This is a genomic window from Pseudomonas sp. R1-43-08 (genome assembly GCF_003852255.1).
GTDB lineage: Bacteria > Pseudomonadota > Gammaproteobacteria > Pseudomonadales > Pseudomonadaceae > Aquipseudomonas.
Genome location: NZ_CP027734.1, coordinates 3,662,639 through 3,720,309, shown reverse-complemented (window position 1 = coordinate 3,720,309; position 57,671 = coordinate 3,662,639). Strand labels below are relative to the sequence as shown.

Genomic DNA, 57,671 nt, shown 5'->3' with positions numbered 1-57,671 from the left:
CGAGCAACCGTTGCGCCACTGGTTGATGGACAACGGCTACCGAATCCTGCACGAGGAGCTGCTGCAGGAGAACCGCTTCTACTACGAAATCATCATCGCCGAACGTAGCGGGCCGGTGAGCTACACCGATGAGCAGCTGTACTTCGGACCGCTGCACCTGCAGGCGCGCACCCCGATGTTCGTGGCGAAATGGCAACGCCTGCTGCGCGAGAAGCACAAGACGCTTGGCGGTTTCGAGAAGGCCAGGCAGTCGGTGCCGCAAGCAAAACGGCAAGAAATTGCCCAGCACATCCAATGGATTACCCATGTGCTGGGCTGAACGCCGCCGCGTACAGCGTAGCTCCCCCGAAACTTTTGTCCCCGGCGGTTACAGAGCGTGCCCGCCAATGAGTGCTTTTGCCCCATTTTCGCGCACCGCCGGCCCTTTTCGCGGTGCCATCACGCCTATCGCCAAGGTTTCAACCTGCGGCCCATATCTTGCTAATCAATGACATGGCATTTTGCCGTTAGTTATTTCACACGCTGTGAAGCTTGAGTTTGTTCAGGGGAGTTGCAGGGCATGCAAAGACTTTTATCACCGGGTATCCGCCTGCTTGGGCGGTTCGGTTTCGCGCGCAAGTTCCAGGTGCTGTTCTTCCTGTTCATGCTGCCGCTGGCCGGGAGCCTGTGGATGATCGGCCAGGATTACCGCGACAAACTCGCGGTGATCTCCAGCGAACAGTCCGGTGTGCGCCAACTGTTGGCGCTGGACTCGCTCGATGTGCAACTGACCGCCCAACGCAACCTGGCCGCCCGCTGGAAAGCCCTGGATATTCTGCATACGCCAACCCCTGCCGCCCAGGCCGCAATGGACAAGGTGGACGCTGGCAGCCCAGTGATCCAGCAAGGCCTGCAAACCCTGGGCGACGCGCTCAGAACCCATAACGCCAGCGCCGATACCCTGGCGCGCTTCGACACCTTGCAGGTAGCGGTCAAGGGCATGGACACCCAGGCCCTGCGCACCGTCGGCTGGTGGCCGGATGGCTATGACCGCTTCACCGCCGCCCTGACCGCTATGCAATCGCTGCGCGAACAGATCACCCTGGACGCCGGCCTGATCCTCGATCCATGGCTGGAAACCTACCTGTTGATGCAGATTTCCAGCCAGCACACCCCGGACCTGATCGAGCGTATCGGGCGCACGGCCAGCGTCGGCCAATCCTCGATCGCCTCGGGCCAGTTCACCCTGCAAAGCCGTTTGCAGATGCGCGACCTGCGCGGCCGCATCGGAGATGCGCGCGACCAGTTGGTCAAGGCAGCCGGCGCGCTCAAAGCCAGGCAATACCCAGGCCTCGAGCCCTGGACGGTGCAGTACGAAACCAGCCTGAAACGCCTGGACAGCGAGCTGAAGACCCTGGACGAGGGCGTCTTCGGCGGCACCATCAAGCTCGACACCGCCGCGTTCGACCAAAGCGTCGACGCCATGCTTGCGGCCTTGGGCGCGTTGCGCAGCCAGTCGCTGCATTCGCTCGACGCACGCTTGAGTTACTACCGTGAGCGCTCGCTGCAGCACTTCATCCCCGTGGCGGCGACGTTCAGCCTGCTGGCGCTGGCGGCGTTGTACCTGTTCGTCTGCCTGCAAGCGTCGATCCGCCGCAGCGCCAGCGGCATCACGACGCTGGCCGAGTCCTTGCGTGACGGCAACCTGCGTGTCGAAGTGGCGGTGGAGGGGCGCGACGAACTGGCCGCCATCAGCACGGCGCTCAACGTCGCCGTGGTGCAACTGCGCGCCAGCCTGCTCGGCGTCAATCATGAAACCCAGCAGCTGGGCGCCACCGTGCTCACCCTCAACGCGCAATCGGGCAGCACCCTCACCGAAGTCGAAGACCAGCAACACCAGATCAGCCAGATTGCCGCAGCCGCCACCCAGTTGGCCGCCACCTCCCTGGGGGTCGCCAAAAGTTGCGAGCAGGCTGCCGACAGCGCCCAGCAGACCCGGCGCATCGCCGAGGACAGCAGCCGCGACAGCCAGCGCACCACGGCCAGCATCCAGCAACTCAATCAGCGCCTGACCGACACCGCCAACGCGCTGGAACAAGTCAGCCAGCAGGGCCAGCAGATTCAATCGGTGGTCGACACCATTCGCGGGATCGCCGAGCAGACCAACCTGCTGGCTCTCAATGCCGCCATCGAAGCTGCCCGCGCCGGCGAGCAAGGTCGCGGATTCGCCGTGGTCGCCGATGAGGTGCGCAGCCTGTCGCAACGCACCCAGGCGTCCACCGCGCAGATCGCCAGCACCGTGGACAGCTTGCGCGCCACGGTCAGCCAGGCCGTCAGCCTGATGGGCGCCGCCTGCAACCAGGCGCTCAGTGACGCCGAATCCGTCACCGGCCTGGGCACGCGCCTCGGCGAAATCGCCGGTGCCGTACAGAACGTCACCGACACCCTGGCGCAAATCGCCGCCGCCGTGGAAGAACAGGCCACGACGGCCGACGAGGTGAGCGGCAATATCCAGCAGGTGGACCAGGCGGCCGGGCGCTTGCTCGACGGCGCACGGGCAGTCAATCAGGCCGCCGACAGCCTGAGCAAGGGCAGCCGGGCGTTGAGTGCTAACACGGCGCGGTTTCGATTGGACTGAGCGCCCATTCAGGGCACTCTGCCGCCGTCGTGTAGTCTTCTCCTTAACCCTAACGGAGCTGCCCCCCTATGATTACCGTTCACCACCTCAACAATTCGCGCTCCCAGCGCATCCTCTGGTTGCTCGAAGAGCTGGGCCTGCCCTACGAGATCAAGCGCTACCAGCGCGACCCGAAAACCAACCTCGCGCCTCCCGAGCTCAAGGCCATTCACCCGCTGGGCAAATCGCCGGTGATCGAGGACGGTTCCCGTGTACTGATTGAATCGGCCGCCATCATCGACTACCTGATCCGCCGCCACGGCAACGGTCAATTTCAACCCGATCCGGCCAGCGCCAGCTACGACCAATACGTGCAGTGGCTGCATTTCGCCGAGGGCTCGGCCATGCTGCCGTTGATGCTCAACCTCTACGTCGGGCGCCTGGGTGAAGCCGGCGCACCGCTGCATCCGCGCATTGAATCAGAGCTGGCCAACTACCTCGGCTACCTGAATGACGTGCTCGGGCAAACCCCGTATCTGGTGGGTGACGAGCTGACCGGTGCGGACATCCAGATGAGCTTTATCGGCGAGATTGCCAAGGCGCAGGGCAAGCTGCAGGCGTACCCGAATCTGGCGGCATGGGTAGACAAGCTCCAGCAACGACCGGCTTATCGCAAGGCAGTGGAGCAGGGCGGCGAGTATGCGTTCGCCAAATAGAGGCGCATGAAGGACCGCTGAACCTTTGCGCCAGGCAGCGCTCACTTAACCAGTGGCGCTGTCTTCTGGTCGAAAGGAATCTGCATGCATCCCATCTCGTCAACCCTCCCCGTAGAACGCGAACTCAGCCTGCGGGCAGTCATCACCGGGGTCCTGCTCGGCATCCTGCTGACCCCGTCCAATGTGTACGCGGGCCTCAAAATCGGCTGGTCGTTCAACATGTCGATCATCGCGTTGCTGATTGGCTATGCGGTCTGGCAAGGCCTGGCCAAGCGCTCTGCTGCGGCGGTGCCGTGGACGCTGCACGAAAGCAACATCAACCAGACCGTCGCCTCGGCCGCCGCGTCGATCATTTCCGGCGGGCTGGTCGCGCCCATCCCGGCTTACACCTTGCTCACGGGCAACCAGCTGGAGGCAATCCCGATGATCGCCTGGGTGTTTTCGGTGAGCTTCCTGGGGATCTGGATCGCGTGGTACCTGCGGCCCTCATTGCTCAATGACAAGGCGCTGAAGTTTCCCGAAGGCATGGCCACCCTGGAGACCTTGCTGCACATCTACAACCACGGGCGCGAAGCCGCGACACGCTTGAAAGTGCTGCTCAGCGCCGCCATTTTGTCGGGGCTGGTCAAGTGGGTGGATACCTTCCTGTGGGCGCTGCCGCGCTGGTCGCCGACCGCACAGCTTGAGCGACTGACGTTTAGCGCAGACCCTTCGCTGCTGTTACTGGGGTTCGGCGGCATCATCGGCATTCGCGTCGGCCTGACCTTGCTGCTCGGCGCCGTGCTGGCCTGGGGCGGGCTGGGGCCATGGCTGTTGGCGCAAGGACTGGTGAACATTGCGGCGGGTAGCAGCGGCCCACAATTTGCCGCGCTGGTGGAATGGCTGCTGTGGCCAGGGGTGAGCCTGATGGTGTGTTCCACCCTGGCGTCATTGGCGATTCGGTTGTGGGCGCTGCACCGCTCCACCCGGGCGGGCGGCGGCACCCCGTGGACGCTGCCCAAGCCGGGCCCTGCCGCAGGCTTCATCCTGGCGATCGGCTTGGTGGTGAGCCTGCAGGCGCTGTTGTTCGGTATCAACCTGTGGATGGCGCTGTTGACCATTCCCCTGGCAATCTGCCTGGCTGCCGTGGCGGCGCGGGTGGTGGGGGCCACTGGTATACCGCCGATTGGCGCAATCGGGCAGCTGTCCCAACTGAGCTTCGGCATCGCCGCGCCGGGGCAGGTGCCGATCAACCTGATGAGCGCCAACACGGCCGGCGGTTCTGCCGGGCAATGCACGGACTTGATGAACGACTTCAAGGTGGGCAAGGCGATTGGCGCCACGCCACACAAGCAGGTTATCGCGCAAATCCTGGGGATTATTGTCGGCAGCATCGTCGGCGTATTCGCCTACCTGGCATTGATCCCCGACCCCCAGAGCATGCTGCTCACCGAGCAATGGCCGGCCCCGGCCGTGGCCACCTGGAAAGCCGTGGCGCAAACCCTGACCCACGGGCTGGATTCACTGTCGCCGAGCATTCGCTGGGCGATTGCCATCGCGGCCTTGATCGGTGCAGTGCTGGGTGTGCTCGACAGCATGTTGCCTGTCGATCGTGCCCGCTATCTGCCCAGCGCGGCGGCATTGGGACTGGCGTTTGTATTGCCGGCCTCCGTGTCGCTGATGATGGCGTTGGGGGCGGTGGTGACCTGGGTGATCAGCTGCCGTTGGCCAAGCCTTACCGAGCGTTTTGCGATTACCGCAGCGGCCGGGCTTATCGCCGGCGAGAGCATCACCGGCGTGGGGGCTTCCTTGTGGCAGATGATGATGCAGGCGGGTTAACGCACGAACGGTGCGTGAGTTGCCAGGTGGAACTGTTCGTGGAAGTTCGCCACTCATAGTCCGCCCCTCTTACATGCATTGAAAGGGGGCATCTGGATAATTCAGGAAGGTCGGTTATAACCGCTTGAGGCACAGTGGCTGACGCTTGAGGGCATAGGCTGTGAATTCTGATATATCGAAAATACTACGCGAGACGTTATTGGATTTTGGCGTGCCCCAAGAACAAATAGGGCACTTTGATCGTCACTCGTCGATCGTACTTAACTTTAAAACTATCAGCCCGATCATGCTGACTGCTGTTCATCACAGGGTGTGGATGTGGAGTGAGTTAACTACCTTGAACGGCGCCACGCTGAATACTCATGCAGAAAAACTGCTGCTTGCCCTGCAATACCCATTGCCATCGGTAGTCACGGGCCAGGCCGTGTTGGGTAAAGGTCTACGTGGTTACGAAGTCAAGGCTTTGCTGGATGATACGTGTAGTGGTTCAGCCACACATCTGCAGGGGGCGTTGGATGGGTTTTTCAGGCTGATGATATCGCTGCACGGCATTTTCAAGTAAGCATCGTCCGACGTTAGTTATCTTATCCAATGGGAGTGAACACTGTGCCGATTAACAATACTACCGTTTTAAGAGCGTCGGCCGAGCTAGCGTCTGACCCTGACAGCAACTTGAAGAATGTCGAGTTCGTGAAGAACTTCGATTACCTGAAAAACAAGCCAATTGAACTGCAGTCGAACGCAGTGCCCACAGTCACACTCAACGCTGAGGGGCAGGCGCGCCCGGTCAGTTTTCTCTACGGCGACGCGCAGCCCGCGCAAATCAGAAATGGCGCCATTTATAACGCCGTTATCACCAGTGATATCGTTGAAAAATACTCTCAGGACCGTATCTTGCCGGGCAAGGCGTTAATCAAGGATGGTGCGCTGAGCCTGGGGTTGAACAGGTTCAGGATGGCGGGGCCGACTGAAACCCAAACTCAGAAAATTCTCACTCGACTGCGCAGTATCCACGATCCTGATCAGCGTAAAGCAGAGCTGGTCAAGCTGGTCGTCAACGGCTCAGCGCAAGTTGCTGACGGTGCGATGAAGCTGAAAATGGTCAACGACCCGGTACGGCGTGCATTCGAAAGCTACTATGCCAAACATGCGTTGCAGGATTACTTCCGCTCGCCGGACATTTATAAAACCTTCTGCGCTATCTCAAACAACCAAGTGAATTACATCAAGGACAACTATGTCAGCGCACCGTTGTTCGAGAAATATGAGGCCGCTTGGAAAAATCAAAGTTTCGACACCCGCATCGTCGGTTTGGATCAGCTTCAGGGTTTCTACACGCGTGCCGAGAAAACCTTGGAAACCTTGAGTATTTCACCCGAGGCCAGAGCGGCCTTGTTTGATATCTACAAACACCGATATTTGAGCTACGCGCTGAAAAATGAACCGGATGCCGAGGCAAAACTCCCGGCAGGTCATTGGGACGGTGTGTTTGATCCCATCAGGGCACCGGGCAAAGGCCGTATAGAACTCAATGCCCGAGAAGGCAACCTGTTCAGGCAGGCAGACAGTTACAACGTCGGTATTTTGCGAAACATCGACGCGGCGCCCAGGGATTTGCGCCTGAACGAACCTTTTAATATTACGTATGAAAATGACTACAAGAACCAGTTGTTAGCCAGCGCCAGCACCCGTTGCCCCGACAGGCTTGAGATGCAGGATCCTGAACATCCTGATGCGTCCCAACCCGGTTCTTATATGAAGACCCTTTTTGAAAAAGGCACAGGGACTTACGTCAACGGGCCGTCGGGTTCAATCGTGATTGAACAGGGGGCGGTACGTGCTTGCAAAGCGGTGCATGCCGATACACACCCTGACGACCTTGAAACCTATTTGGCCATCCAGGCCTTGCTGTTCATTTACGTGGATGGCGGGCACTCGATGGATGAAATTTCATACGCGCTGACGCATCCGAAGGTCCAGAATAAATTGCTTGAGGATTTTTCGGGTAGACCCGGGTTCGAGCATATTGGCGATAAGCTTTTCATGAATTATCACGCCCTGGAAAATGCCGCGAAAGACGCCGCTGCCTTTAATGATGTGCTTAAGGCCAAGGACGCCGCTCACCTGCAAATCACCCATGGCGACCCGGCACGACAGGCTTCCCGGGCGACCACCAAAGAGTTGGCCTTCGCACAGACCGTCGCGGCGAGAAACGTGCTTTACAAGCCCAGTGACATTTTGACCGGAGAGCTTGCGGCGGCAGCCAAGGTGTTGCATCGCGTGGTCTCGAACCTGAGCGCAGAACATCAGAAAATGATGGGTGCTCATTTGTTGGGGGAAGGACGGCTGCTGGCTGGAAAAACGACGGATGACTTGCTTGCAGCATTGGCGCGAGCCGCAGGCGCGCAGGCGGCAACGGGCAGCGTGGCTGCGAGCGCCACCGATAGAGCGGTGGTTATCGCACTGATGGGCGATATCGGCGGGTTTTACACCACGCCCGGCAATGCAGACGAGGGGCTGATGACAGCCCTCAACCATCTGCTCAAAGCCCAGGGGCTGGAGGTGCCGAATACTGTCGCCATCCAGCGCATGCGTGAGCAAGGCGGCTCTGCGGTTGTCGGCCCGGATAAACGCGCTGAACGAAAGGTCCGTTCGTTCAATTCGCCGGCCGACATGCCTTTTCGAGCAGGCGTACATAACAGCGGGCTGGACGCGGATAAGGCACTCAATGTCCCCGCATCTGAACGTATTCCTGACAATCGCTGGGCGGTTTTTGACATTGGGACGGCCCGTGTCAAAGAAACGACCGAGCCGCTTGTCGGGCATATGTCAGCGTCGCCGTCCGAGATTTTACAGGCTTGGGACATGCTGCGCGGCGTAAGCGCACACGATCAATACGTGGGTGCGCTGCCCGATGGTCCGCGCGCTCAGGACGGTGGCACCATCATGCCTATGTCGGTCTTGGCGCCGGCCGAGCAGGACCAGCGCTATGCGCGTGCGGCAGGGGCGGGTGCATTTTTGGTCGGCTTGGGTTATCACAGCGCGGTCGAAGTGCTGGAAGGAACATTGGTTTATACCGGGCAAAGCATCAGAGCCGAAGGCACACTGGATCCTTCCCAGCGTGATTCCGCTGATGTTTTCGGGCATGGGGCGGCAACTGACCTCATGAGCGAGCTATTCAAGTCCGGTACAGCAGCGTGATGGGCTGTCGGGCAATCATGCGTCCCCATTGATTGCCCGGTGCGCATGCTGTGCCCTCAAACGTTGCAGTCGATTGGCCGATGTCGAGATCAGACACGATGATGCCGCGCTCAGGCTACTTTGGCTTTGTCCTGCGCACTTAAGGTGAGGGGTATTGGTCGCCCGAGAACCACAAAAACAATGAATAGTCTCAACTCCAACGATTCCAACGCTCAGCTGGCGCAGGGTTTCAAGCCGCGCCACGTCACCATGTTGTCCATCGCAGGCATCATCGGCGCGGGGTTGTTTGTCGGTTCCGGGCATGCCATCGCGGCGGCGGGGCCGGCGGTGTTGCTGGCTTATCTGTGCTCCGGCCTGCTGGTGGTGCTGGTGATGCGCATGCTCGGGGAGATGGCGGTGGCGCGCCCCGACACCGGCTCGTTTTCCACCTATGCCGACCAGGCCATTGGCCGTTGGGCAGGCTTCACCATCGGCTGGTTGTATTGGTGGTTCTGGGTGTTGGTGATTCCGATCGAGGCGCTGGCTGCCGGGCATGTGCTCAATCAGTGGTTTCCTCAGGTCGATGCATGGTTGTTTGCGTTGTTGTCGATCATTTTGCTGGTGATCACCAACCTGTTCAGCGTTGCCAAATATGGCGAGTTCGAGTTCTGGTTCGCGATGGCCAAGGTCATCGCCATCGTCGGTTTCATCGGCCTGGGGTTCAGCGTGCTGATGGGCTGGATTCCGGATCGTGAAGCCAGCGGCTTGAGCCGCTTGATGCAAGAGCACGGCGGCTTTGCACCCAATGGCCTGTCGGCCGTGGTGGGGGCGTTCATCACCATCATGTTCAGCTTCATCGGTACCGAGGCGGTAACCATCGCCGCTGCCGAATCGAGCAACCCGGCGCAAAACATCGCCAAGGCGACACGCTCGGTGATCTGGCGCATCGGCGTGTTTTACCTGTTGTCGATCTCGATCGTTATTTCCGTGGTGCCCTGGAACGATCCCCTGCTGGCATCCGTGGGCTCTTACCAGCGCGCGCTGGAACTGATGAACATCCCCAACGCCAAGTTCATGGTCGACCTGGTGGTATTGATCGCCGTGGCCAGTTGCATGAACTCCTCGATCTACATCTCCTCGCGCATGCTGTTCTCCCTGGGTAAACGCGGCGATGCGCCACGCGCCCTTAAACGCACTTCAGCGGCGGGCGTGCCCAGGGCGGCGGTGATTGCCAGCACCATCCTGGGTGCGGGAGTGACGCTGCTGAGTTACTTCATGCCCGCTGGCCTGTTCCAGTTTCTGCTGGCCAGTTCCGGTGCCATTGCGTTGCTGGTGTATCTGGTCATCGCCATCTCGCAACTGCGCATGCGTCGGCTGCTGCTCAAGCAGAACGTCGAGCTGACCTTTCGCATGTGGCTGTTTCCCTGGCTGACTTATCTGGTCATCGTGTTCATCTGCGCGGCGCTGGCCGTGATGATGGTGACGCCGGAACACCGCACCGAAGTGTCCTCGACGATTGGCCTGGCCCTGGTGATCTCCTTTATCGGCCTGGTCACTTCGCGTCAGCAGGGACAGGCGGTCAAACCGGTGGCGCTGGAGCACTCCTGATCATCTGTATGCAGTAGGCGGGACGCGGAGCGTCCCAGGAGGCATTCCCACGCAGAGCGTGGGAACGATCAGGTGCGGTTCAGCGCACCCGCGTCCGGCTTTGCACCGCCAGGTCCAGCGCCTTCTGCATATCCAACCGAGCCGAGCGCCCGACGTCCTTGTCGTTGAGCTGGTAGTTGCGCTCCGACGGAAGGATCGGCGCGGTGAGGTCCTGGGCGTCGCTGCGCTCAAAGTCGTGGTTCTCGCCGATCGCCATGGCGCTGCGGCGCAACAGCATGCGCAGCTGTTCGGGTTGCAGCTGCGGGTTGATCGACAGCATCGCCGCCAGCAAGCCCGCGACCATCGGCGTGGCGTAGGAGGTGCCGCAATGCACGGCGCCTTCCTGGCCGGCGTCGGGCGTGGACGCGTGGGCGCAGGCGGCAGCAGTGATGTCGACGCGCATGTCCACGTTCGAGGAGCTGCGTGTAAGGGCATAGGCTGGGTCATCGACGGCAACGCCGCCACGCACGTTACGCTGGTGTCCGCCCACCACCAGCAACTGCTCGGTGATGAAGGAGGAGGGCAGGCGGTACTCGTCGCTGCCAGAGAATGCCGAACCGTTACCGGCGGAGTTCACCACGATCACATCGGGGTGTTCCTTGCGCAGCCACATGAAGAACTCTTCGAGCAATTCCTCGTAGCCACTCATGGCAATTCCCGAGCGCACCAGCGAGTCGACGTCATTGCCATTGACGTCCTTGGTTCCGACGCGATGAATGCCCCAGCTCCAGTTGAGCACGCGCACCCCGTCCTCCACGAGGTTGACCGAGGCGGCGATATTGGCCGTGATGCCGGCATCGGAGTTGCGCTCGACAATCACGTCAAAGCCACCGCTGGCCTTGTCCAGCCCACGCAGAAAGCCGGTGTTGCCGCCGTTGTCCCAGCCTGCCGCGAGGATGCCGGCGACGGTGGTGCCATGGCCGCTCGCCGCACCCGTATCGCGGGCGTAGACGCAGGTGCGCCCGGGGGCGCAGGCGCCGAGGTAGTCGGCGAAATCTGCGGTGTCGAAATCCACGCCGCGCTCGATCAGGCCGATGCGCACCGGTTGCGGCGTGATAGGTGTGTGTTGGCCCGGGATGCGCCGCTGATAATAGGCCACCGCATCGAGAAAGCGGTTGGCGGCCCATTCATCGGAGTCGGGCGATGGCTTCTTCGGTTTTTCGTGGCGCGTGGCGGCGTGCTCGGTTTCTTCGGCGGCGGATTCTTCGATCACCACCGCATCCACGCTGGTCTCGCTACCCAGGCGTAGCACCAAGGCGTCGCGCTGCAGCAGGTCGGTGGCCGGCAGGCGCAGTTGGAACAGGTTCAGCGGCGCGATGCTGCCGACCACGCTCGCGCCGTATTTGCGCGCGAGGCGCTCGGCTTCCTGGCGGCCATCGTGGTCTTCCTCGATCAGCACGCTGACCAGGTCGACATAGGTGGTCAGGCCGTCCATGTTCTTCGCCACTTCGCTGGGCCCGGCGGCGACCACATGGCTATTGCGCAGGGTCAGCCAGGCCGCGTTACTGGCGCGCGGGCCGTCTTCGAGCCACAGCGGGCCGCTCTGGTAGTGCGTGCTGTCCAGGCGCAGGCGCAACTGGTCGCCGTCGCGCTGGAGCGTCTGCGCCGGCAGCGCCTTGCCCGCCAGTTTCACCTGCGGCGTTGCTTCACCCAGCCCGCGCGCACTCAGGCACCAATCCTGCTCCCGGCTTTGCAGCAGGTCGCCGCAGCGTTTCAGGTTTTCCAGTCGCAGCGGCTCCTGGGCCATGGCCGCCGTGCTGGCGACCAGGGTGAGCAGCATCGCGAGGGCAGCGTTATTCAGGGGCATCAGTGGGTTCCTTGCCGGGGCCTGATACTGCGACTCCACCCACCCGCCGTTCGTTCAGCGCGACCACGTTGAACTCCCTTGCCACAGCCTCACTCCTAACTGGACGAGGCAGTGCACATGGACGGATGTGACAATGACCCAGCCACACTCAAACACCCCTGGCACGCTGTTCGAGACCGACCTGCCCGCGCGCCTGGACCGCTTGCCCTGGGGCCGCTTCCACACCTTGCTGGTGTTCGCCCTCGGGATCACCTGGTTGCTCGACGGCCTGGAAGTGACCTTGGCCGGCTCGGTGTCCGGCGCGCTGAAAAGCAGCACCGGCCTGAACTTCAGCAACGTCGACATTGGCCTTGCCGGTGGCGTCTACATCGCTGGCGCCGTGCTGGGTGCGCTGCTGTTCGGCTGGCTAACCGACCGTCTGGGGCGACGCAAACTGTTCTTCATCACCCTGTGGCTCTACGTGGGCGCCACCGCAGCCACAGCGTTCTCCTTCAACCTGGAAACCTTCCTGCTGTTCCGCTTCCTGACCGGCATGGGCATCGGCGGCGAATACACCGCGATCAACTCGACCATCCAGGAATTCACCCCGGCGCGCTATCGCGGCTGGGTCGACCTGACCATCAACGGCACCTTCTGGCTGGGCGCAGCCCTGGGGGCCGGTGGCGCCATCGTGTTGCTCGACCCGCAGGTCGTGGGTGGCGACCTCGGCTGGCGCCTGTGCTTCGGCATCGGTGCCGCGCTGGGCCTGATCATCCTGGTGATGCGCCTGTGGCTGCCGGAAAGCCCGCGCTGGTTGTTGATCCATGGCCAACACGACGAAGCGCGGCGCATCGTCGAAGGCATCGAAGCGCGCCTGCGCGAACAAGGCCACGCACTGGCCCCAGTGACCGCCCCACCGTTGCGGCTGCACGCGCGCGACCACACACCGCTGGCGGAGATTTTCCACACTCTGTTCGTCAGCTTTCGCCGTCGCGCCCTGGTCGGCATGACACTGCTCACCGCCCAGGCCTTCTTCTACAACGCGATCTTCTTCACCTACGCGCTGGTGCTCACCGACTTCTACGACGTGCCCGCCGAGCGCGTCGGCTGGTACGTCTTGCCGCTCGCCCTCGGCAACTTCTGCGGGCCGCTGCTGCTGGGGCGGTTGTTTGACGTGGTCGGCCGGCGCGTGATGATCAGCTTCACCTACGCCACCTCCGGCGTGTTGCTGGCGCTCAGTGGCTATGCGTTCCAGCAAGGCTGGTTCGACGTGACCCAGCAAGCCGTGGCCTGGATGGTGATCTTCTTCTTCGCCTCGGCAGCGGCGAGTTCGGCGTACCTGACCGTGGCCGAAACCTTTCCGCTGGAAATACGCGCGCTGGCGATTGCGGTGTTCTATGCGTTCGGCACCGGGCTGGGCGGGATCATCGGGCCGACCTTGTTTGGGCAGTTGATACAGACGCAACAGCGCGGGAGTTTGTTTGTGGGGTATTTGATCGGGGCGGCGTTGATGTGTGCGGCTGCCCTGGTGCAGGCAATTTGGGGTGTGGCGGCCGAGCGCAAGGCGTTGGAGCAGGTGGCGCGACCATTGTCGCAGGCGGCTGATTGAGGGCAGGCAGGTGGGCGCGCCCAGGCCGTTGGTGCTCAAAGTTCAACGACGGTTGTTTACGTTCCGAGCGGGTCTAAAGATCGAGCCGTTCACGTCGATAACCTCCATGAACCCGCCAATCATGGACCGATTGAAATGACACTCTCCGTCAGCGCTGCCCCTATAGCCCCTGCCAATATCCGACTTGCGCCTTCCGAGCAGAAACTGACGCCCCAGGCACTGCCGGAGGCGGCCAAGCAACCTTTGGCAGATGCCGGGCCGGCTGCGGTCTATCATCCCAGCGAAGCCGCCCAAACCGCGAGCGAGCCACTGCAGGTGACCGACGTGTGGGTCGGGCGCTCCGAATCACCAGAGTTTCCTCGCTTCGTCGACCGCTTCCATAGTGCCCAGGCGGTGCTCAAAGGCGCCTTTACCGCGTTCGCATCCACCCTAAAGAGCACCGCGCCCGACCTGGCCAGAACCGATTATGGTTTTACCGTCGAAGCCGATGGCCGCCTGAAAGTCATCGACAAGGCCGGCCAGCTGAGCGACGCGAATATCAAGCGGCTCACCGAACTGCTCAATGGCTCCGCTGATTTGAAAACGGCCGCAGTGATCTTCCGCAACGCCGCCATCGACATGACAGACGCCGGCTCGCCCTGGTCCGGCAGCGGCATGGGCTACTACAGCCTGACCAACGAAAATTTCGCCAAGACCATTGATCTGGCGCCGTTGTTCAGAACCTATGACCCCTCGGATGTGAAGGGTGGCAGGGAACGGTTTTTTATCATTCAACTGACCTACAAAGGTGAGCGGGCCACGGCGGAGACGGAACGGGCGATGTATGCGCGGCGCGCGGCGCAGGCGTAGTAACGGCGCAATGGGTTGTGTGAGGCTGAGCGAGAGGGGCAGGTATTTAGCCACTTTCGGCGCAAAGTAGCCCCTTTCCTTGCCAGCTGGTCTACCATGCCCATCCCGGCAGTGATCTATGCGCTACCGTTCATTTTTTAAAGGTACCGCCATGTCCATCGACCAAATCTCCCTGCCCAAAGGCGTCGGCCCCGTTGCTGCCAAGCTCCTCGACGCCATCACCGGCGCTGCCACCCACGAAGAACTCAACCGCGCCGGCGGAAAAGCCGAGGGTTTTGTGTTGGGCCTGGAATCCAGCAAGGCTATCAAGAGCCAAATCGCCGAGTCGTTGTATGTGGCTTACGATGATGCGGCGAGCAATCGGGCCAGTGAGTTGAAGGGCTGAGGGTCAGTCGGTCCTGATGAACCCGGCCCGATTGGACCCATGCTCATGCCCGCCTCCCAAACCCGCCCCTCACCCGCGCCATTCCTCAAACCAGGCGAGACCGTGGTGCTCTTCGACGGCGTGTGCAAACTGTGCAATGGCTGGGCTCGGTTCCTGATTCGCCATGATCGTCAACGGCGCGTGCGATTGGCGGCTGTACAGTCGCCAGAGGGCCAGGCGCTGCTCGCCTGGGCGGGGCTGCCGTTGGATCAGTTCGATACCATGGCGGTAATTCGTGACCGGCATTACTGGGTGCGCTCAGATGCGGTTTTCGAAATCATTGCCCAACTGCCTGCCGGCTGGCGCCCACTGGGGCTGCTGCGTGGCATCCCACGCCCAATTCGGGATTGGGTTTACGATCGCATTGCTTTAAACCGCTATCGACTCTTCGGAAAATATGACACCTGCCTGTTGCCCGACCCCGATCATGAACAACGTTTTTTGAAGGAGGGCGCCTGCTAAACCTACGATTTTGGTTGCCGCCGCAGGTTCTGCGGCGGACTTTTCAAGCTGAACCCAAGGTGCGTTAGTTAACGACTTCGCAGGGTCTGGTTGACGAAATGTAAGCCGCGCAGGTTTGAGGCACGCGGGCGCGCAATGCCTGTCTCGCATTATTCTTGGCGGCTGTGCAGGCAGCATGATCGGTGCCAGGCGCGGTTCCCGTCGCGCTGGCCCCTCGGTTTGCAGGTGGGCATGGCATTGGAGCATTCGCTGCAACTGTTGCGGTGCCGATACTCTGACCGCGCGCCGCCGCTTCAGCTTTTGGTGTGTCGGCTGCGTAAGTACTGGTGGAGATTATTCCGGCCAACACCAATGCAGTTGCCATGATATTGAGTGACTTCAACATGTTCGATCCCTCGATTAGTTAAGCGATATGTACTGTTTACTGTCCCTATGAGCTGCTGTTTTGCCTGATAGAGACTAGATCGCATAAAGCCACTCTGTGATATTTATTATTGGTTCATCTTTCGCTTTCCCACCGGAGCCCGCAATGCCCTCCACCAAACGCGACAGCGCAGGTATCGAACGTCGTCTGGTTGCCGCCCTGACCGAAGCCTGTGAAACCGCCAAGGCTGAAATCTCTGGCTTTGAATGGCTGACCCACGAAGTGAACTACGCCGCTTTCCCCCAAAGCCTGCGAGTGATCTGGGTTTTTGATACCCGATCAAACAAGGAGCAAGCCCTGGCCAAGGGAGAAGACCAGCGAATGCGTGAACTGACAGGCACCGCGCTGAGCGATGCCGGTGTGGATCTGCCGTTACTGCACCGCTGCGTAGGATTCGATTCCGAGGAGGAATGCCATCTTCAACACGGCGGGAATTGGCGTCTGCGCCTGGCCAAGCGGCATGGGGTAACGTGGACAAGGTATCGAGAGTCCGAGGCTCATGTGATGTGCTGAGGCCCCTCATGTAGTCGAATTTTTTTCAGCGTTGCGGAGCGACTATTGATGAGTGTCCACTTCCTCAGCCGGATAGAACTCGCCATTCTTCCCCATCTCTTCCAGCCGTTGGCGCGCAATTGACTCAACGCTGGCGACTTCACCTTGATCGTCAGCGTTGACCAACTGCAAGCACAGGCGCCGGACATTCTGATCGTGAGTGCCTTCGCTGAGCATTTCATGAGTGAAGACTTGCTCACCCCGCCATAGACATAGCGGCGTATGAGCCCCGCCGAGCCATATCTCGTTGATCGATCGAAGGTCAGTGGTAGCCAGTTGATCCAGGGTGATTGTCTTGTCCATTGCGCTGTACCTTAACGATGGGGAGAGACGGGTAGACTTATCGGCACCGTGGGTCGTTCCCAGTTTCGGGAGTGCAACTGCCTCAGTGGTGGTGAGCCATGCGCCGGAGCAAGGGTGGGGCGATCAGCAGTTGCGGCATAGTTCGTGGGGGTGTGCGGACTATGGAGTGACTGACAGCTAACGGCCAAAAGCAGACGTTGGTGAGCGACCGTGTCCAGATAGATGCGCCTTTCGCAAAAGGCCGCTAAATCGACCAGAAGCGGTCGTTCAATCTCGAGTTGCTCGCGCTCGACACGGATTTTCGTAGTGGACGATTAAAAATCTAAACTCATTTTTCCTCACACCACTTATGTTCTTTCAACCGGAACACTGCTGCTAAGCTTATTCACAATTGCTGGGCCAAGAAACAGCAATCCGTCCTGAGTCAATTTTCAATCGGCAGGGTGGGTCAGTTTTCAATCAGCGCCAACAGTCCAGAGCATCAGAATCGCAAGATGACCTGGTCAATTGCCACCCAGTCAAGCCGCTATAAAAAGCACGCAAAAAATAGTCTGATCGGGCGCATGCTACGCAAGATCGAATACGCGAAAGCGCAGGTGCGGGCGAAGGTTGAGCATCCGTTTCGCGTGATCAAGCGCCAAGTAACTGCCGTCCCTGCCGCAACCAAAGGAAAGAACCGTGGAATAAGGAAAAGAAAGGTCTGGTTTTCGCCGATTTATGATTTTTTGGGCCTCAAGTAGTGATGGCATCAAAAATCGGTGGGTACTTCAGACCGTCCTTAGGCGTTTGCAGCGAAATCAAATTAACGGAGCGCAAGTGTCCGATTTGATAGCGGCCAGTCCAGAGACTAAAGGTTTATTTTTTTAGACGGTTTAATTAGCGTTGTCGATTTTATCCATCAATAACAGGTGTCTATCTTTTAATATGTTTTTCCATGTCATTCCCAGCGCGGAGCATAGAATAACTACGCTCAATATGGAATAAATCCAACGAACAGACATTATATCTCCCAGGTAACCCACCCCGGCGTAAGCAATCAGGCTCACATAAGAGATGAACATCGAAATGGCTGCTTTGACTTTTCCAAACTGCGAGGGCTCTACGCCTGTAGCAATAAGGGTGTCTGAATTGACCCGAATCATGACGACAAATGCGCCTAACAGGAAATAAGCAGCCGCCGCTTGATGGACACTGTTTGCCGTCAAGAAAATAAACAGCAAAAAGGAAATCGCACCTAGGCCGACCACGCCAAACCACTCAGCGTGTATTTTTTTCACAATATAGGTCAGTGAAAAACCGCCACAGATGGCACCCACTCCCCACACGGCATCAATTAACCCAAACCCTTGGGCGCCCGCTGAAAGCTCTCTATCAACGAAAATCGGCAGAAGTGTATTGCACACAGAAAGCGTTACATAAATAAACATCTGCTGGACCGCCAGCCCAATAACAAAGCGTGTGCCAATCGCATAGCGAATCGCGTCATAAAACTCTCTCATGGCGCCGGGCGTGACTAACCTTTCGACTGCATGTTTGATCGCGGGCGTGTGTTTTATCCATAAGGTAAGGACACCAGAGATGGAAAAGGAAATGACGTTAATGACTACCACATATTGCGTGCCGAAAAGCGCAACTAAAAAGCCGCCAATACTTGCGCCAATGAGCAAACCGATTTGCATGCTCATACTGCTCGAAACATTGGCCTCAAGCAGGCGCTCCTTCGGGACAATATCGCGTATCAACGCCCCCACGGCCGGTTGGAAGAAGTGCTCACACAGCGCGATCAGAAAGGTCGCCAGGTAAATTGCCGTGAGCCCCAATACCCCGTAGTACATCGAAACCGCAACGAACAGCAAAATCAGCGCGCGCGCTAAATCGGCCACTATGCAAATGGATCGAACGTTCCACCGGTCAACCAGCACCCCAATCCACGGTGAAAACAACAAACCCGGCAATGAAGAAACGATCAACACCCAACCAACTGCCATTGCGGAGCCAGAGGTTGTGTAGATGTACCAAGAAATGGCAACGAAATACATGCCGCTACCAATGGCGGTTAATATCGACGCGGCTATGTATTTCCTGAATTCGCGGCCGGCAATGAGCGAGAGCAAGCTAAGCATCAAGGCGCTCCACTTCAACCGTGACCTTGGCTAAGGCTCGCATCACATTTTCAATGGCCTGCGGTCCACTGTCCCCGTTCGCAAGAATGTAGCCAGCCCTTTCATCTGAGTTCTGAGGGCGTTTGCAGATGTCCCCCGCCTTAACCGTGATATCGCACCTGACGACGCCAGGCGATTGGTGAGCGGTATCCAGCCCTGAAATGCTCGCCACCCGGCCAGTCGGCAACGACAGATACCGAATAGCGGCCCCGTTGGTTTTAGTCGTTTGAATGTCTGGGAATACCCCAGACAAGCCTTGAAGCGTAGCGGTAAACATGTCGACGCCACACGCTAACTCGGTCATTTCAAAAATGCGGTCGCCGCCCGTGCGTGTATGAGACTCGACGATGACGGGCCCCGTTTCCGAAAAGATGATTTCCGTATGAGAGGGACCATACAGGTGACCAATGGAGGTCAGGAAAGAGGTGGTCAGGCGTTTGATGGCATCAATTTCTTCAGGGGCAAGTGCCGAGGGCATACTATGCCCGGTCTCTACAAAACCAGGATAGCCGGTTGTGATTTTGTCGGTGACGCCTAGTATCGTGTGCTGACCGTCCCAGGAAATGGCCTCGACGCTGACTTCTGGCCCTTCGATAAACTTTTCGGCGATGATCCCGATGTCAGGAAAGTCATATTTAATTAAATCGGTGGTCAAAAAATCCTGTTTGATCGCGTTATAGGCTGGCACGACTTCATCTTCTGAAAACAGTTTGTGCACTTGTAGACTCCCCGCACCGTTCACCGGCTTGATGATGATGGGCCATCCGCACTGCTGTGCAAAAGCGATCACCTCTTCAGGGCTGTTAACGGTTGCGAATGGAATCGATGGTATGCCGTTTGCCTTCATGTGCGCGCGCATATGCCCTTTGTCGCGCGTTAATAAAACCGGGCCAATAGGGTTTCCCAAAATGCCCAGCCGTTCCTGAATCAGCGCTGCGTTCAAGAGGCCAAACTCTTGAAAGGAAACGACCGCGTGATAGGGTTTCCGCCGGTGCAGCGTCTCAACCAGGTCGACGACTACTTTTTCGCCCATGGGAGAGGAAATAATTTGATCCGCGATAAGAAAGTCTTCGAATGTAATATCTTCTTTTTGCTGTACGACGGTCAGATGGAAGCCACACGCCTTGGCCTTTACATAAATCTCTGTCCAGCCACCGATCATAATTAAGCGACGCATCACAGGTCTCTCCTGGAAAATACATATAAATAGTTAAAGCGCGTGTGAATGTTAAAGCCCACGCTTCGCGCGTTAGCTCAGCACACAACGTTGGTTGTTTGAACGCTCGTCCAGATCGGCTTTGAACAGGTGAATGAAAGCATCAAAACTATTCAGGTCCGCTGTAAGTAGATGGGCTTGAGGGATATCTGCTGGCAGGCAACGGGGCGCTTTGGTGAATGCCACTTTGTCAGCATTCACGGGCGGTAATATTTGGTGTATCAGCGTCGCTTCGCTTTGACCCGCGTGCGTTAGCATCGACAAAAATTCTGTATAGGAGGCGCAGGCTATATCACGACCCGTTCTCTGCGCGGTATAGCGCACAATGTCGTCAAATTCGACATAGTTTTGGCCAACAACATCAATCAGGGGGGCTCCGCTCTGGAACCGTTCCTGGCTACCCACAAACGTGCACAACCACTCGGCCAACGCATCCGCTGATAATAGGCCAAGGCTGCCGCAGCCCGCAGGCGCCACGCCCATCTGAACGCACTGCTTAAGCAATAAATGAAAAAGAGACTGGCCATTTGAGTAGCCGGTACTCATTGACGGCAGCACATCATCGACACGATAAATCCTGGCATGCAGCCCTTGCTGCTGTGCGGCAACGACGAGGTTGTCTGCCAGGTATTTGGTATACCCGTACCCGGTAACACCCAATGCTGCTGCCTCGATGGCCGAGACAATGCCTTCCGGATCTCGGCCAGACACGGCTGGCAGCTTGGCTGCCAACGATGAAATGTGGTGCAACCTCTTTGCCTTACCTTCATTACAGAATCGGATGAGTTCCTGGGTTCCACCCACATTCGCTGAGAACAATTGAGAGGCATGGAACAGGAAATTGACCGCCGCGCCACAATGAATCACCTCATCAATAGAAGCACATTGATGTTGCCATTCATCTGGATCCAAGCCCCAACATGGCAAGGCCAAATCACCTAGCACGACAGTAATACGTTGGCGTTGTAATACGCTTGCAGGGAACGCGTTCAGGAACACTTCCTCCAAGCGGCATAGAGCGCTTTCTCTGTTGCTGCCACGTAGCAGGACGGTCACGTGCAGGTGGGTGGTGGCTAATAAGTGCGCAAGAATATGAATTCCTACAAAACCACTCGAGCCGGTCAATAAGAGCGTCGAGCTCATTGTCGCTGTCGGCTGGTGATTATTGAATGCGACCCTCGCCAAGCTGTAGCTTGGCATGGCTTCGACCGTTTGCTCACAGCCGCTCATAAAGTCGGCCAGTTGCGACGGCGTTGCGAACTGATAAATGGCGGTCATCGGAACATCGGTTGCAATATGCTTGCACAATGCCAGTGATAGATTAGCGGCTGCTAGCGAATCTCCACCGCATTCGAAAAAGTCGTCTTCACTCCCTATCTGATTGTTCAGCAGTACGGTGCGATAACACGCAATAATTTTTTCCAGCAAGGTACTGTTGCTACAGGGTTGCAGCGTATCGGAATGATGGTTTTTCAAGTCATTGATTATACGTTTACGGTCTACCTTCCCATTGGGTGAAATAGGCAGAGTCTTCAAGTGATGCACTAACTGTGGCATGTGGGTCGCTGGCAGATGCCGCGCCAGTTCGCGTCGTACGTGCTGTAAATCCAATGCGTGTGGCGCCACGTAGACCAGCGCCAAACTCGCATCGCCCTGCTGAGTGGGCAAGACAAATGCCAGTGCGTCGTTTACGGCGTCGAACCCGGCCTTGATTGCCGACACTATTTCGTTGAGCTCGATACGCACCCCGCGCACCTTGACTTGGTCGTCAGCTCTGCCGCCATATTCAAGGCAACCATCGGGCCGTATACGGCCAATGTCCCCAGTCAAGTAAACCTTGTTGCCAGGCAGGTCTGAAAAGGGATTACGTATAAAGGATCGTGCGCTCAGTTCCGGGGCATTCAAGTAGCCACCTCCGACGCAAATACCGGCAACAACGATTTCCCCAAAGACGCCATCCGTCACGGGCCTCAACTGGTCGTCGACAATTTTGACATACGTATTATCGATAGGCTGGCCGAGTGGAATCTTGTCATTGTCGTGATCGCACACCTCATGAAATACCATCCCGATTGATGCCTCGGTGTGACCATAGGTATTGATGACCGTACAACGTGGGAAAAAGCGCCTAAATGTGTGCACGGATGCAGCGTCAATCTCTTCTCCGCCGATCAAGACATGCCGCAAGCTGTCCAAGCGTTTTGCGGGAAGGGTCCCATTCTCCAGCGCACGAATTAATAATTTGAAGAGGGTGGGTACGAAATCAGTCATCGTGATGTGATGACGTTCAATCTCTTCTACCAGCGACTCGACATTCCAGTGATCGCGCTGCTTAGGCAATACCGCCACGCCCCCGTTGGTGAGCGGCCACAGCATTTGCCAAATTGACGAGTCGAACAACGGCGCGCTGTTCTGATAGACAGTGTGCCCGCCACCAAATCGCTTGGTCATATAGGTAAAGCGATTCACAAGCCCGGCATGATAATTCAAGGCGCATTTCGGGCGGCCGGTTGATCCCGATGTAAAGAAACCATAGAGCAGGTCGTCTGAGAAACACTGGGCGTGCGTTTCAGCATTTAAGTCAGTCGTGCCGTCGAGTCTTATTTCAAACAGGTTCAGGCCGGCACTTCTTAAGGCCGGCTGTTCTCCATTCGTGATAACCCATGCTGCCTGGCTGGCCTCAACGACTGCGTGTATTCTATTTTTCGGCCATTTGGCATCCACCGGAATAATAATGGCGTTGGTCATCATCACAGACAACCACGCAATGGGTAACTCGACACCGGTCGGTAACGCACAGAGCACAATATCTTTGTTGCTCACACCGCAGGCGTGCAAACGCTTTGCGTTGGCGCGTGCAGCGGCTATTAGTTCAATATAAGTAAGGGATTGATCACCGCAGGTGACTGCTGTTTTGCTTCCCTGCCTGTGTGCAGCCGTATACACCATCTCCAGTACACTTAGCCTGTCTGGCTGACAGCCACTCAGGGGTGAGTGCTCGCGTTGACCAATAATCATCTAATACTCCTGTAAATAGAAATGTATAAACAATCTAAGCGCTATGTGCGTTCGTCAGAGATGCTGTAAATGGTCAACCGGCAAGCGAGAAAAGGCTGTGGTACTCGCTCAACTCAGCTAGGGGCGAGTGAACCCGGTTTTATACAGGTACGTTCTCATTCACAGAAAACACTTGGTGTGCGCTCTCAAGCCGACGGATCGTTGCGTAATCAGCCTGTAAAACGGCGAGTTCTTCATGGCTCAGGTAAACAACGCCCGGAATCGAAAATAAGTCGATGGTGCGTGTAATCGTGTCGCCCTTTTCGGGCAGGTGAAAATGGCAGGCATAGGAAGAAAGCGAGCGAATGTTCTCGAAGCCGGTTGTATCAACAACGACGCCTTTCTGGTCGGAGATCATCGCTACGCATAGGACATGTTTTGATAAAACGTACTGCTGACCCAAACGCCGTTTGAACAGGTGAGGGTGGCAATAACGTTCGATCGTCAGCGTGATTTGGCTCTCGCCAAGCGCCTCAATAACCGCTTCTTCAAGCATTGCGCCCTGCAGGCGGGCGCCGGTTTCAATCAACACCGGCCCTTCAGCAGTCATCATGATTTCGGAGTGAGCGGGCCCATTGCGCACACCCAGCGCATCAAGCGCTTGTTTCATATAGCTGACTAAAGCCTCCTGCACCTCGCCCTCATAGGCCAGAAGTTCTTCGCAATCATAAATATTTGAGGCGCCGGCAATCACTTTGCGGCGATCGATCCACATATCAGAAATATAATGCTGCGCGTCGATTGAAACACTATTAATGACGTACTGCGTACCCTTCAAAAGGGTCTGTGCCAGCACATGGTTATTGTGCCCACCAAAGCGGTTGGCTTTGTTATAGACGGAGTGAAAAGCACTTTCCAGTTCGGTTCGGTCATTGCAGAAAAATACACTGTCATTACCTGCACTGGCTAAGGGCTTCAGAACAATTGGCCAGCAGTGGCCTGAGGCCCATTCAGTCAACGTGTGTAAATTGTCTGTGCGCAGAAAATAAGGTGTGGCTAACCCCGCCTCTTTAAGCGCGCAGGCCATTGCGTATTTATCTCGCCGAACACGCGACGTCTCCGTGGAGTTTCCCTCCACGCCGAGTTCGGCGGCTAGCAGATCCGCAAGTTCAATACCCGTTTCGGCGCCGGCCAAAACACAAATAGGCTTGATGCCGTTCAACCATCGATTCATTTCGACTAGGCATTCGGCCAAACCGTTAAATACCACGTTGGCGATAAAGTCGCCGGGCCTGAAATCGTTGATATAAAAATCAATGATGGGCGAGGCACTTTGGACGTGCAGGACCGCTACACCCTCTGAATGAAACTTAGCGGCCAGTTTCGCGCCAGTGGAATACGCATCGACGATTACTGCGATGTTGTGAGTCATGGTCACATTCCAATCTATTTAGAGAGCCGCCGCAGTGCGTCAGCGTCAAGCGTTGTCCAAGCCACATAATTCGTGAGCCACTAAATCTTCGTGAGTCTCACGAGCCCGTATTAACTTGGCATCGATTCCCTCAACCAGGACTTCGGGTGGGCGCCCACGGGAGTTGTATTGACTGGCCATACTCATGCCATACGCACCACATGAAAAAATCGCCAATACACTGCCATTGTCAAACGCCGGTAATGCTCGACCTAATGCAAAGTGATCGCCGGTCTCACAAATAGGCCCAACAATATCGGTCTCCTCCAGGTGAGTGACGTCGGACTGCTGAGCGCTCTGGGTTAACGCAGTCCAATGGCCAGAAAAATTGTCAAAATGGGTTGGCCAAATAACATGGTTGGCACCATACAGGGTGGGCCGCAGCAGTACGTTCATGCCCGCATCGACAATAGCGATCTTTCGATCCCAGCCTTGTTTAATGTATTCGACGGTGGTCAGCAAAATACCGGCATTTGCGCTGATCGAACGACCCGGTTCAATGATGAAGCGGATACCGCGCTGTTTCAGCCCTTGCAGACGCTGACAAATAAGTGCTCCCGTTTCAGTTAATGAGCCAACGGGATTGCTTTCGGTCCCATACTGCGCTGGAAAACCTCCGCCAATGTTGACAAATTCGATCGCGCAATCAGCCGCCTTAAGTCGGTTAATCATGTCCTCGATCTTATCGATGGCAGACAAATAGGTCTGAGCCGATGGAATCGGCGATCCAAGGTGAATATGGATCCCAACGACATCGACGCTTGAGTAACGCTTCGGCTCGAAAAGTTCATAGGCGTGTTCCATCGGTATGCCAAATTTTGTCTGGCGGCCGCCTGTTGAGGTTTTCTCTGGGGTGCCAGCATCCGCCACATCCGGATTGATACGAATGGCCACTTTTATACGCTTACCGGCCGTCGTGGCGACCTCATCCAAACGCAGCAGCTCGCCTTCAGACTCCACATTAAAAAGGAAGACGCCAGCTTCAACCGCGTAGCGAATTTCTTCACGCGACTTGCCGACCCCGGCAAACACAATCTTGTCCGCAGTCACTCCCGCCATCAGTGCCCGGTAGAGCTCACCGCCACTGACCACATCCAGCCCTGATCCTTGATCGACCAAGAGCTTAAGGATGCTGAGATTACTGCAGCTTTTAACTGAGAAACAAATCAACGGCGAGAGGGCGGAAAAAGCATCTTTCAGCACGGTGTAGTGATTTTTCAGGGTGTGTGCTGAATAGACATACACGGGGCTTCCATGCTGTTCGACTATCTGACGAACATCGAGGTGCTCCACATGTAAATGACCGTCGACAAAATTAAAATGGTCCATCTTGCTTCCTCCAATTGATGAGCTTAACTGCGTGCACTGACACGCTCGCGGGATAAGCAGTCACCCGTTGATTCCAATAACAACCGACCCGTGCTGTACAAATAGTTGACAATCTTTTCAGCGCAAGCAATTGCGGTTTGAGTGTCAGTATTGATGATGAGCTCGGGATGTACCGGTGGTTCATACGGAGAATCAATGCCGGTAAACTCGGCGACCTGTTTCTCCCTGGCCTTTTTATAGAGCCCTTTTGGATCGCGTGCCTCGCACACATCAAAAGAGGCATTGATAAAGATTTCCACGTAATCACTGTCGCCAATCAGCGCTCTTACCAGGGCACGATCATGTCGAAAAGGAGAAATAAACGCGGTCAATACAATTAAGCCCGCGTCAGCCAGCAACTTGCTGACTTCACTCACCCGTCGAATGTTTTCACTTCGCCCTTGGTGGGTGAAATCCAGGTCACGGCATAGCCCATGACGTACGTTATCCCCGTCCAACACGTAAGTCAGGTAACCTTTCTGAAATAACAGCGATTCTACAAGACCGGCCACGGTGCTCTTTCCAGCCCCACTCAAGCCCGTAAACCAAAGCACACAAGGTTTTTGTTTCAATCTAGCGCTGCGCATAGATTGTTCCACGGGAAATAATTGCCAGGTCAGGTCACAGGACACATCAGTTATATGCATTTCGTTCGTTACCTTAGGTCGCCAAGGTGCTTGTTTAGTACAGCCTCCCTTTCACGCTTCAAATACTCATAATGCGGCATATTTTCTAAGTAGAATTCATGCAGTACCGGGTGGTTGTCGACACGCGTGCTGTATTGCTTTTTGATCGGCGCAATGCCTGTGCTGTTTGCTGCATCCAAGTGCCAATGCTGGGTTCGCTCCCACACATCCAAGTGTCCGCTCTGCCACTGGAGAGCAGAGGGCAGGTGCTGCAAGTCAGCATCCCTGCAAAAGTTCGAAATTGCACACTCAGGGCTCAGGATCATGTCGTCCGCATCAACGAACAAGGGCGAATGTATCGACTCCGCCTTCACGGCATCATAGAGTTCAGCCAAGTGTTGGTAGCCCACCTCGCTGCAGGTAAGGTCTGGGTTAATATAGTAGTGTGAGTTAATAACCTTTTCCGGATTGCGCAACATGAACACATGTAGCGCTTCGCGCATATAAGACGTTCCCGTCAGTCGATGACGATAGTCAAACTCACAGGTGTCCTTGATGAACACAGCACGTTGCGCGCGCAATGCCTGTACATAATTGAAAAGCTCCGTTGAGTTTTTCAACGTCTGAGTTGAATGATCCGTCTGCGGATGGCTGTATATACCACGCGCCGACAGATCGCACAGAGGCTCATGCAAGATAGTGAAGTCACCACGCGCGGCGATCACACGTACAAATGCGGTGGAAAGCGAGCGTGGAGGGGCCCACAAAACAATTAGTCTGTGCTGCATAGTTAACCTTTATTTCAACAATACGTGCAGGATGCCAGGACAGTCAGCCCCTCATGGCTTAAACGGATTCAGTGATCCACTTTTGCCCGCCATGAGCGAAACGGAATTGCTGTGCGGTGAAGCGCGACTTGGAGTATTCGCGTACGCGGTCAACCATGTAGTTGCCTTTATAAGCGATCACATCGACGGTGCCATTCGCCTGTTCAGTCAATACGGCTACGTTGGCCAATGCGGCCTGCGTGGCGGGGTCATACAAACGACCTGCATACGATTGACGTGCGATAAAGGGTGACAAAAACCGCAGGACCTCCCATGAGTCCTTGTCGACCGTTGCTTGCAGTAGATGTTTCGCTGCGATGCCGAGCATGTCCAGCCCCGGAGATTCGTATAAGCCACGGCCTTTAGTGCCGTTCATTCGGTTTTCCAACACGTTCTTCAAGACCACCCCATTGCGGCCCGCGATCCTGTTGGCTTCAGCGAGTGCTTGGTAGTAACTCACTGACTGACCATTAATCTCAACAGGAATACCTTGCTTAAAGGTGATACTGCAAGTCTCTGGCACGTCGGGCGCATCCATGACCCTGACGCCCATGATCGGGCTGATCATGTCGGGTGAATTTGAGAGCACCTCAACTTCGCGATTCTCATGCGACACACCGCCGACGTTGGCATCAACGGAGTGATGGGCTTTCGTACGCATCATGGCTTCGTCGGCGTCGGCAACAAAGTCGCCCATGTCTACGCGGGTTCGAAAACGATCTGACGTGGTTGGGTCTTCCCAGGGAGAAAATGGCGTGATCTCTGGCGCAAACATTTTCAGATAGTAATTGAAGCGGAATTCATCGTTGCCGCCATGAACAGCGCCATGGGCCAATATACTGCACTGACGGTCGCGCAATGCATTAACCAGGCCTTTAACAGTTACGGCTCTGGCTATGCCAGTCGTGTTCCAGTAGCCACCGTCGTACTGCGCCTGGGCACGTACAGCGTGGAGAAAGCTGAGCGCAATGTCTTCCTTCAAATCAATGACATTAACGGCCTGCATCAGTTCGATGTTGTCTGCACAAAACTCGTGTGCTTCATCGCCCGGTTGACCAATGTCGACAATGAACTGTTCGACGTCAACGTGCTCCTCTTTCAAACGCTGCGCGATGAATAAGCTAACCAGGCCACCGGAGGCACAGATGCCAACTTTCTTACCTTTCAAATCCGAGAATTTCACGCGGTAGTCCTTTAGAGAGTTGTTGTTATTAACAGTTTCGCTTCGCGCCTGTTACTGCGACCACGCGGTCGGTTCACGGTCCCATCGGTGCTGTCGTAGTAGCGTCATTAACGCAGGCTCTATCTTGCCGTTGTCAGAACACGCCAAGTTCGCTTCGACATGTGGAATAGAGCGCATGCCAGGAATAGTCGTTGCGACGTTATCGTTGGAAAGAATGAACCTCAGCGCGACGTCCGATAGCTGAGTATCGGGGGGAAGAGCCCGTCTCAAAGACTCGACCCGCGCCACCGTCGCTGCCAGGTTTTCTGGCACGAAATAGCTGCTTCTCCAATCACCGGCAGGCCACGTGGAATCGATCGTTAAATTCCCCGTCAGAGAGCCTTCGTCGAAGGGCACCCTGGAGATGACGGCAATGTCCAGTTCGCGGCATAACGGAAGTAATTCATCGTCAGGCGCTTGATCAAAGACGTTATAAATCACCTGTACCGCGTCGATCATTCCTGTTTTCAGTGTGTCGAGTACGTTGGTGGGTTCCCAGCGATTGACACTGATGCCTATGCCGCGAATCAGGCGTTGCCGTTTGAGGTCATCCACCACGCGTAGCCAGGATTCATCATGAGCCCACGCATCTTCCCAGACATGAAATTGCAGTAAATCCAGGGACGCCAAGCCTAGTGACTGCAAGCTTTTCTCGACATATTCTTCAATATGGTCGGGCGGGAAAATTTGGTCTAAACGGTCACCCCGGTGAGAGGGCCACTCGCGGTTCTTGGGGGGAACTTTAGTGGCTACATATAAGGTTTTGCCTGGGTGGTTTCGTAATGCTTCCCCAAGCATTTTTTCGCTGTGGCCACGACCATAAATCCACGCCGTATCGAAAAAGTTGCAGCCTAGTTGAATCGAATGTTCCAACGCCGCCATGCCGCTGACATCGGATGAGCCGGTCCAACCCCCTTCACCTCCCGCGACCCCCCACATTCCATATCCAACTTCAGAAACATTCCATTCCAGTCGTCCAAATCGCCGGTATTTCATCGCCCGCTCGCTATAGAGTTATTTTATTCAGGACGCGATAAGCGCACTCATGTAGCGATCACCCTGATCACTAAAGTCTCGAGTACCTGGAAAGTATGCTCAGCAAAAAAACAAAGTAAAAATATCAATTTAGTGGCTGGCTATTCATTTCTGATATGGTATGGCTTGTTCGATTCATCGCAGGGTTGGCTCATGAATTTCAGTTTTCGCCATGTGGAAGTATTTTGGGCGGTAATGACGACAGGCAGCGCGACGGCTGCCGCTGAACTTCTGCATACCTCGCAGCCTACCATCAGCCGAGAGCTCAGCCGGTTCGAAGCGCTGACTCAGTTGACGTTGTTCAAGCGCGCGGGTGCAAAGTTGATTCCGACTGAGCATGGGCTGATGTTGTTCGATGAAGTTCAACGCAGCTATGTGGGGTTAGCCCGTGTGAAAAATGCCGTCGAGGCCATCAGGCATTTTCGGCAAGGGCAAATTTCGTTGACGTGCATACCGGCTTTCTCGAATGCCTTGTTGCCGCAGGTCTGCCAGGATTTCTGCAGTAAATTTCCTGGCGTCAGCATCAATATCACGCCCCAGGAATCGCCCGCCCTCGAGGAGTCGCTGACTGCTCAGCGTTATCACCTGGGGTTGACTGAAACCCTGGAAACACCCCCGGGCACCTACATCGAAACACTCTTGAACCTCGACGTGGTGTGCGTTTTACCGTCTGATCACGAATTAAATGCGAAAACGGTCCTCACGCCACAAGACTTCGAGGGGCAAAATTTTGTTTACCTTGCGGCGGATGATCCCTACAGAAGAAAAACGGACGCTATCTTCCACCAGTCAGGCATTGAAAGACGGCTGGTGGTAGAGACACATAACGCGAGCGCCGTGTGTGCGACTGTTAACCTGGGGGTGGGCGTTGCCATTGTGAATCCGATCACAGCCCTCGACTATGTCGGGCGAGGTTTGCAGATTCGTCGCTTTTCACATTCAATTTCTTACTGTGTAAGTGTCGTACGGCCGTTGCACCGACCCGAATCGTCTACCGTGGAACATTTTGTTGATTCCCTTCGGAATAATTGTCAGCAGATAAGTGCTCGGTTAGAGGGGTTAGACAAAATCAAGTTGTAAGCCGGCGAGCAAACATGTGAGCCTCGGCCAGCCACACCCACGCCTCAATCACATCGAGTAGCCGATTATGGTGCATGATCAACCGTCTGGCTCGCTCATTCCAGGCATGGGGCCCCCCGGTGTCAGGATAGTTGTCGCCTCTCCGATTTTTCCTGAAAAACATATCGGGTGCGGGAAGAGGCTGTTCGTGCCGTAATATTCACTTGAACGCAAAGCCGCATTACTCAAGATGATGCTTCCCCCGACAACGAGGACAACTGACCGCCTTGCCGGAGCGGCTGTGAACTGGATCTACGGAGTTTCTCACCAAGTCTACGCAGAGCCGCCAACCCCCCCTGCATCGTCGATGTCCATGCCGCACCGCAGTGAGAAAAACATTGAGGAAAGAAAACTGCTGATTCCAGCGTCACAGGGCGTTTTCAACCAGTGGCTGGAAGACGCTTTGTTCCGTATCGGGCGCAAGCTTTCCTAAAGAATTGAGCTTGGCCAGCAGGCGGGAGGGGGATAAGCAACAATGAACCCTTCGACCCCTTCGTGTCTCAGCTTGGCAGTTCTTCTAGCTTGAAGATTCGGTTGTCAGCCTTGAGCGCTGCAAAGGCTTCGCAATATGCATAGGGCTCGCTAAATGAAGTGCTGGGCGCATGAATGTTGAAGACCTCAACCTGGGGAGGGTGGTCGCTTCGCCGTACCACTTACCGATCATCAGGGCAATTCATCACTCTAGCAGTTCCGCCGCCGTTCACGGATTCAGGAACTTGCTGACAGCGTCAGCGAACAGTTCTGGCTGATCCAGCATGATGAAGTGAAAACTGCCGTCAATACGCTTGAAGCTGATATTGGGGGTCGAGACATAGGCGTTACGGAACATTGCATCAACGTGGGACGCCTCTATGCCGTAAAGCGGGTCATAGGCATAGACGACCTCGACAGGCACCTTGATGCGTCCAAGCTCAGGTCGCAGGTCAGTGACCATCAGCTCATACATGGCATTGGCCATAGTCTTTCGGTCCGAGTTCATCCCCGCAGCGACCAACGCTGGCTTGACCGCTTCAGTTTTGGCGAGGCGGGCGATAGCGGCATGCTGCATGGTTTGCGCCTGCTCAGGCGTTGCCGCGAACATTGCATCGCGCATCGCAGCCGCCTGCGGGGTCGCCGTTTCACGGGTCGCGAAGGGATCAAACAGCAAGGTATAAAAGGGCATCGCATCGACAATCATCAGGCGTCCCACTTGATCGGGATGACGAGCACCCAGCATCAGTGCCGCCTCACCACCCAACGAATGACCGATGATGACCGGCGCCTCGAGGCGCTGGCTGCGGATGTATTCAGCGATCGCCTCCACCGTCGGCGCAACTACTTTCCCTTCTGGGTCGGACACAGCAGGCGAGCCGGCAAAGCCAGCTACCTGTACAAGATGGAGCCGATGGCTCTGTCGTAATCTGGAGGCCAAATCAGCCCATACGTCGCAGGACGAGGCAAATCCTGGAATCAGGATGATATCTGTTCCCGAGCCTTGTACCCGCACCGAGATAACACCCTGGTTGACAGTTTCCAGCGGCAGGGGCGCAGGCTGGGCTGGCGATGCAGACAACAGCGCCAATGTGGTGCCGATCCCGGCAAGAATCATTTCTGCACGCATAGCGTTCTCCTTTTCGCGCAATGCGAGCTGATTTTTACGATTTCATGGGTGCCAATTAAACCGACAAACAGGCAGGTTAACGGGATCATAGCCATTCCTTTGACCGAGGCAATATTTCCACTATACGGCGCACACAGGCACTAGAAAACTAGCGCCGCCTGCAATCCTTAGCATCCCCCCAGAAAAAAAGATGGCCCCCTTCGACAGTCGGAGAAGGACTGAGCCGAGTTCATTGGGACAGTTTGGCAATCACCTTGATCTCGAAATCAAAACCGGACAACCAGGTCACGCCAATAGCGGTCGCCGTCGGATAGGGCGCTTCGCCCCAGTACTCGGCCACTACTTCCCAGATCGTTTCGAATGTCGAGGCGGGGTCGACCATGAAGATGGTCGTGTCGACCACATCCTCGAAACTACTGCCGGCCTCGGTCAGGATCGCGTTGAGATTGGCGAAGGCCAGGCGAACCTGTGTCGCGAGGTCCGGTTCGGCCGAGCCATCCTTGCGGCTGCCGACCTGACCGGATACGAACAGAAAACCGTTGGAGCGAATCGCTGGTGAGTAACGGTGGAGCTCGTACAGTGCATGGCGGTCAGGCGGGAAAACCACATCACGTTTGCTGGCCATTGCATCTCTCCTTCGGGGCCGACGTGGCCCGCTGATTACGAAGGAACCAGTGTAAAAACACGGGCGACCCGAATAAACGCGCAACGCTGGTCATGACTGTTTGTAGAATCCAAACTATCCAGAACCCCAGTGAGGCGTGAAATGGACCGTTTCGATGCAATGCAGGCCTTTGCCCGCGTGGTGGAAACCGGCAGCTTCACCAAGGCGGCCGCCACCCTGCACATGAGCAAGACCACCGTGACGCAGCTCGTTCAGCAACTGGAAGCGAGGCTGCGTGTGCGCTTGCTCAACCGCACCACACGCAAGGTCAACGTCACCGCCGATGGCGCGGTCTACTACGAGCGCGTCATCCGGCTACTGGTCGATATGGACGACGCCGAAACCAGCCTGTCCAGCGCATCGATGACACCACGCGGGCGCCTGCGGGTGGATGTGCCCAGCCCGTTTGCGCGAATGCTGCTGATACCCGCGTTGCCGGGGTTCTTTGCACGCTATCCGGAAATCCAGCTGACCCTGGGCGTGAGCGATCGGATTGTCGACATCATTGGCGAAAACGTCGACTGCGTGGTGCGCGGCGGCGAAATCATCGATCAGTCGCTGATGGCAAGGCATGTGGGCGATCTGCACATCGGCATTTATGCCGCGCCCGCCTATCTGCAACGCTTCGGTACGCCAGCGCACCCCCGTGAGCTGGAGGAGGGCAGGCACAGTACCGTTGGCTTCCTCTGGTTTCGCACAGGCAAATCCTTGCCCTACGCGATGCAGCGTGGTGAGGAACGCATCGAGATCCAGGGGCGCCCGCAACTGACGGTCGACGACGGCAATGCATACCTGGCCGCCGGCCTGGCGGGCCTGGGCATGCTTTGGCTACCGCAGTACATGGCCAAACCGCACCTGGCCAGCGGCGAGTTGCTGCCACTGTTCGAGGACTGGCACATGGCGCCGATGCCGATGTACCTGGCATTCCCGCCGAATCGCCATGTCAGCACCAAGGTGCGGGTGTTTATCGACTGGGTGATAGAGTTGATGGCCGAGCATGCGCCGGTGGTTAGGTGAAAACAGGTGGGCTAGGCACCCACGGCTTCGACAGGCGTTTGCCCACGCGCAAAGCGCGTCGCCGAGGTCTGCAGCAACAGCACGACCGACAGGGTCACCAGCAGGAACGGCAGCAGCCAGGCGTTCTCGATGATCGCCAACTGCAGACTGAGGATCAGCAGCAGCATCGGCGTGGCCAGGGCATTTGCCTTGCTCACGTACAAACCGACGGCCGCTTCGCTGTAGCGGCAGGCAATCGCGACACGAATATGCACACGAGCACCGCCAAAGGCCATGCCCAGAATTAGCAGGCTCAGCGCTTTGAGAAACAGCGAGTCCGGCATCAGCCACCACATCGTGGTGGAAATCACCGCCAGTGCAGTCAGCGCCGACAGGTAAACCAGCAGGTTACGGCCGGTGTTGGCGATGATGACCAACACACCGATCAGCGCCATGCCCAAACCGAACACGGCATCCAGGATACCCAGTTCAAACAGCGTCCATCCGTGATTCGATACGTACACGGGCAGCATGAAATTGAACGCGCCTAGAATCGGCCAGATCAGTACCATCGGCACAAACAAGGTCATCGGCAGCCTGGCGGGAGCCGCTACTTCGAGCTTCTCGCGTACATCCATAGGCAGGCCATTGCGTGTGTAGCAAATACCCGCAACCAGCAAAAAACCGCTGCTCAGTACCAGGGAAAAACCGATGCCGGTCAGAATCGGCATCAAACCCGCTGCCAACAACGGGCCGATCATCAGGGCCGCCTGGCTGGTGGCCGTGGTGGCGCCACTGATCCGCCGTACTTTGGTTTCATCCATGCCTCGTTGCAGCTGGGTAAACCACATGTCCAGGCTGGCCTCGAGGGACATGATCATCAGCCATGCGAACAGGTTGGTGATCAGCAAGCCGAGGGTAAAGTTTCGCGAGAGCCCGGAGATCAGCGCCAGGCCCGTCAGGCACAGTATGAACAGGCTGCTCATCTGGCGTCCGGTCATGTGGTGCGACAGGCGCTTGATCATCATCGGGGTGATGAACGCCGGTATGAACGAGCAGAAAATCGCCAGGGCCAACGGCAGGTAGTCGCCATCGTTCTGTTTCAGAATGGTCCAGGTCAACGAGACCAGCAGTGCGCCGGAAAACAGGCGGTAGACCGTCGAGCAGAACAGGAAAATGGTCAGCTCTTTTGCGGTGCTTGGGTGTTCACTCATGTCATCGATCCTTGCCCTTGAGTACGCGCGATTCATTGAATTTGAACGGCCGACGTCAGCCCCGCAGCCGCGTTGAGCGGTGCAGAAGGCTGGCGTGGATCCGGGCTGGCTGGGTGTCAGGCGAACGTGCGCATGACCTTGAGGGTTTTCTCGATATCTTCAGGGGTGTTGATGATCCCGGCAGAGAAACGCACCGTCGAATGGCGATACGGTGTGGCGCTGGCGATGATCTTCTGCGCTTTCAACTTCGCCACGACATCCTTGGGCGTCCAGCCTTTGACATCGCAGCATACGATGCCAGCGGAAAACTCGGCGGAGCGGGGCGTGTGCAGGTGCACATTGGGCAGCTTCGCCAGGCCTTCTTTGAGTTGACCGTTGAGTTCGGCGACGCGGTCGGCGATGCGCTTGCGCCCGATTTTCTTGACGAACTCGAACGCCTCGATCACGCCCCACTGGTTTTCAAACGCCAGGAATCCGCCAGGGCTGACCCAGGCGGCCTGCGTTTCACCTTGCGGATCGCGTTGCTGGCGCCAGGCATTGCCCGGCTCGGCGGCCATGATGGTAGGGATGGTGGGAGTGATCTGCGCCCATTGACCTTCACGTGCCCAGACCAGCCCCGTGCCGTGCGGGCCAAGAATCCACTTGTGCGTGCCGGCGCTGAAAAAGTCGCAGCCCAGGCTGGCCACCTGCGCTTCGGAACAACCGAAACCGTGCACACCGTCGATCACATAGATGATCTTATCGGCTTCAGCGCGATCACGATTGAGTCGGGTTACAAGGGCACCAATGTCCTTGAGCGGCAAGCGCACGCCAGTGCCCGAGTGCACCCAAGTCATGGCCAGAATGCGCGTCGAGGGTTTGATGGCCGCTTCTATGCGCGCGACGATCGCGTCGACACTGACATCCTCTGGCCCTTCGTACAGGTCGATGCGACGGATGCTCCCACCCCATTTGACCACCGCCAGGCGCATGGCCTCGTCGTGGGTATACCACTCGTGATGGGTGGTCAGGATTTCCTGATCGGGACGCAACTTCAGACCGTTATAAATCATTGCCAGGCCCTGCGTGGTGCTGGTGGTCAGCGCGATGTCCTCGGCCCGGCCACCGGTGTACTCCGCCGCTGCAGCGCAAACCTTGCGCCACACCATGTCTTCGGGTTTGGCGAACATGTTGTCTTCAAGGTAGGTGTAAGGGTTTTCGTCGAAGGCATGGCGGTGGCGCGCCATCGCATCGCGTACCGGCTTTGGGTTGGAAGCCAGAAAGAAATTGGAAATGTGCACAAATTCCGGCGCCAGCTTGAACTGCGCCCGCACCGACGCCCAATCGGCGGGGTCAAGTGGTGTTACGGTTTCATCCTTGGCGGGCGCTTGGCCCACCTGTGCCTTTACTACACCTGCAAACATGCTGCCTCCAATCAGGGTCGCTCCTACACTGGCGCCCATGAAATCACGTCTTCCCAGACTCATACGGTTCTCTTTCAATTCAAATTGAAGTACGCGCAGGACGCGCGAAAATAGCACTGAAAATACGCTGACCATAGAGGCCCACGGCCAGCCCGAGTACGATCAGCACCACCGCCAATACTTTGCTCACCGACACACTTTCGTTGAACACCACTACCGAGCCGAGCATGCCGAAGATCGGCACCAGCAGAGACAGTGGCGCCACGGTGGAGACCGGATAGGTCTTGAGCAGCGAGTTCCAAATCCAGTAAGCGAACAGCGTGTTGGGGTAGACCTGGAACAAGATCGACAACAGGGTAGTCGTGTTCACCTGACTGACAAACGCCGTGTAGCCGGCGCTGCCGTTCACCGCGTAATCGAGGGCGAACAGCGGAATCGGCGCAAACGCGCTGGACCACACCAGAAAGCCGAAGACATCCTTGGTCCTGGCCTTCTTGTTGATGATGTTCGCAACGCTCCAGGACGCCGCGCCCACCAGCACCAGCAACACGCCGGTCAGGCTCACCGAACCGTCACTGATCTTGATGATGCACAACAGCCCCGCGAGTGCGATCAACATGCCCAGCACCTGGAAGCGGGTCAGTGCTTCCTTGAACACCCAACTGCCGAGCAGGATGGTGAAGAACGCGCTGAACTGCAGCACCAGCGACGCGATGCCCGCCGACAGCCCAGCCTTGATACCCAGATTGACCACGCCCCACAGACCAATGCCGAACACCAGGCCATAGCCGATGATGTAGCGCCACGGCACGTCGGGTTTACGGATAAAGAATATCGCCGGTAACGCACAGAGACTGAAGCGGATACCCGCCAGGATGAACGGATCGACAGTGGCCAGTCCCAGTTTGATCACCGAGAAATTCACGCCCCAGATTGCCGTTATCAATACAGCCAACACTACGTGCAGTGGTTTCATGGATTATTTGCCTTGAGGAAGAGGGTCGGTGTCACGCTACAGAGGTCAGGTTGTGCGCCAGGCGCACACGTGAAAACAACGATTGCATCCATGCCCGGGTCTGCTCGGGTTCAGCGCTTTTGACGATGCCGGCCAATGGCGCTTCGAACGCCGAATAGGTCACGTGCTCGGGCAACAGTGCGCCCACTGAAAGTTCGTTCCATTGCACCACCTGCGCACTCGCGCGCAGCTCTTCGGCGCCGTCCAGGCCCTGGTAGATCCGCTCCGGATGGGTGTGCCCCGGGAACACAAACCAGCCGAAACCCAGGTCGTCCTGCTGGCGACTGAAGGCCGAAAGGTCCAGTTCGCCGTCTACGTGAATGCGTAACTCCAGCGACGGCAAGTGGATGCCCGTGGCAAGCTCATAGGTCGCGACCACATCCGCGCCACCGACCCGGTTGCCGACTTCGAGAAACACCGGCTCGTCGTCCGCCATGATCGCTTCGAGATGAAACGCGCCATTGTGAATCTGCACCGCTTGCAGCGCCGCGCTGACCCACTCATGCATCGACGCCGTGGTTTCGATGTGCCACGAACCGAGCGGTTGGCCGCGCTCCATGTAATCCAGGCAGGTGCCCACGTATTCGCTGGACAGCAGGGTGATGACCCGACCGTTCAATACCAGGCCGTCGAAATGGCGGATCGCGCCGCTGATGTACTCTTCGACCTGAAACTCATCAACGCGCAGCGCAAGACTACTGATCTTGTGCCTGATCTCATCGAAGGCGTGAGCCGGTTTCTGATGAATGCTGACGTCCATGCTCGACGCGCCGCTGTGCGGTTTCAGCACGGTTGCGCCAGTCCACGGCACATGGCCTTGCAGCAACAGATAGCGCTCCAGCGACATGAAGCGCGGTACACGCAGATGCCGGGCCTGAACCGCGGCTTTCATCTCCAGCTTGTTGCGCGCCAGGGTCACCGACTGCAACGACGCACCTTCGATATTCAGCACTTCGCGCAGACGCGCTGCGTCGAGTAATTCGTACTCGGACATCGAAATGACGCGATCAAAGGTTTGTGGGCTTTCGGCCAGCCACGCCAGCGTTTCATCGAAGGCGCTGTTTAGACCGGCTCGCACCACGCTGTGGCAGCGTAGGTCGGCGGGGAGCGTATCGATTGCCGATTGTTTGCCAATGTACGTGACATCGTGCAAGTCATGGTCAATCCCGCGGTGGTACTCGATACGCGGATACGGGACACGGTGAAGAATGAGGATTTTCATGCCGGGGATCTCAAAGCGTATTAGAGAGAAGTCAGGACGCGACCTTGAACAATTGCGCAGCGTCCAGGTGACGGTTCAGTACCGTAAGCCACTGTTCACGCAGCACCGTCACCAGATCGCAGATGTCGATGCGCGCGTCATGCAACGCGACGCATGCATGGGCCACGAAGTCGCTGTTGTCTCTGGGGGTTGCATGGATCAGCCGTGACTGGCCGATGATCCAGGCGCATTCGAGCAGCGCGATATCGTCCTTGGCCACGTCGAGGGTCTGCGCGGCCAACGTCAGCGTGTCATCAACCAGGATGCGGATGTCGCCCAATTCGACGACGTCGAGCGTCATGTCCTCGGGTACACCGAACATCACCGTGGAGGCGCTGCAGGTTGCCGGTGGCAGCTCCTGCGGCACCGACGCGCAAAACACCGAATCGACCCATGCCGCATACAGATCGACGCCGTGTACGGCGTGCGCCAGCGTCCAGATTTTCATGCCGCCGGGACGACGGTTAGGCTCGATCACGGCCGTTTGGTAACCGGTATCGCTAAGTTTGATCTCGTTGTGAAACGGACCGATTCGCTGGCCGACCAGACGATTCACCTGCTCGCCGGTTTGACGAATCGCCTGACGCTCTGGCTCGCTGAGGCGGGCGGGCAGGATCTGCGCTACTTCCACGGGATAACGTCCGGTGGCGCTGACTTTTTCCGTGATAAACCACAGATCGCCCAAGCCGTCATAAGAGTATTCGCGGGTGAAGGTGATGAACGCTTCTGCCAACACACCGCCCTCCAGGTAGGGCGCCACTTCGTCGAAGGCCTGCTCGCAGTCGCCCCCTGGTGCGATCACCACCACCCCGCGATTGTTGCCCTCGCACGCCGGTTTGATGACGAAGCCGCGTTCCTGGCGCAGGGCGAAATTGCGCACATCGTTGATGCATCCGATCTGTTGGAAGTCCGGCAGCGTGACCCCCAGCGGCTCAAGCAACGGACGGTCGCGTTGCTCGGCGATGCGGTAGGCCAGTTTGTCAAAGGCGCCCAGCGCCAGCTCGGCGTCGTCCACCGGCAGGCCGAGTTGTTCGAGCAGGGCCGCACCGCTGGCGACTGCGTTGTCGGAAAACACCATTGCGGCACTGATTCTGCCCGCGTCCTCGCCCAGCTGACGCAGCGCCTGGCGGACGAAATCCGGGTCCAGCGGGTCGGCATCGATGACCCGGTCACTGATCTGCAGGTCATGATTCTGAGGATTGTCCCGAACCAGCCAGGTTTCGGCGCCCCATTGCTGGCGCGCATAGTTGCGCATGTGCAGAACATCGCCGATTCGACTCAGGTTGTAGTCCACTATTAACAATACAGGCGCACGCAGCGGCATGTTCGTCATCCTCAAATGCATGGAATTGTTCATGGACAGCAGTGCTGCTCCAGGCGCTTGCTCAGCGGGATTTCAAGGGGTTTCAACGTTGTACTGGATGTCCAGCGCCGTGGCGGAAAGACGCGCCAGACGCTCAAGTTCCGTTGCCTGACGGTCTCGGTCGAACGTCCACAGCAACTGGCCCAAAAACACTTCACGGGCATGCGCGGGAATCACATCGCCTGCTTTGAGCAGGATGTGTTTCACCACTGGCGCCAGGGGCAGGTCATTGAGGGTGACCGAACTCAGCGTTCCCGGTTTGGCGAAATAAACCCGGAAAAAAGTCGCTGTGGTCTGTGCGCTGCTGCCGTCCGCCTGCCAGCCAAATTGGGTCAGGCGTTGCACGAGCGCTTCGCGGGGCAGGGCGTCGTCCTGACTGGCCAGAAGCAGATCCAGCCACAGTGAGAGCATGCTGTGGCCGCCGGTGACTGCCTCGACGCTGTGGGAAATCAAGCTGCCGCCAACGCGCGGATTGATCTCGATCAGGTCCCAGCGTTGACCGGTGAAACGCGCTTCAACGTGGTAGCAACCCCACTTGAGATCCATGCAGCCCAACACGTTCTTCAGCCACTGCAAGCCCGCCGCAATCTGCGCCTGGTCAACGCTTGCCGGCGGCGTGGTGCAGCTGTCTTCCAGCACCGTGTCAGCGGTCTCGGTCACTTCGTATTTTTCATGGACGGCCACGACATGCGCCTGACCATTGACCAACAGCATCTCGAAACTGAATTCCTGGCCGGCAATGTAATCCTCGGCCATGAACTGCAAACCGTCGTTGAAGGCCGAGGCATACACCGTGTCCTCGACCGAAGCCTTGCGCAGTTCCTCAAGCGCTTCCCAGGTGGTGTCCTTGCGCATCGGAAACGCCGCATACGAAGCGATTCCGTGGATCGGTTTGATGAAGTAGCGCTGGTTCCGCGCTTGCAGGGTCTCCAGCACCGGTGCAGTCAATGCATAGGCATTGGCTTGCGATAATCCTGCCTCGGCCAGTTGGTTGCGCACCTCAAGCTTGTTGCGCAATGCCAGTGCCTGTCGGGCATCGATGTCATACGTTCCGAGCGCGGCGTTGGCTGCGGCCATCAGGTGTCGATAACCTTCCCACACACTGATGCAGCAGGTGACGTGCTCGCCGGACTTGCGCAGCGCATGGAGTGCGCTGTCCACATCTTCCAGTCTCAACTGGTGAGCGTCTGCGGTGTAGAGCCGGTCCGCCCAGCCCTGGATCTGTTCCAGGCGGGCCGGCACGTGTTCCGGAAGCGGCAATGAACTCAGTACGAAACACCGGAGCTGGCGGCGATGCAGCTCCTCCTTCAAGTCCTCCAGGAAAGAAAAGCCGCAGTGGCTCAGGATCAGAACGCCGGGTCGATTTGAATTCATTGCCTGCTCCATGGCTTAAGCTGCCTTGTGTTGCGGCTTGGCCAGGGTGTCGAGGTACAGCTCGCTGAAGTACATGGCGAGAATTTTCTGATGCTCGGCCAGGTAGCGTTTCAGGGCTTCGATGTCCTGCTCACCTTTGATCAGGAAGCGCAGTGCGGCCCAGACTTCACCCGGGTGGTCGTCGTTGATATCGGTGTGAGAGTGGGAAACCTGACCGATGATGTTTTTCTCGCCAACCGACGCCTTGAGGGCCTCGAGCTTGCGGGGTTCGAGCTTCACGTTCACGTACTCGACCAAGTAGGAATAGGCAACGACGCCCAGTGGGCCTTCGTGGTCCAGCAGGTAGGAGAAGAAGCCCGCCAGCAACTTGGTGGACAGGTACGGTTCGGTGGCCAGGAACTCTTCGCGACTTACGCCGACACGTTCCAGATCCTGAATGAACAGGTCGTCATGGAGCATTTCTTCCTGTTCATAGTGGGCCCAGATCTGTGCAGCTTCCGGACTGACCTTGGCCACATCGACCAGAGCTTTTGCTTCAGCCACGCGCAGCAGACGGATGCGCCATGCGGTTTCGACCAAGTGACGTTTGTAATACGCGCTGTTGACGTCTTTACCTTCCAGGTGAGCGGCTTGAGGCACGGTTGCGTACCATTGCTCGACTTGTGTATCGATAATCCGGTCAATTTCCCCACGCAGATTCAATGACGCGGCAGCATTGAGAAAAGGAGTGCGATCACCATAGCCAACATTCTTTACACGGTTAAGCATATTCAAGCCTCTGTATTGGGTTTGTTTTTAACGCGTTAATTAATGAACCGACTTCAACTGCAACTATCAGCCAATGACTTCAATGGCTAATTCACCTCTTATCAAGCATTGGCACGCCAGACGGTATTCTTCGCCGGTGTAGCCCAATACTTCGATAAACGCTTCTTCATCGCCGTCCCGAGGGTTTAACGCCTCAAGACCCGATTTGACTTTGATCAGGCAGGCGCCGCAGGCCCCGACGCGGCAGCCCAGCGGGATCACATTCTTGCCGCCGGCTTCCCACTCGATATCGGTAATAGGCGAGTTGACCGGTAATTGAAACTCAAGTTGATGCGACGCAATAGTGAGTGTGTGCAACGCCATACTGACCTCGGTTGATATTAAAGTGTGTGTGGCAGGCCCACCGTTTCACGCCATCCGTTAACTGGCGAACGCGAAAAGTTTGTTGATGTAGGAACGTTATTTGGAAGTCAGTTCCAGGTAGATCCAGTACAGCAGGGCAACTGCGCTGATAGCGGCACCCAATAGACAAACGGCGACCCAGCCAAAGTGTGCATATGTATAAGTAGCGGCTATTGCACCCAGACCACTGCCCACCGAGTAGAAACACATGTAGGCGCCCACCAGTCGGCTTTGTGCATCGGGACGTGCGGCAAAGATCAGGCTCTGATTGGTGACATGGACGGCTTGCACGGCGAAATCCAGTAACACCACGCCCACCACCATGGCGAACAATGAGTGTTCAACGAACGCGGTAGGCAGCCAGGACACGGTCAACAGCGCCAATGCGACGCCCGTGGTGCGATTGCCGAGCCCTTGGTCGGCGAGCCGTCCGGCCCGGGCCGCTGCCAGCGCACCGGCCACGCCGGCAAGTCCGAACAAACCAATCTGGGTGTGTGACAGCGACAATGGTGGCGCGCTGAGCGGCAGTACCATCGACGTCCACAACACGCTGAATGCGGCGAAGATCAGCAGGGCGAAGGTGCCCCGGACACGCAATGTACGTTCGGTCAGGTACAACTGGAACACCGATCGCAGCAATTGCCAGTAGCCGCCTTTCGCCGGTGGCGCGGTGGAGGCGGGCATGGTGCGCATCAGCACCAGTGCCATGCCGATCATCAGGGCGGCCGAGACAAAATAAACGCCGCGCCAGCCGGCCAGGTCAGCCACTGCACCGGAGACGAAGCGGGCCAGCAGAATGCCCAGCACCACGCCACTGGTCACAGTGCCGACCGCTTCGCCACGCTGCTCGGGACTCGCCAGCGAAGCGGCGTAGGCGACCACTACTTGCACCACGACCGCCATCAGGCCCACCAGCACCATCGCGCCGAGCAACATGCCCCAATCCTGCGACAGACCCACTGCGCACAGGGCCAGAGCCGACAGCAGCATTTGTGTAAGGATAAGTTTCTTGCGATTGAGCAAATCACCCAGCGGAACGATGAACAACAATCCGACGGCATAACCGGCTTGTGTCGCGGTGACTACGACACCAATCGTGCCCGGCGAAACCGACAGGCTGGCGGCCATCGATTCCAGCAAAGGCTGGGCGAAGTAGACGTTTGCGACAGCCATGGCGCAGGTGATTGCAAAAAGAAAAGTCTGAGAGCGACTGAGCCTGGAGGTGTCCCGGGTTTGGGGGGCTTGCATGTGCCCACCGCTGGTTTTTTCGGCTTCGATGTCCATCTTTACCGGGGCATGAGACTTGAAAGGCATCACTCCATCCTTGGAATATGTGGTTTTGAAAGGAAACTGGTTCGTTGATTTTTATCTGATGAGGTTGTTAAATGCAACCAAATTTGTAAAACATTTTCGTCTGAGGTTAGAACCTTTCTCACTTCCTACTGACTCGCCTCCAGGAGACCCATGGCCAGACAGCAATTACTGGCGCAGAGCGAATGCCCGGTCGCCCGCACGCTCGAAGCAATCGGAGATCGCTGGGTATTAATGATCATCCGCGACGCGTTTGACGACGTTCGGCGCTTCAGTGAATTTCAGAAACGTCTTGGGCTCGCCAAGAACATCCTCACGGTCAAGCTTAAAATGCTCGTCGAGTTGGGCGTATTCACCATCCAGCCGGCATCCGACGGCAGTGCCTACAAAGAATATGTACTGACTGAGATGGGGCGCGCCGTGTTTCCCATCGTCATCAGCATGCGCCAGTGGGGGGAGCGCTACTTGTTCAAAAAAGGGGAGAGCTACTCGGTGCTGCTCGACAATGAATTGTCGGAGCCGGTAGAAACCATCGCCGTACGTTCCAGGGCGGGCAAGGTGTTGACCCCGGCCGATTGTCATCGGCGGGTCGTCAAGCACTGGGGTTGAGGCGAGTCGGAACGACTGGTCGACAAGGCATCGCGATGCTCTGCATCTATGGCGACCGCGACGGCAGCCCTCAGGCCGAGGGTGCAAACGCCTTGATGCTCAGCTCGTGCAGACGCAGGCCCGCGCACGGTCTATGGGGGGTAGGCGCTGCAGTCAACGGATATTTTGTGGTGGTCTGATCCCACTTCACAGGGTCTGCAACGACTCGGCGAATAATCGGGTTTTTGCGTTGCGTCTGATCAGCCAGCGCGTTTGGTCAGCGGCTTAGGGGGCTCCGGTGTTTGTGAGTGTACGGCGCCCATCATACGGGGGAGTCATCGCTGGTGCGGCTGATCTGCGGTAGAGTCGAGGCGCTTGGAGCTGATCACCCAGGAATTCCCATGACCTTGACCGTCGACACCTTGCTCAAACTCGCCATGGCCAACCCCGTCAACGCTGAAATCACCGCGCGTTTGCCGTCGCTCGGGGTGGAGCAGTGCATGCTCACGGCGGGCTGTCTGTTCCAGGCGGTGTGGAATCATCAGGCGAATCGGCCGGTTGATGCGGGGGTGAAGGACTATGACGTTTTTTACTTCGACCAGGATGTGTCCTACGAGGCTGAGGATGCGGTGATCCGCAGGGCCGAGTCGTTGTTCCGGGACCTGGGGGTTAATGTGGAGGTGAAGAACCAGGCGCGGGTTCATCTCTGGTATGGGCAGCGCTTTGGCCGGCCGTACCCTCAGTTGCACTCGGCCAGGCAAGGGGTGGACCGTTACCTGGTGGCGGGAACGTGCATTGCCTTGGACATTGCCACGGGCGAGGTGCATGCGCCGTATGGCTTGGCGGATGTGGAACAGGGCGTGCTGCGCATTAATCCGGTGCATGCCGAGCCCGAGCTGTTTTTGCGCAAGGCCAGGAGTTATCAGGAACGCTGGCCTTGGCTCAGGATTGTGCCGCCGGGGTCAGCCGAATAAAGCGCCGAGCAGACTGCACCCGATCACTACCAGCCACGGCGGCAATTTCATCAGCATCAGTGCCGCCAAGGCGAGCACTGCCAGGGCCAGGTCGTAAACGCTGAAAATCGCGCTGGTCCATACCGGTCGGTACAACGCCGCCAGTAACAAACCCACCACCGCCGCGTTCACACCGGCCAGCGCGGCCTGGGTGCGGGGGCTATGGCGCAGGCTGGCCCAGAAGGGCAGCGCGCCGAAGATCAGCAAAAATGACGGCGCGAAGATCGCCAGCAAGCCGATCAGGCCGCCCAGCCAGCCGGTAGGGGCGTGGGTCATCGAGGCGCCGAGAAAGGCTGCGAAGGTGAACAGCGGGCCGGGCACGGCTTGGGCGGCGCCGTAGCCGGCGAGGAAAATGTCGTTGCTCACCCATTGGCTGGGAACTACCTGGGCTTGCAGCAACGGCAGTACCACGTGGCCGCCGCCAAACACCAGTGAGCCGGTGCGGTAGAAGGCGTCCACCAGCGCCAGCGTGGGATCGCTCGCCCAGTCGGCAAGCAGCGGCAAGCCCACCAGCAACAGCAGGAACAGCGCCAGCCACAGCGTTGCGGCACGGCGGCTGATGGCGATGGGCAGTGCGTCGGGCTCGGCACGGGGCGCGGGCTTGAACAGCAGCAGGCCGACCACCCCAGCCACGACGATCACTGCCACCGGGCTCCAGGCAGACGATTGCAGCAGTACCCAACCGGCGGCGCTCAGCATCAATATTATCCGCACCCAGCCCCGACACAGGGTGCGCGCCATGCCCCACACGGCTTGGGCCACCACCGCCACGGCGACAACCTTGAGGCCATGCAGTGCGCCGGCGGGCAGGGCGCTGCCATAGTGAGAAAGGCCCAGGGCAAACAGAATCAGCGCGATGGCCGACGGCAAGGTGAACCCGGCCCAGGCCGCCGCGGCACCCGCGTAACCTGCGCGTGACAGGCCCAACGCGATGCCGACCTGACTGCTGGCCGGGCCGGGCAGGAACTGGCACAGGGCGACCAGTTCGGCATAGCTGTGTTCACTGAGCCAGCGTCTGCGGGTGACGAATTCCTCGCGAAAATAACCCAGATGCGCAATCGGCCCGCCGAAGGAGGTCAGGCCCAGGCGCAGGAAGATCAGGAACACTGACCCAAGGCTGCTGCGGTGATCGGCAAGGGGTGCGGGCAAGGTGAGGCTCTCGGGTGGCGTGTGAAGAACCCGGCAAATCGACGTGGGCTGGTGGGGCACTTTACCGATTTTTCATGACGCGCAGAAGAGACGGCCTGCCTGTCATTTTTGCCGTGCACATTGAATTTATCGGCGCCGATTTGAGTCATTTAAAGCTGAGTCACTTAAAGCATAGCCTTGCCTTCCACCCTTTAACCTCAAGGACCGACCATGACCTTCTTCATCTTCCTGCTCGCCTGCGCCGCCGCCGCCAGTACCGGTGTGATTTTCAAACCCGGCGCCTGGTACGAGTCCCTGGTCAAGCCCAGCTTCACTCCGCCCAACTGGTTGTTCCCGGTGGCATGGACGATTATCTACCTGCTGCTGGCCTGGGCCGGTTACCGCTTGAGCCTGATCCCAGGCAGCGAGATGGTGTTGGCGTTGTGGGCCGCGCAGATTGCGTTGAATACGCTGTGGACGCCGGTGTTCTTCGGCGCGCATCGCTTGCTCGCCGGGATGGTGATCATTGTGCTGCTGTGGCTGACCGTGGCGGCGATGGTGGTGCTGGCAGTGCGCCTGGACCTGATTACCGGCCTGATCCTGTTTCCGTACCTGGCCTGGCTGTGCGTGGCGGCGGCGTTGAACTTCTCGATCCTGCGGAATAACCGTTGATGGCTTACCAACACTGGCCCGCCAGCGAGACCGAACTGGCCCAGATGCGCCGCTTCAATCGCACGCTTGCGTGGTTGCCGCGCTTCAAGATCCGCAACCGCGTCACGCCGCGTGTGATCCAGGCACTGCTGCGCACCCGGCAAAGGTTCCAGAAACCGCCTGTGGTGGAAATCCGGCTCATCGGCGCCGTGCCCGTGCGTATCCTGCGGCCCGCCGGTGCGCCCAAAGGCGTGGTGCTGGATATCCACGGCGGCGGCTGGGTGATCGGCAATGCGCAGATGAATGACGACCTCAACCTCGGCATGGTGCGCGCGTGCGACGTGGCGGTGGTGTCGGTGGACTATCGGCTGGCGGTCAACACGCCGGTGGAAGGGCTGCTGGAAGACTGCCTGGCCGCTGCGCGCTGGCTGTTGGCGGACTGTGCGGAGTTTGCCGGCCTGCCGGTGTTTTTTGTCGGCGAATCGGCCGGCGGGCACCTGGCGGCGGCGACGTTGCTGGCGTTGAAGCAATGGCCGCTGCTGCTCCAGCGTGTCCATGGCGCGGTGTTGTACTACGGGGTGTATGACTTGACCGGCACGCCGAGTGTGCGCAACGCCGGGCCGCAAACGCTGTTGCTCGATGGGCCGGGGATGGTCACGGCGCTGCGCTTGCTCACGCCGGGGATCACCGATGACGAGCGTCGACAGCCGCCCTTGTCACCCTTGTATGGCGACTTCGCCGGCATGCCGCCAGCGTTGATGTTCGTGGGCGAACTGGACCCGCTCAAGGACGACACGCTGCTGATCGCCGAGCGCTGGAGTCAGGTGGAGGCGCATCTGTTGCCGGAGTCGGCCCATGGGTTCATTCATTTTCCCGTGGCGATGGCAGACAGGGTGTTGGTGTACAGCCGTGGCTGGATAACGGCGCGTCTGCACACCCCGCAACTCTCGACGCCATGCGACGCCGTCGACCCTGGCCCTGAATGAGTTCAATGGGAGGTTTTTATTCGGCGGTGGTCACAGTGACAGATACATGCCTTTGCAATCGCCTAAATCTGTTGGTGGTCCAAACCCGTGATTATGCATTCCTTCTTGTCGGGCGGTGGCGAACTGGCCTCCCTGATCCAGTCAAAAGATTGGTCGGCAACCCCGCTGGGGCCGATCGAATCCTGGCCCCAGAGCCTGCGCACCACCGTCAGCCTGTGCCTGGCGTCCAATTTCCCGATCAATATCATCTGGGGCCCCGAGAACACCCAGATCTATAACGACGGCTACAAGGTGCTGTGCGGCGAGTCGCATCCACGCGCTTTGGGCGAGGGTTACCACGTGACCTGGGCCAGTGCGTGGCCGGCCATTGGCGGGCCCTTCACCGAGGCGCTGGAGGGGCAAACCAGTTTTCTGGAAAACCAGCGCATGTTCCTCACGCGCAATGGTTACCTGGAAGAGACTTTCTTCACCTTTTCCATTTCGCCCATTCGTGATGAAACCGGCGGCATCGGCGGGCTGTTTCACCCGGTGACGGAAACCACGGTGACCATCCTCGCCGAGCGGCGCACCCGTGCGTTGCGCGATCTGACCGGGCAGTTGGCGGTTGCCGATGACTTGCCCAAACTGATCGCGTTGACGGTGCAGACGCTGGCGGGGTTCAACTTCGATATTCCGTTCCTGCTGTTTTATGAGTGGGACGCCCAAGGCAAGGGTTACCGCCTGGCACAACACAGCGGTATCGCCGCCAACACCGCCGCATCACCGGCCTGGATCGACGCGGCCGACACCACGCCCTGGCCGTTGGGCGCCGCGTGCGAGCAAAAGCGCACGCTGCAGGTGGACAACATCGAGGCGCTGTTTGCCGGCGTGGCCTGCGGGCCCTATCCGGAGCCGTCCCAGACCGCCTTTGTGTTGCCGCTGGTGGTACCGGACGACGCACAGACCCCGTTGATTCTGGTGGCCGGCGCGTCACCCCGCTTGCCGATGAACGATATTTACCGAGGGCTCTACGAACTGCTGGGGGCAGCGCTCTCGGCGGCACTGGCCACCGTACGTGCGCGCGAGTATGAGCGTCAGCGTGCCGACGCCCTGGCGGCGATCGACCAGGCCAAGACCACCTTTTTCACCAACATCAGCCATGAATTTCGCACGCCCCTGACCTTGATGCTCGGGCCGCTGGAAGAGTCGCTGGCCTTGGGCGATACGCTCCCCGAGGATGAGCGTGAGCGTGTCACGCTGGCTTATCGCAACGGCCAGCGCCTGCTCAAGCTGGTCAACTCACTGCTGGAGTTTTCCCGCATTGAGGCCGGCCGCGCCCAGGCGACCTATGCGCCGGTGGACCTGCCGGCACTCACCGCTGACCTGGCCTCCAACTTCCGATCGGCCTGCGAGCGCGCCGGCCTGGCGTTGCTCATCGACACCACACCTTTGCCCGAGGCGGCCTACGTCGACCGCGACATGTGGGAAAAGGTGGTGCTGAACCTGATCTCCAACGCCTTCAAATTCACCCTGGCCGGGCACATCCGCGTCAGCGTTGCGCCCACCGCCGATGGCAGCGCTGCCCAGGTGCGCGTGAGTGACACCGGCACCGGCATCGCGGCCCATGAGCTGCCGCGTTTGTTCGAGCGCTTCCACCAGATCGAAAACCCCGTCGGCCGCTCGTTCGAAGGCTCGGGGATCGGCCTGGCGCTGGTGGATGAACTGGTCAGGCTGCAAGGCGGCACACTGGAAGTGACCAGTGAGGTGGGGGTCGGCACGACGTTCAGCATCCGGCTGCCGCTGGGCAACCGGCATGTCCCCAAGCCGCTGCATACCGAGGCGTTGCAGTACGGTTCTACCACCAATGTGAGTGCCTACGTGGAGGAGGCGCTTGGCTGGTTGCCGGATGCGTCGGCGCTGGTTGACGAGGCCCACACACACCCTGAGCCTGAGGCCGAGTCCTTCCAGGGCCACGTGCTGCTGGCGGACGATAATGCCGATATGCGCGCTTACGTCGCGCGCTTGCTGTACGCCGCCGGCCTGGACGTGGAAACCGTGACCGATGGGCAGGCCGCGCTGCAGGCGGCCCGCGAAAACCCGCCGCAACTGATCCTTACCGATGTGATGATGCCGGTCCTCGATGGCTTTGGCCTATTGCGCGCCGTGCGTGAAGACCCGCGCTTGCAGGCGACGCCGGTGATTCTGCTGTCGGCCCGTGCGGGTGAAGAAGCCCGCGCCGAGGGCCTGGCCGCCGGCGCCGATGACTACCTGATCAAACCGTTTTCGGCGCGCGAGCTGGTCTCCCGTGTCACCTCGCATCTGGAGCGCGCCCGCAACCGCCGCGTGGCGACATTGCGTGAAAGCGAAGCGCGGCTGCGCCTGGCGATTGACGCCGGGCAGATCGGCGAATGGGAACTGGATATCGTCGCCGACAGCTCGGTGCGCGCCGAGCGACACGACCAGATTTTCGGTTACCACGAGCGGGTGCCGCACTGGGGCATGCAGACCTTCCTGGAACATGTGCTGCCCGCAGACCGCGACGCGGTCGAGGCGGCGTTCACGCGCGCGGTGGCCCAGGGCAGCAGTTGGGATTTCCAGTGCCGCATCCGCCGCGTCGATGACCAGCAGGTGCGCTGGATCCTGGTGCGCAGCATGCCGCAACTCGATGCCCACGGGCGCACCCTGAAAATGTTCGGCCTGGTGCAGGACATCACCGACCAGAAACGGGTCGAGCTGGGCATGCAGGCCCTCAATGAAACCCTCGAACAGCGCATCACCGAGGCCATGGAAGAGCGCAGCAAGGCCGAAGAACAACTGCGCCAGGCGCAAAAACTCGAAGCCCTGGGCCAACTCACCGGCGGCGTGGCCCACGACTTCAATAACCTATTGACGGTGATTCGCTCTTCGCTCGACCTGCTGGAGCGTCCGGAGCTGCCCGAAGCGCGGCGCAGCCGTTACCTGGCGGCGATTTCCGACACGGTCAACCGAGCGGCGCGTCTCACCGGGCAGTTACTCGCGTTCGCCCGTCGCCAGGCCTTGAAGCCGCAGGCGTTCGACGTCAGCCACAGCGTGACCTCGCTGGTGGAAATGATCGAATCGCTGTGTGGTGCCCATATCCGCGTCATCACTGAGCTTGCGCCCTACGATTGTTTCGTCTATGCCGACTCCAGCCAGTTCGATTCGGCGCTGGTCAACGTGGTGGTCAATGCCCGTGATGCGATGAAGGGCGTGGGTACCCTGACCGTCGCGGTAGCCTCGGTCGACACACTCCCGGCCCTGCGCGGCCAGCCTGCGGTGCCGGGGGCGTTTGTGGCGATAACGGTGAGCGACACCGGCGGCGGCATACGCCCTGAACATCTGGAGCGCATATTCGAGCCGTTTTTCACCACCAAGAACGTCGGGCAGGGCACCGGGCTTGGCCTTAGCCAAGTGTTCGGCTTTGCCAAACAGTCGGGCGGCGAAGTGCGGGTCAGCACCGAATTCGGTCGAGGTTCGACGTTCACGTTGTACCTGCCCAAAGTCATTGCGCGGCCGCGGGAACCCGAGGTGGAGCTCGAGGCGGCGCCGATGACCGAGGGCCGTGGCACCCATGTGCTGGTGGTGGAAGACAACGTCGAAGTGGGTACCTTTGCCACCCAGGCCCTGGAGGAACTGGGCTTTCAGGCGACCTGGGCGATGAATGCCGAGCAGGCCCTCAAATTGTTGTCCGATGAGGCCGACGCGTTCGACGTGGTGTTTTCCGATGTGATGATGCCCGGCATGAACGGGCTTGAGCTGGCCAAGGAAATCCAACGGCTGTGGCCCGCCTTGCCCATCGTGCTCACCAGTGGCTACAGCCATGTGCTGGCGCAACAAGGCACCCACGGTTTCGACCTGCTGCACAAGCCGTATTCCATTCATCAACTGTTGCTGATCCTGCGCAGGGCCTGTTCGACACCAGCGGGCTCAGGCTGAGCGCAAGCGTAGAATCTGCGCGCCGTCGAACGGGTCGGTCAGGTAATGCGCCTGCACACCGAAGGTGGCCTGCAACCGTTGGGGAGTCAGTACCTCCAGCGGTTTACCCAGCGCCACCAGCCGGCCCCGATCGAGCACGGCCAAGCGATCACAGGTCAGCGCCTGGTTGAGGTCGTGCAGGGCAATCAAGGTGGTGACCGGAAGCGCCTGCACGCCTTTGAGAATCGTCAGTTGGTGCTGGATGTCCAAGTGGTTGGTCGGCTCGTCCAGCAGCAGAATCTGCGGGCGCTGCGCCAGTGCGCGGGCGATATGCACGCGTTGGCGTTCGCCGCCGGAGAGGCTGCGCCAGGCGCGATGGCTCAGGTGTGTGGCGTCCACGTCGTGCAAGGCCTGGCGCACGATGGTGTCATCTTCGCCCGACCACGGGCTCAGCGCCGACAGCCACGGCGTGCGGCCTAGGGCGACCGCATCGAACACGCGGATGGCGTCGTCGGTATCGGCCTGTTGTTCCACCACGGCCACGTGCTGCGCGATGGCGCGGCGCGACAAGTCGCCTAAACGCTTGTCGCCCAGGCGCACCTCACCGCTGGCCGGCGTACGCAACCCCGCGAGCAACTTGAGCAAGGTCGATTTGCCCGACCCGTTCGGCCCGACGATACCCAGGGTTTCACCCGCCGCAACCTCAAGGTGGACGTCGCACAGCAACTCGGCCTCGCGCACCTTGAAGCCGAGCCCACTGCAGCTCAACACACTCATCGCGCATTCCTCCGACCGATCAGGATCAGCGCAAACACCGGCGCGCCGACCAGTGCGGTGACCACCCCCACCGGAATCACCTGGCCTTTGATCAGGGTGCGCGACAGCACATCGGCGGCGATCAGGAACAACGCGCCGCCCAGAGCACTCGCGGGCAGCAGACGGGAGTGCCCGGTGCCGAGTATCAAGCGTGCAGCATGGGGGATCACCAGCCCGACAAATCCGATGGAGCCGACAATCGACACCATCACCGCCGTCACCACCGCCGCGCAGCCCACCAGCACGAATTGCACGCGCCGCACCGGAATGCCGAGGGCGGCCGCCGAATCCGTGCCGAAGGTAAACGCATCCAGTGCGCGACGGTGCCACAGGCACACCACCAGCCCCACGACCGCCACCGGCACCGCCAGCCACACCGACGGCCAACGCACGCCGCTGAGGTTGCCGAGCAGCCAGAACATGATGCCCCGCGCCTGTTCGGAGCTGGCGGATTTGGTGATCAGGAACGCGGTGAGCGCATTGAACAGCTGCGAGCCGGCGATGCCCGCGAGGATGATCTGCCCGGTGCCGCTGGACGAGCCACTGGCCCGCGCCAGCAGAATCACCAGGGCGAACGCGGCCATGGCGCCGACGAATGCGCCCGCCGACAGCGAAATCAAACCGCCGCCCACCCCGATCAACGCGATCAGCACCGCACCGGTCGAAGCGCCGGCGCTGATGCCCAACAGGTACGGATCGGCCAACGGGTTGCGCAGCAACGATTGCAGGATCACCCCGCACGTCGCCAGGCCCGCACCGCAGGCGCCGGCCACCAGGGCGCGGGTCAGGCGGTAGTTCCACACCACGCCTTCATCGATGGGGTCGAGTGCGTAGCCGGCCGCCCAGAGTTTGTTGGCGAGCACCTGGAGCACCACCTGCGGCGAGATGGCAGTTTCGCCGATGGCCACGCCGGCGAGCAGGGCGATCAGCAGCAGTGTGAGGGCAAGCAGGGTCCGTATCATTGCGCCAGGTCGTAGCCGTCGATGGCCGCAGCCAGTTGGTCAAGGCCGTCGAATGTGCGCAGGCTGGCCTGCAGCGCCAGGGCGTCGAGGATGATGATGCGGTTGTGTTTCACCGCGTCCATGTTGCGGGTCACGGGGTCGCTGCGCAGGAAGGCCAGCTTCTTTTCATGGTCGTCGGCGGGATAGCGGCGTCGGTCCATGCGTGCGATCACCAGGAAGGTGGGGTTGGCCTTGGCGAGGGTTTCCCAGCCGACGGCGGGCCATTCTTCATCGGACTGCACCACGTTGCGCAGGCCGAGGGTGTGCAGCATGAATTCGGGTACACCTTTATGGCCGGCCACGTAGGGGTCGCTGGCCATTTCGGCGCTGGAGAACCACACCAGCGCGCTGGCTTGCTTCAAGCCTTTGCGCTGCACGGTGGCGATGGACGTGGCCAGGCGCGCCTTGAGTTCATCGGTCAGTTGCTGGCCGCGCGGCTGTACGTCGAAGATCTCGGCCAATTGGCTGAGGCTCTTGTAGATCGTCTCGATGCGAAACGGCTGCAGTCGCGTGCCATCGGCGCCCACCCGGTTGTCTTTGTCTTCGCAGTCGGAGGGCAGCAAGTAGGTCGGGATGTTCAGTTCCTGAAACTGCTCGCGGGTGCCCACCACGCCTTGGGGCCCGACCACCCATTCCAGCTCGGCGGCCACCAGTTGCGGGCGCTTGGCGATCACTGCTTCGAAGCTCGGTTCGTTATTGGCCAGGCGCTCGATGTGGTCGTTCTGTGCCTTGTACTGCGCCAATACATCGTTGAACCACAGCGAAGTGCCGACCACTTTGTCGCCCACGCCCAACGCATACAGCATCTCGGTGGCGGCCTGGCCGATGGTCACGCTACGCGCGGGCGCCTGCTGGAACGTGACGGGGCTGCCGCAGTTTTCCAGGGTCAGCGGGTAGTGGGTAGGCGCGGCGTGGGCCAGGGCGCAGCAACCCAGGCCGATGATCAGGGCCGTAACGCGTGGCAGCATGGGGCAATCTCCGTTTGAACCGTCGGTGAAGCAGGGCAGGTACGGTACGGAAATACACCCACGAACGCTGCCGGCCGGGCAGGGCAAGGATGGCCTTCCCGGACACCCCGCCGGTTAGTGAGTCACTGGGCCGGCAGGTCTCCTGACTGATGCGTCATCGCCCGGCTCCGGCCTTCCCGGACAACGTCCAGTGGCAGTGGGGAGCAGGCTCGGCACCTACAGTTGCGGGGGCAGTTTCGATTGACGTCGCGGGCGGCGTTTCGAATTCCCTATTAGTCCCGTGGGGGAACCGGCGGCGCTATGGTAGTTGATTCGGCCCACGAGAGGGAGGTGGAAGTGACGCCGGTCACAGGCGAATGTCCCCAGGCCCCCGGATCAGCGCTTCGATCCGCGTTCCCGTGGCGCGCTCTTCGTTGCTGAAGCCGTCGTAGTCGGCCAGGTTGCCGAAGCGGATGCCGGTCAATTGCTCGATCTGGATCACACTGCGTTGGTAGGTTCTGAGCGGGCCGAACACCAGGTCCAATTGGCCCAGCTCGCGGCTCTGGTCGATCATATAGGCGCTGGCGGAAGGCTTGCCGTCGTCGCCAAGGTAGGCCACGACTTTCCAGAACGCCTTGGGGATTTTCACGCCCCGGTACAGGCGGTCGTCGTCGGCGAATACCGGGCCGGTAAATACGCTGGCGCGGGCTTTCCAGCGCTGGGTGTTGTCGAGAATGTAGTCCTCCAGTTCCAGCCAGGTCTTCTGGTTGAAGCCGCTCATCTGCGGCGAGCAGTTGGTGAAATGGAAGGTGTCGCCGTTGGCGGTGTTTGCGTCGTCGCCCCAGTTGGGGTCCTGGCGCCGCACCAGGTGGCCACGGTCAAGGCCGTTGCCGGCGTAGAGGTCTTCGCCCACCTGGGCCTCGAGGGGCAGGCGGCCATCGTAGGCCCAGGTGTCGTTGCTGCGCACGATATCCACGTGCTTGGCGCCGTCGATGTTGACACCGACATACAGCGCCAACCGTCGGGAACGCGACATGCTGATGGAAAAGTGCATGTAGTCCAGGCGCCCGGGCTGGGCGTCGCTGGCCTGGGCCGGGTCCAGCGTGGGCCAGGACACCGCGAAGCTGCCGAGAAAATCCTCGGCGTAGCCGCGCCGGTCTTGCAGGTCCTTGGCCGCGGTGACGCGTGGCGCTGCGGCCCTGGCTTCCAGCAGGGAGGGCGTAGGCGTGATCAAGGGGCGAAGGTCGGCGAGCCTTGGGCGGTAGGCCAGGTCGATTTTGACGTTACGTGCGGGCATGGGGTATTCCTTATGCGGATCGGATAAACACGACTGCAACATGATTTCATGACAATTTGGCCCAGGCGGCAGACTCCGGTCTATCCTGAAGTCGTTAACCGGCCGTTCACCACACGCCAAAAAGGAGCCAGCTTATGTGTGTTCGCCAATCGCGTAACCCGATTTTCTGCCTGATCCCGCCGTACATGCTCGACCAGATTGCACGCCACGGCGATAAAGCCCAACGCGAGGTGGCGCTGCGCACGCGCGCCAAGGACAGCACGTTCCGCTCGTTGCGCATGGTCGCCGTACCCGCCAGAGGCCCCGCCCGCATGGCGCTGGTGGCGGGTGCCGAGAAACAGCGCTCGATCTACAGCGCCGACAACACCGACAGCCTGCCGGGCAAGTTGATCCGCAGCGAAGGGCAACCCGCCAGCGGTGATGCGGCGGTGGACGAGGCCTACGATGGCCTGGGCGCGACCTTCGACTTTTTCGAGCAGGTCTTCGACCGCAATTCCATCGACGATGCCGGCATGGCGCTGGATGCCACCGTGCACTTCGGCCAGGACTACAACAATGCGTTCTGGAATTCGACCCAGATGGTCTTTGGCGATGGCGACCAGCAGCTGTTCAACCGCTTCACCGTGGCACTCGACGTGATCGGCCATGAATTGGCCCACGGGGTCACCGAAGATGAAGCCAAACTGATGTACTTCAACCAGTCCGGTGCGTTGAACGAGTCGCTGTCGGACGTGTTCGGTTCATTGATCAAGCAATACGCGCTGCAACAGACGGCCGAAGACGCCGATTGGCTGATCGGCAAGGGGCTGTTCACCAAAAAAATCAAAGGCACCGCCCTGCGCTCGATGAAGGCGCCCGGCACCGCGTTTGACGACAAATTGCTGGGCAAGGACCCGCAGCCGGGGCACATGGATGATTTTGTGCACACCTACGACGACAACGGCGGCGTGCATATCAACTCCGGCATCCCCAACCACGCGTTTTATCAGGTTGCCACCCGCATCGGCGGCTTTGCCTGGGAGCGTGCCGGGCGCATCTGGTACGACGCGTTGCGCGACGCGCGGTTGCGACCCAACTCGGGGTTTCTGCGTTTTGCACGTATCACTTACGATGTGGCCGGGCGTCTCTACGGCGCGAACAAGGATGAGCAGAAGGCCGTCAAGGAAGGTTGGAAAGCAGTGGGCATTAACGTCTGACAATCCGCCAGGGCGGAGAGGAACAGCCATGCGCATCTCGATCAAGGAAAACGGCGGCCCGGCGTTTTTTCCGGGCCTGGCCCAGCCGCGCAGTGTCGAGCTGGACAAGTTACCCGAGCAGGACCAGCGGGAGTTGCGGCAACTGATCGAGAAATCGGAGTTTTTCCAGTTGCCGCAAAGCACCCAACCCTCCTCCGACGACCCGGGGCAGGTGCATTACACGCTCACCGTAAGTGAAGGTGAGCGTGAACACACGGTGTGCGTATTGGCGCCGGTGAAGTCGCAGGCGCTGGACGGGTTGGTGCAGTGCGTGCGACGGCATATTCGCTGTTGAAGCTGGCGCCCTGTAGGAGCGA

Annotated in this window: 49 protein-coding genes, 2 pseudogenes and 1 riboswitch (1 of these 52 cut by a window edge); of the genes and pseudogenes, 23 read left to right on the top strand and 28 right to left on the bottom strand. The window is 58.8% G+C overall.

Translation table 11 applies throughout. The features are described from left to right. The 7 genes from C4J87_RS17035 to C4J87_RS17005 all read left to right on the top strand — a co-directional run. Nucleotides 1-319 carry the 3' portion of a tRNA (adenine(22)-N(1))-methyltransferase TrmK gene (locus tag C4J87_RS17035; RefSeq protein WP_124367734.1) on the top strand. It extends 377 nt beyond the left edge of the window, so 319 of the gene's 696 nt are visible here — the last part of the coding sequence; the start codon falls outside the window, past its left edge; its stop codon occupies nucleotides 317-319. Between the two features lie 240 nt (nucleotides 320-559). After that, nucleotides 560-2,617 carry a methyl-accepting chemotaxis protein gene (locus tag C4J87_RS17030; RefSeq protein ID WP_124367733.1) on the top strand — a complete coding sequence of 686 codons (2,058 nt, stop codon included), beginning with the start codon at nucleotides 560-562 and terminating at the stop codon, nucleotides 2,615-2,617. 68 nt (nucleotides 2,618-2,685) lie between these two features. Then, a complete protein-coding gene (locus C4J87_RS17025) occupies nucleotides 2,686-3,312 on the top strand; it encodes a glutathione S-transferase family protein (protein ID WP_124367732.1) in 627 nt (208 codons plus the stop codon). Between the two features lie 84 nt (nucleotides 3,313-3,396). Beyond that, nucleotides 3,397-5,130, top strand: coding sequence for an OPT family oligopeptide transporter (locus tag C4J87_RS17020; protein WP_124367731.1), 1,734 nt, complete (start codon nucleotides 3,397-3,399; stop codon nucleotides 5,128-5,130). Nucleotides 5,131-5,341: 211 nt separating this feature from the next. Next, a complete protein-coding gene (locus C4J87_RS17015; protein WP_177412799.1) occupies nucleotides 5,342-5,692 on the top strand; it encodes a type III secretion apparatus InvB in 351 nt (116 codons plus the stop codon). A 128-nt stretch (nucleotides 5,693-5,820) separates the two neighbouring features. Beyond that, nucleotides 5,821-8,331: a hypothetical protein gene (locus C4J87_RS17010; protein ID WP_124367729.1), complete on the top strand. Its 2,511-nt coding sequence runs from the start codon at nucleotides 5,821-5,823 to the stop codon at nucleotides 8,329-8,331. Between the two features lie 180 nt (nucleotides 8,332-8,511). Continuing rightward, a complete protein-coding gene (locus tag C4J87_RS17005; protein ID WP_124367728.1) occupies nucleotides 8,512-9,918 on the top strand; it encodes an amino acid permease in 1,407 nt (468 codons plus the stop codon). 79 nt (nucleotides 9,919-9,997) lie between these two features. Here C4J87_RS17005 and C4J87_RS17000 read toward each other — a convergent pair whose 3' ends face one another. After that, on the bottom strand, nucleotides 9,998-11,764 hold the full coding sequence (locus C4J87_RS17000; protein WP_124367727.1) for a S8/S53 family peptidase: 1,767 nt from the start codon (nucleotides 11,762-11,764) through the stop codon (nucleotides 9,998-10,000). Between the two features lie 133 nt (nucleotides 11,765-11,897). Between C4J87_RS17000 and C4J87_RS16995 the strand changes: the two genes are divergently transcribed. The 5 genes from C4J87_RS16995 (at nucleotide 11,898) to C4J87_RS16975 (ending at nucleotide 16,024) form a co-directional block, all read left to right on the top strand. Beyond that, the gene (locus tag C4J87_RS16995; protein ID WP_124367726.1) at nucleotides 11,898-13,352 is read left to right on the top strand and encodes an MFS transporter; all 1,455 of its coding nucleotides are present in this window, start codon (nucleotides 11,898-11,900) and stop codon (nucleotides 13,350-13,352) included. Between the two features lie 135 nt (nucleotides 13,353-13,487). Continuing rightward, nucleotides 13,488-14,201, top strand: coding sequence for a hypothetical protein (locus C4J87_RS16990; protein ID WP_124367725.1), 714 nt, complete (start codon nucleotides 13,488-13,490; stop codon nucleotides 14,199-14,201). Nucleotides 14,202-14,352: 151 nt separating this feature from the next. Continuing rightward, entirely contained in the window at nucleotides 14,353-14,586 is a 234-nt protein-coding gene (locus tag C4J87_RS16985; protein WP_124367724.1) for a hypothetical protein, read from the top strand. A gap of 45 nt (nucleotides 14,587-14,631) precedes the next feature. Further along, nucleotides 14,632-15,087, top strand: a complete 456-nt coding sequence (locus C4J87_RS16980; RefSeq protein WP_124367723.1) for a thiol-disulfide oxidoreductase DCC family protein — start codon at nucleotides 14,632-14,634, stop codon at nucleotides 15,085-15,087. 529 nt (nucleotides 15,088-15,616) lie between these two features. Then, entirely contained in the window at nucleotides 15,617-16,024 is a 408-nt protein-coding gene (locus tag C4J87_RS16975; RefSeq protein ID WP_124367722.1) for a hypothetical protein, read from the top strand. 42 nt (nucleotides 16,025-16,066) lie between these two features. Here the strand turns inward: C4J87_RS16975 and C4J87_RS16970 are convergent, their stop codons facing one another. Next, nucleotides 16,067-16,366 carry a hypothetical protein gene (locus tag C4J87_RS16970; protein ID WP_124367721.1) on the bottom strand — a complete coding sequence of 100 codons (300 nt, stop codon included), beginning with the start codon at nucleotides 16,364-16,366 and terminating at the stop codon, nucleotides 16,067-16,069. A 476-nt stretch (nucleotides 16,367-16,842) separates the two neighbouring features. Between C4J87_RS16970 and C4J87_RS16965 the strand changes: the two are divergent. Beyond that, nucleotides 16,843-17,007 (top strand): annotated as a pseudogene (locus C4J87_RS16965) (IS5/IS1182 family transposase); the annotation flags it as partial. A gap of 231 nt (nucleotides 17,008-17,238) precedes the next feature. Here C4J87_RS16965 and C4J87_RS16960 read toward each other — a convergent pair. The 9 genes from C4J87_RS16960 to C4J87_RS16920 form a co-directional block, all read right to left on the bottom strand. Continuing rightward, nucleotides 17,239-18,489: an MFS transporter gene (locus C4J87_RS16960; protein WP_124367720.1), complete on the bottom strand. Its 1,251-nt coding sequence runs from the start codon at nucleotides 18,487-18,489 to the stop codon at nucleotides 17,239-17,241. Next, nucleotides 18,482-19,705, bottom strand: coding sequence for an ATP-grasp domain-containing protein (locus C4J87_RS16955; RefSeq protein ID WP_124367719.1), 1,224 nt, complete (start codon nucleotides 19,703-19,705; stop codon nucleotides 18,482-18,484). Before C4J87_RS16955 ends, C4J87_RS16960 begins: the two co-directional genes overlap by 8 nt. A gap of 72 nt (nucleotides 19,706-19,777) precedes the next feature. After that, nucleotides 19,778-22,762: an amino acid adenylation domain-containing protein gene (locus tag C4J87_RS16950; protein ID WP_124367718.1), complete on the bottom strand. Its 2,985-nt coding sequence runs from the start codon at nucleotides 22,760-22,762 to the stop codon at nucleotides 19,778-19,780. Between the two features lie 139 nt (nucleotides 22,763-22,901). Then, the gene (locus tag C4J87_RS16945; protein WP_124367717.1) at nucleotides 22,902-24,173 is read right to left on the bottom strand and encodes an ATP-grasp domain-containing protein; all 1,272 of its coding nucleotides are present in this window, start codon (nucleotides 24,171-24,173) and stop codon (nucleotides 22,902-22,904) included. A 45-nt stretch (nucleotides 24,174-24,218) separates the two neighbouring features. Beyond that, nucleotides 24,219-25,541 carry a diaminopimelate decarboxylase gene (lysA, locus tag C4J87_RS16940; RefSeq protein ID WP_124367716.1) on the bottom strand — a complete coding sequence of 441 codons (1,323 nt, stop codon included), beginning with the start codon at nucleotides 25,539-25,541 and terminating at the stop codon, nucleotides 24,219-24,221. 23 nt (nucleotides 25,542-25,564) lie between these two features. Then, nucleotides 25,565-26,227, bottom strand: a complete 663-nt coding sequence (gene cysC / locus C4J87_RS16935; RefSeq protein WP_124367715.1) for an adenylyl-sulfate kinase — start codon at nucleotides 26,225-26,227, stop codon at nucleotides 25,565-25,567. 8 nt (nucleotides 26,228-26,235) lie between these two features. Further along, a complete protein-coding gene (locus C4J87_RS16930; protein ID WP_124367714.1) occupies nucleotides 26,236-26,994 on the bottom strand; it encodes a hypothetical protein in 759 nt (252 codons plus the stop codon). A 58-nt stretch (nucleotides 26,995-27,052) separates the two neighbouring features. Next, the gene (locus C4J87_RS16925) at nucleotides 27,053-28,216 is read right to left on the bottom strand and encodes an argininosuccinate synthase domain-containing protein (protein WP_124367713.1); all 1,164 of its coding nucleotides are present in this window, start codon (nucleotides 28,214-28,216) and stop codon (nucleotides 27,053-27,055) included. 51 nt (nucleotides 28,217-28,267) lie between these two features. Then, complete coding sequence (locus C4J87_RS16920; RefSeq protein ID WP_124367712.1) at nucleotides 28,268-29,251, bottom strand: aldo/keto reductase; 984 nt, start codon at nucleotides 29,249-29,251, stop codon at nucleotides 28,268-28,270. Nucleotides 29,252-29,443: 192 nt separating this feature from the next. On the opposite strand from C4J87_RS16920, the gene C4J87_RS16915 reads away from it, so the two are divergent. Beyond that, nucleotides 29,444-30,370 carry a LysR family transcriptional regulator gene (locus tag C4J87_RS16915; RefSeq protein WP_124367711.1) on the top strand — a complete coding sequence of 309 codons (927 nt, stop codon included), beginning with the start codon at nucleotides 29,444-29,446 and terminating at the stop codon, nucleotides 30,368-30,370. On the opposite strand, the pseudogene C4J87_RS16910 reads toward C4J87_RS16915, so the two are convergent. After that, nucleotides 30,360-30,479: pseudogene (locus C4J87_RS16910) on the bottom strand (IS5/IS1182 family transposase); the annotation flags it as partial. The gene C4J87_RS16915 and the pseudogene C4J87_RS16910 sit on opposite strands and share 11 nt — an antisense overlap. A 171-nt stretch (nucleotides 30,480-30,650) precedes the next feature. Between C4J87_RS16910 and C4J87_RS16905 the strand changes: the two are divergent. After that, nucleotides 30,651-30,842, top strand: coding sequence for a hypothetical protein (locus C4J87_RS16905; protein WP_256657791.1), 192 nt, complete (start codon nucleotides 30,651-30,653; stop codon nucleotides 30,840-30,842). A 267-nt stretch (nucleotides 30,843-31,109) separates the two neighbouring features. On the opposite strand, the gene C4J87_RS16900 is transcribed toward C4J87_RS16905, so the two are convergent. Beyond that, nucleotides 31,110-32,009, bottom strand: coding sequence for an alpha/beta fold hydrolase (locus C4J87_RS16900; RefSeq protein ID WP_124367710.1), 900 nt, complete (start codon nucleotides 32,007-32,009; stop codon nucleotides 31,110-31,112). A 229-nt stretch (nucleotides 32,010-32,238) separates the two neighbouring features. After that, nucleotides 32,239-32,634: a RidA family protein gene (locus tag C4J87_RS16895; RefSeq protein WP_124367709.1), complete on the bottom strand. Its 396-nt coding sequence runs from the start codon at nucleotides 32,632-32,634 to the stop codon at nucleotides 32,239-32,241. A 141-nt stretch (nucleotides 32,635-32,775) separates the two neighbouring features. Here C4J87_RS16895 and C4J87_RS16890 point away from each other — a divergent pair, with 141 nt between their 5' ends. Then, on the top strand, nucleotides 32,776-33,690 hold the full coding sequence (locus C4J87_RS16890; RefSeq protein ID WP_124367708.1) for a LysR family transcriptional regulator: 915 nt from the start codon (nucleotides 32,776-32,778) through the stop codon (nucleotides 33,688-33,690). A gap of 11 nt (nucleotides 33,691-33,701) precedes the next feature. Here C4J87_RS16890 and C4J87_RS16885 read toward each other — a convergent pair whose 3' ends face one another. From C4J87_RS16885 to C4J87_RS16845, 9 genes are all read right to left on the bottom strand, one after another. Then, a complete protein-coding gene (locus C4J87_RS16885; RefSeq protein WP_124367707.1) occupies nucleotides 33,702-34,883 on the bottom strand; it encodes a hypothetical protein in 1,182 nt (393 codons plus the stop codon). Between the two features lie 116 nt (nucleotides 34,884-34,999). Continuing rightward, nucleotides 35,000-36,286, bottom strand: coding sequence for an aminotransferase class V-fold PLP-dependent enzyme (locus tag C4J87_RS16880; protein ID WP_124367706.1), 1,287 nt, complete (start codon nucleotides 36,284-36,286; stop codon nucleotides 35,000-35,002). A gap of 79 nt (nucleotides 36,287-36,365) precedes the next feature. After that, nucleotides 36,366-37,262: an EamA family transporter gene (locus C4J87_RS16875; RefSeq protein ID WP_124367705.1), complete on the bottom strand. Its 897-nt coding sequence runs from the start codon at nucleotides 37,260-37,262 to the stop codon at nucleotides 36,366-36,368. 31 nt (nucleotides 37,263-37,293) lie between these two features. Then, nucleotides 37,294-38,523: an acetyl-CoA carboxylase biotin carboxylase subunit family protein gene (locus C4J87_RS16870; protein ID WP_124367704.1), complete on the bottom strand. Its 1,230-nt coding sequence runs from the start codon at nucleotides 38,521-38,523 to the stop codon at nucleotides 37,294-37,296. A gap of 31 nt (nucleotides 38,524-38,554) precedes the next feature. Next, on the bottom strand, nucleotides 38,555-39,886 hold the full coding sequence (locus C4J87_RS16865) for an acetyl-CoA carboxylase biotin carboxylase subunit family protein (protein ID WP_124367703.1): 1,332 nt from the start codon (nucleotides 39,884-39,886) through the stop codon (nucleotides 38,555-38,557). A gap of 72 nt (nucleotides 39,887-39,958) precedes the next feature. After that, entirely contained in the window at nucleotides 39,959-41,299 is a 1,341-nt protein-coding gene (locus C4J87_RS16860; RefSeq protein WP_124367702.1) for an acetyl-CoA carboxylase biotin carboxylase subunit family protein, read from the bottom strand. A gap of 15 nt (nucleotides 41,300-41,314) precedes the next feature. Further along, nucleotides 41,315-42,067: a hypothetical protein gene (locus tag C4J87_RS16855; protein WP_124367701.1), complete on the bottom strand. Its 753-nt coding sequence runs from the start codon at nucleotides 42,065-42,067 to the stop codon at nucleotides 41,315-41,317. Nucleotides 42,068-42,133: 66 nt separating this feature from the next. Further along, nucleotides 42,134-42,430 carry a 2Fe-2S iron-sulfur cluster-binding protein gene (locus C4J87_RS16850; protein WP_092397249.1) on the bottom strand — a complete coding sequence of 99 codons (297 nt, stop codon included), beginning with the start codon at nucleotides 42,428-42,430 and terminating at the stop codon, nucleotides 42,134-42,136. A 96-nt stretch (nucleotides 42,431-42,526) separates the two neighbouring features. Then, nucleotides 42,527-43,783 (bottom strand): MFS transporter, encoded by a 1,257-nt coding sequence (locus tag C4J87_RS16845; protein ID WP_124367700.1) that lies wholly within the window; start codon nucleotides 43,781-43,783, stop codon nucleotides 42,527-42,529. Between the two features lie 150 nt (nucleotides 43,784-43,933). On the opposite strand from C4J87_RS16845, the gene C4J87_RS16840 reads away from it, so the two are divergent. Together C4J87_RS16840 and C4J87_RS16835 are read left to right on the top strand one after the other, a co-directional pair. Continuing rightward, a complete protein-coding gene (locus C4J87_RS16840; protein ID WP_124367699.1) occupies nucleotides 43,934-44,389 on the top strand; it encodes a helix-turn-helix domain-containing protein in 456 nt (151 codons plus the stop codon). A 380-nt stretch (nucleotides 44,390-44,769) separates the two neighbouring features. Continuing rightward, nucleotides 44,770-45,342, top strand: a complete 573-nt coding sequence (locus C4J87_RS16835) for a nucleotidyltransferase family protein (protein WP_124367698.1) — start codon at nucleotides 44,770-44,772, stop codon at nucleotides 45,340-45,342. Here C4J87_RS16835 and chrA read toward each other — a convergent pair. Next, complete coding sequence (chrA, locus tag C4J87_RS16830) at nucleotides 45,331-46,530, bottom strand: chromate efflux transporter (RefSeq protein ID WP_124367697.1); 1,200 nt, start codon at nucleotides 46,528-46,530, stop codon at nucleotides 45,331-45,333. The two genes, C4J87_RS16835 and chrA, sit on opposite strands and share 12 nt — an antisense overlap. A 210-nt stretch (nucleotides 46,531-46,740) precedes the next feature. Between chrA and C4J87_RS16825 the strand changes: the two genes are divergently transcribed. The 3 genes from C4J87_RS16825 to C4J87_RS16815 all read left to right on the top strand — a co-directional run bounded on the left by C4J87_RS16825 (nucleotide 46,741) and on the right by C4J87_RS16815 (nucleotide 52,079). Next, a complete protein-coding gene (locus tag C4J87_RS16825) occupies nucleotides 46,741-47,181 on the top strand; it encodes a TspO/MBR family protein (protein WP_124363626.1) in 441 nt (146 codons plus the stop codon). Beyond that, nucleotides 47,181-48,146, top strand: a complete 966-nt coding sequence (locus tag C4J87_RS16820; protein WP_124367696.1) for an alpha/beta hydrolase fold domain-containing protein — start codon at nucleotides 47,181-47,183, stop codon at nucleotides 48,144-48,146. Before C4J87_RS16825 ends, C4J87_RS16820 begins: the two co-directional genes overlap by 1 nt. A 93-nt stretch (nucleotides 48,147-48,239) precedes the next feature. Continuing rightward, the gene (locus C4J87_RS16815; RefSeq protein WP_256680099.1) at nucleotides 48,240-52,079 is read left to right on the top strand and encodes an ATP-binding protein; all 3,840 of its coding nucleotides are present in this window, start codon (nucleotides 48,240-48,242) and stop codon (nucleotides 52,077-52,079) included. Here C4J87_RS16815 and C4J87_RS16810 read toward each other — a convergent pair. The 4 genes from C4J87_RS16810 to C4J87_RS16795 form a co-directional block, all read right to left on the bottom strand. Next, complete coding sequence (locus C4J87_RS16810) at nucleotides 52,071-52,835, bottom strand: ABC transporter ATP-binding protein (protein WP_124367694.1); 765 nt, start codon at nucleotides 52,833-52,835, stop codon at nucleotides 52,071-52,073. The genes C4J87_RS16815 and C4J87_RS16810 overlap by 9 nt on opposite strands. Further along, a complete protein-coding gene (locus C4J87_RS16805; RefSeq protein WP_124367693.1) occupies nucleotides 52,832-53,836 on the bottom strand; it encodes an iron ABC transporter permease in 1,005 nt (334 codons plus the stop codon). Before C4J87_RS16805 ends, C4J87_RS16810 begins: the two co-directional genes overlap by 4 nt. Continuing rightward, nucleotides 53,833-54,843, bottom strand: coding sequence for an ABC transporter substrate-binding protein (locus C4J87_RS16800; RefSeq protein ID WP_124367692.1), 1,011 nt, complete (start codon nucleotides 54,841-54,843; stop codon nucleotides 53,833-53,835). Before C4J87_RS16800 ends, C4J87_RS16805 begins: the two co-directional genes overlap by 4 nt. A 114-nt stretch (nucleotides 54,844-54,957) precedes the next feature. After that, nucleotides 54,958-55,152: riboswitch (cobalamin riboswitch) on the bottom strand. Between the two features lie 37 nt (nucleotides 55,153-55,189). Further along, on the bottom strand, nucleotides 55,190-56,119 hold the full coding sequence (locus tag C4J87_RS16795; protein WP_124367691.1) for a DNA/RNA non-specific endonuclease: 930 nt from the start codon (nucleotides 56,117-56,119) through the stop codon (nucleotides 55,190-55,192). 134 nt (nucleotides 56,120-56,253) lie between these two features. On the opposite strand from C4J87_RS16795, the gene C4J87_RS16790 reads away from it, so the two are divergent. After that, the gene (locus C4J87_RS16790) at nucleotides 56,254-57,315 is read left to right on the top strand and encodes a M4 family metallopeptidase (protein ID WP_124367690.1); all 1,062 of its coding nucleotides are present in this window, start codon (nucleotides 56,254-56,256) and stop codon (nucleotides 57,313-57,315) included. Between the two features lie 28 nt (nucleotides 57,316-57,343). Next, on the top strand, nucleotides 57,344-57,649 hold the full coding sequence (locus tag C4J87_RS16785; protein WP_124367689.1) for a protealysin inhibitor emfourin: 306 nt from the start codon (nucleotides 57,344-57,346) through the stop codon (nucleotides 57,647-57,649). The last annotated feature ends 22 nt before the right edge of the window (nucleotides 57,650-57,671 follow it).

Coding starts and splice junctions, on each gene's coding strand:
- C4J87_RS17030 (WP_124367733.1), top strand. CDS start 560: ATGCAAAGACTTTTATCACCGGGTATCCGCCTGCTTGGGCGGTTCGGT.
- C4J87_RS17025 (WP_124367732.1), top strand. CDS start 2,686: ATGATTACCGTTCACCACCTCAACAATTCGCGCTCCCAGCGCATCCTC.
- C4J87_RS17020 (WP_124367731.1), top strand. CDS start 3,397: ATGCATCCCATCTCGTCAACCCTCCCCGTAGAACGCGAACTCAGCCTG.
- C4J87_RS17005 (WP_124367728.1), top strand. CDS start 8,512: ATGAATAGTCTCAACTCCAACGATTCCAACGCTCAGCTGGCGCAGGGT.
- C4J87_RS17000 (WP_124367727.1), bottom strand. CDS start 11,764: ATGCCCCTGAATAACGCTGCCCTCGCGATGCTGCTCACCCTGGTCGCC.
- C4J87_RS16995 (WP_124367726.1), top strand. CDS start 11,898: ATGACCCAGCCACACTCAAACACCCCTGGCACGCTGTTCGAGACCGAC.
- C4J87_RS16990 (WP_124367725.1), top strand. CDS start 13,488: ATGACACTCTCCGTCAGCGCTGCCCCTATAGCCCCTGCCAATATCCGA.
- C4J87_RS16985 (WP_124367724.1), top strand. CDS start 14,353: ATGTCCATCGACCAAATCTCCCTGCCCAAAGGCGTCGGCCCCGTTGCT.
- C4J87_RS16980 (WP_124367723.1), top strand. CDS start 14,632: ATGCCCGCCTCCCAAACCCGCCCCTCACCCGCGCCATTCCTCAAACCA.
- C4J87_RS16975 (WP_124367722.1), top strand. CDS start 15,617: ATGCCCTCCACCAAACGCGACAGCGCAGGTATCGAACGTCGTCTGGTT.
- C4J87_RS16970 (WP_124367721.1), bottom strand. CDS start 16,366: ATGGACAAGACAATCACCCTGGATCAACTGGCTACCACTGACCTTCGA.
- C4J87_RS16960 (WP_124367720.1), bottom strand. CDS start 18,489: ATGCTTAGCTTGCTCTCGCTCATTGCCGGCCGCGAATTCAGGAAATAC.
- C4J87_RS16955 (WP_124367719.1), bottom strand. CDS start 19,705: ATGCGTCGCTTAATTATGATCGGTGGCTGGACAGAGATTTATGTAAAG.
- C4J87_RS16950 (WP_124367718.1), bottom strand. CDS start 22,762: ATGATTATTGGTCAACGCGAGCACTCACCCCTGAGTGGCTGTCAGCCA.
- C4J87_RS16945 (WP_124367717.1), bottom strand. CDS start 24,173: ATGACTCACAACATCGCAGTAATCGTCGATGCGTATTCCACTGGCGCG.
- lysA (WP_124367716.1), bottom strand. CDS start 25,541: ATGGACCATTTTAATTTTGTCGACGGTCATTTACATGTGGAGCACCTC.
- cysC (WP_124367715.1), bottom strand. CDS start 26,227: ATGCATATAACTGATGTGTCCTGTGACCTGACCTGGCAATTATTTCCC.
- C4J87_RS16930 (WP_124367714.1), bottom strand. CDS start 26,994: ATGCAGCACAGACTAATTGTTTTGTGGGCCCCTCCACGCTCGCTTTCC.
- C4J87_RS16920 (WP_124367712.1), bottom strand. CDS start 29,251: ATGAAATACCGGCGATTTGGACGACTGGAATGGAATGTTTCTGAAGTT.
- C4J87_RS16915 (WP_124367711.1), top strand. CDS start 29,444: ATGAATTTCAGTTTTCGCCATGTGGAAGTATTTTGGGCGGTAATGACG.
- C4J87_RS16900 (WP_124367710.1), bottom strand. CDS start 32,009: ATGCGTGCAGAAATGATTCTTGCCGGGATCGGCACCACATTGGCGCTG.
- C4J87_RS16895 (WP_124367709.1), bottom strand. CDS start 32,634: ATGGCCAGCAAACGTGATGTGGTTTTCCCGCCTGACCGCCATGCACTG.
- C4J87_RS16890 (WP_124367708.1), top strand. CDS start 32,776: ATGGACCGTTTCGATGCAATGCAGGCCTTTGCCCGCGTGGTGGAAACC.
- C4J87_RS16885 (WP_124367707.1), bottom strand. CDS start 34,883: ATGAGTGAACACCCAAGCACCGCAAAAGAGCTGACCATTTTCCTGTTC.
- C4J87_RS16880 (WP_124367706.1), bottom strand. CDS start 36,286: ATGTTTGCAGGTGTAGTAAAGGCACAGGTGGGCCAAGCGCCCGCCAAG.
- C4J87_RS16875 (WP_124367705.1), bottom strand. CDS start 37,262: ATGAAACCACTGCACGTAGTGTTGGCTGTATTGATAACGGCAATCTGG.
- C4J87_RS16870 (WP_124367704.1), bottom strand. CDS start 38,523: ATGAAAATCCTCATTCTTCACCGTGTCCCGTATCCGCGTATCGAGTAC.
- C4J87_RS16865 (WP_124367703.1), bottom strand. CDS start 39,886: ATGCCGCTGCGTGCGCCTGTATTGTTAATAGTGGACTACAACCTGAGT.
- C4J87_RS16860 (WP_124367702.1), bottom strand. CDS start 41,299: ATGAATTCAAATCGACCCGGCGTTCTGATCCTGAGCCACTGCGGCTTT.
- C4J87_RS16855 (WP_124367701.1), bottom strand. CDS start 42,067: ATGCTTAACCGTGTAAAGAATGTTGGCTATGGTGATCGCACTCCTTTT.
- C4J87_RS16850 (WP_092397249.1), bottom strand. CDS start 42,430: ATGGCGTTGCACACACTCACTATTGCGTCGCATCAACTTGAGTTTCAA.
- C4J87_RS16845 (WP_124367700.1), bottom strand. CDS start 43,783: ATGCCTTTCAAGTCTCATGCCCCGGTAAAGATGGACATCGAAGCCGAA.
- C4J87_RS16840 (WP_124367699.1), top strand. CDS start 43,934: ATGGCCAGACAGCAATTACTGGCGCAGAGCGAATGCCCGGTCGCCCGC.
- C4J87_RS16835 (WP_124367698.1), top strand. CDS start 44,770: ATGACCTTGACCGTCGACACCTTGCTCAAACTCGCCATGGCCAACCCC.
- C4J87_RS16825 (WP_124363626.1), top strand. CDS start 46,741: ATGACCTTCTTCATCTTCCTGCTCGCCTGCGCCGCCGCCGCCAGTACC.
- C4J87_RS16820 (WP_124367696.1), top strand. CDS start 47,181: ATGGCTTACCAACACTGGCCCGCCAGCGAGACCGAACTGGCCCAGATG.
- C4J87_RS16815 (WP_256680099.1), top strand. CDS start 48,240: ATGCATTCCTTCTTGTCGGGCGGTGGCGAACTGGCCTCCCTGATCCAG.
- C4J87_RS16810 (WP_124367694.1), bottom strand. CDS start 52,835: ATGAGTGTGTTGAGCTGCAGTGGGCTCGGCTTCAAGGTGCGCGAGGCC.
- C4J87_RS16805 (WP_124367693.1), bottom strand. CDS start 53,836: ATGATACGGACCCTGCTTGCCCTCACACTGCTGCTGATCGCCCTGCTC.
- C4J87_RS16800 (WP_124367692.1), bottom strand. CDS start 54,843: ATGCTGCCACGCGTTACGGCCCTGATCATCGGCCTGGGTTGCTGCGCC.
- C4J87_RS16795 (WP_124367691.1), bottom strand. CDS start 56,119: ATGCCCGCACGTAACGTCAAAATCGACCTGGCCTACCGCCCAAGGCTC.
- C4J87_RS16790 (WP_124367690.1), top strand. CDS start 56,254: ATGTGTGTTCGCCAATCGCGTAACCCGATTTTCTGCCTGATCCCGCCG.
- C4J87_RS16785 (WP_124367689.1), top strand. CDS start 57,344: ATGCGCATCTCGATCAAGGAAAACGGCGGCCCGGCGTTTTTTCCGGGC.